The organism is Micromonospora sp. NPDC005203, from assembly GCF_042872705.1.
Lineage (GTDB): Bacteria > Actinomycetota > Actinomycetes > Mycobacteriales > Micromonosporaceae > Micromonospora.
In genome coordinates, this window is the sequence record NZ_JBIAKV010000004.1 from 283424 (window position 1) to 341094 (window position 57671).

Annotated in this window: 42 protein-coding genes and 3 pseudogenes (2 of these 45 running past the window's edge); 26 read left to right on the forward strand and 19 right to left on the reverse strand. The window is 71.8% G+C overall.

Annotation, left to right across the window (positions count from 1 at the left end; all coding sequences use genetic code 11):
- On the reverse strand, positions 1 to 212 hold the start of the coding sequence (locus ACFYPM_RS13035) for a deoxyguanosinetriphosphate triphosphohydrolase family protein (RefSeq protein WP_387195088.1). It extends 1300 nt beyond the left edge of the window; 212 of the gene's 1512 nt are visible here — the first part of the coding sequence; its start codon is at positions 210 to 212; its stop codon lies beyond the left edge, outside the window.
- A gap of 154 nt (positions 213 to 366) precedes the next feature.
- On the opposite strand from ACFYPM_RS13035, the gene ACFYPM_RS13040 reads away from it, so the two are divergent.
- The 8 genes from ACFYPM_RS13040 (at position 367) to ACFYPM_RS13075 (ending at position 8627) form a co-directional block, all read left to right on the forward strand.
- The gene (locus ACFYPM_RS13040; RefSeq protein WP_387195091.1) at positions 367 to 2841 is read left to right on the forward strand and encodes a Tex family protein; all 2475 of its coding nucleotides are present in this window, start codon (positions 367 to 369) and stop codon (positions 2839 to 2841) included.
- A 37-nt stretch (positions 2842 to 2878) separates the two neighbouring features.
- The gene (locus tag ACFYPM_RS13045; RefSeq protein ID WP_387195094.1) at positions 2879 to 3058 is read left to right on the forward strand and encodes a hypothetical protein; all 180 of its coding nucleotides are present in this window, start codon (positions 2879 to 2881) and stop codon (positions 3056 to 3058) included.
- A 314-nt stretch (positions 3059 to 3372) separates the two neighbouring features.
- Positions 3373 to 4257: an aminoglycoside phosphotransferase family protein gene (locus tag ACFYPM_RS13050; protein ID WP_387195454.1), complete on the forward strand. Its 885-nt coding sequence runs from the start codon at positions 3373 to 3375 to the stop codon at positions 4255 to 4257.
- Between the two features lie 23 nt (positions 4258 to 4280).
- Entirely contained in the window at positions 4281 to 4727 is a 447-nt protein-coding gene (locus ACFYPM_RS13055; RefSeq protein ID WP_387195097.1) for a hypothetical protein, read from the forward strand.
- Between the two features lie 246 nt (positions 4728 to 4973).
- Positions 4974 to 6131: a DegT/DnrJ/EryC1/StrS family aminotransferase gene (locus ACFYPM_RS13060; protein WP_387195100.1), complete on the forward strand. Its 1158-nt coding sequence runs from the start codon at positions 4974 to 4976 to the stop codon at positions 6129 to 6131.
- 26 nt (positions 6132 to 6157) lie between these two features.
- Positions 6158 to 6781, forward strand: coding sequence for a sugar transferase (locus tag ACFYPM_RS13065; protein WP_387195103.1), 624 nt, complete (start codon positions 6158 to 6160; stop codon positions 6779 to 6781).
- Positions 6778 to 7425, forward strand: a complete 648-nt coding sequence (locus ACFYPM_RS13070) for a NeuD/PglB/VioB family sugar acetyltransferase (protein WP_387195106.1) — start codon at positions 6778 to 6780, stop codon at positions 7423 to 7425. Before ACFYPM_RS13065 ends, ACFYPM_RS13070 begins: the two co-directional genes overlap by 4 nt.
- Complete coding sequence (locus ACFYPM_RS13075) at positions 7422 to 8627, forward strand: glycosyltransferase family 4 protein (RefSeq protein ID WP_387195109.1); 1206 nt, start codon at positions 7422 to 7424, stop codon at positions 8625 to 8627. Before ACFYPM_RS13070 ends, ACFYPM_RS13075 begins: the two co-directional genes overlap by 4 nt.
- A 61-nt stretch (positions 8628 to 8688) precedes the next feature.
- Here the strand turns inward: ACFYPM_RS13075 and wecB (ACFYPM_RS13080) are convergent, their stop codons facing one another.
- From wecB (ACFYPM_RS13080) to ACFYPM_RS13090, 3 genes are read right to left on the reverse strand one after another with little or no spacing between them, the layout of a single operon-like run.
- Complete coding sequence (gene wecB / locus ACFYPM_RS13080) at positions 8689 to 9813, reverse strand: non-hydrolyzing UDP-N-acetylglucosamine 2-epimerase (protein WP_387195112.1); 1125 nt, start codon at positions 9811 to 9813, stop codon at positions 8689 to 8691.
- 22 nt (positions 9814 to 9835) lie between these two features.
- A complete protein-coding gene (locus ACFYPM_RS13085; RefSeq protein ID WP_387195115.1) occupies positions 9836 to 10960 on the reverse strand; it encodes an NAD-dependent epimerase/dehydratase family protein in 1125 nt (374 codons plus the stop codon).
- On the reverse strand, positions 10954 to 11994 hold the full coding sequence (locus ACFYPM_RS13090) for a polysaccharide biosynthesis protein (RefSeq protein WP_387195117.1): 1041 nt from the start codon (positions 11992 to 11994) through the stop codon (positions 10954 to 10956). The genes ACFYPM_RS13085 and ACFYPM_RS13090 overlap by 7 nt, the downstream gene beginning before the upstream one ends.
- Positions 11995 to 12260: 266 nt before the next feature.
- On the opposite strand from ACFYPM_RS13090, the gene ACFYPM_RS13095 reads away from it, so the two are divergent.
- The gene (locus ACFYPM_RS13095; RefSeq protein ID WP_387195119.1) at positions 12261 to 13649 is read left to right on the forward strand and encodes an O-antigen ligase family protein; all 1389 of its coding nucleotides are present in this window, start codon (positions 12261 to 12263) and stop codon (positions 13647 to 13649) included.
- A gap of 28 nt (positions 13650 to 13677) precedes the next feature.
- Here the strand turns inward: ACFYPM_RS13095 and ACFYPM_RS13100 are convergent, their stop codons facing one another.
- Genes ACFYPM_RS13100 through ACFYPM_RS13110 form a run of 3 tightly spaced genes read right to left on the reverse strand, consistent with a single transcriptional unit; the run spans position 13678 to position 17424 of the window.
- Positions 13678 to 15075: a glycosyl transferase family 1 gene (locus ACFYPM_RS13100; RefSeq protein WP_387195122.1), complete on the reverse strand. Its 1398-nt coding sequence runs from the start codon at positions 15073 to 15075 to the stop codon at positions 13678 to 13680.
- The gene (locus tag ACFYPM_RS13105) at positions 15065 to 16471 is read right to left on the reverse strand and encodes an oligosaccharide flippase family protein (RefSeq protein WP_387195125.1); all 1407 of its coding nucleotides are present in this window, start codon (positions 16469 to 16471) and stop codon (positions 15065 to 15067) included. The genes ACFYPM_RS13100 and ACFYPM_RS13105 overlap by 11 nt, the downstream gene beginning before the upstream one ends.
- Positions 16472 to 16479: 8 nt before the next feature.
- On the reverse strand, positions 16480 to 17424 hold the full coding sequence (locus ACFYPM_RS13110; RefSeq protein ID WP_387195128.1) for an NAD-dependent epimerase/dehydratase family protein: 945 nt from the start codon (positions 17422 to 17424) through the stop codon (positions 16480 to 16482).
- Positions 17425 to 17634: 210 nt separating this feature from the next.
- Between ACFYPM_RS13110 and ACFYPM_RS13115 the strand changes: the two genes are divergently transcribed.
- Positions 17635 to 18870, forward strand: a complete 1236-nt coding sequence (locus ACFYPM_RS13115; RefSeq protein WP_387195131.1) for a glycosyltransferase family 4 protein — start codon at positions 17635 to 17637, stop codon at positions 18868 to 18870.
- On the opposite strand, the gene ACFYPM_RS13120 is transcribed toward ACFYPM_RS13115, so the two are convergent.
- A complete protein-coding gene (locus ACFYPM_RS13120) occupies positions 18786 to 20105 on the reverse strand; it encodes a glycosyltransferase family 4 protein (RefSeq protein ID WP_387195134.1) in 1320 nt (439 codons plus the stop codon). The two genes, ACFYPM_RS13115 and ACFYPM_RS13120, sit on opposite strands and share 85 nt — an antisense overlap.
- Positions 20102 to 21184, reverse strand: coding sequence for a glycosyltransferase family 4 protein (locus tag ACFYPM_RS13125; protein WP_387195136.1), 1083 nt, complete (start codon positions 21182 to 21184; stop codon positions 20102 to 20104). The genes ACFYPM_RS13120 and ACFYPM_RS13125 overlap by 4 nt, the downstream gene beginning before the upstream one ends.
- A gap of 243 nt (positions 21185 to 21427) precedes the next feature.
- Here ACFYPM_RS13125 and ACFYPM_RS13130 point away from each other — a divergent pair.
- A pseudogene (locus tag ACFYPM_RS13130) lies at positions 21428 to 22489 on the forward strand (glycosyltransferase); the annotation flags it as partial.
- Positions 22490 to 22509: 20 nt separating this feature from the next.
- On the opposite strand, the gene ACFYPM_RS13135 reads toward ACFYPM_RS13130, so the two are convergent.
- Complete coding sequence (locus tag ACFYPM_RS13135) at positions 22510 to 23208, reverse strand: acyltransferase (protein WP_387195139.1); 699 nt, start codon at positions 23206 to 23208, stop codon at positions 22510 to 22512.
- Between the two features lie 161 nt (positions 23209 to 23369).
- Here ACFYPM_RS13135 and ACFYPM_RS13140 point away from each other — a divergent pair, with 161 nt between their 5' ends.
- From ACFYPM_RS13140 to ACFYPM_RS13165, 6 genes are all read left to right on the forward strand, one after another.
- Positions 23370 to 24452 carry a hypothetical protein gene (locus ACFYPM_RS13140; RefSeq protein WP_387195141.1) on the forward strand — a complete coding sequence of 361 codons (1083 nt, stop codon included), beginning with the start codon at positions 23370 to 23372 and terminating at the stop codon, positions 24450 to 24452.
- 334 nt (positions 24453 to 24786) lie between these two features.
- Positions 24787 to 25935 carry a DegT/DnrJ/EryC1/StrS family aminotransferase gene (locus ACFYPM_RS13145; RefSeq protein WP_387195144.1) on the forward strand — a complete coding sequence of 383 codons (1149 nt, stop codon included), beginning with the start codon at positions 24787 to 24789 and terminating at the stop codon, positions 25933 to 25935.
- Positions 25936 to 26083: 148 nt separating this feature from the next.
- Positions 26084 to 27958, forward strand: coding sequence for a polysaccharide biosynthesis protein (locus tag ACFYPM_RS13150; RefSeq protein WP_387195147.1), 1875 nt, complete (start codon positions 26084 to 26086; stop codon positions 27956 to 27958).
- A gap of 138 nt (positions 27959 to 28096) precedes the next feature.
- Complete coding sequence (locus ACFYPM_RS13155; protein ID WP_387195150.1) at positions 28097 to 29512, forward strand: lipopolysaccharide biosynthesis protein; 1416 nt, start codon at positions 28097 to 28099, stop codon at positions 29510 to 29512.
- Positions 29509 to 30879, forward strand: a complete 1371-nt coding sequence (locus ACFYPM_RS13160; RefSeq protein WP_387195153.1) for a glycosyl transferase family 1 — start codon at positions 29509 to 29511, stop codon at positions 30877 to 30879. The genes ACFYPM_RS13155 and ACFYPM_RS13160 overlap by 4 nt, the downstream gene beginning before the upstream one ends.
- A 12-nt stretch (positions 30880 to 30891) precedes the next feature.
- Entirely contained in the window at positions 30892 to 32085 is a 1194-nt protein-coding gene (locus tag ACFYPM_RS13165) for a glycosyltransferase (protein ID WP_387195156.1), read from the forward strand.
- A gap of 88 nt (positions 32086 to 32173) precedes the next feature.
- Here ACFYPM_RS13165 and ACFYPM_RS13170 read toward each other — a convergent pair whose 3' ends face one another.
- The 3 genes from ACFYPM_RS13170 to ACFYPM_RS13180 form a co-directional block, all read right to left on the reverse strand.
- Positions 32174 to 35614, reverse strand: a complete 3441-nt coding sequence (locus ACFYPM_RS13170) for an NACHT domain-containing protein (protein ID WP_387195159.1) — start codon at positions 35612 to 35614, stop codon at positions 32174 to 32176.
- Between the two features lie 76 nt (positions 35615 to 35690).
- A complete protein-coding gene (locus ACFYPM_RS13175; RefSeq protein WP_387195162.1) occupies positions 35691 to 37160 on the reverse strand; it encodes a hypothetical protein in 1470 nt (489 codons plus the stop codon).
- A 225-nt stretch (positions 37161 to 37385) separates the two neighbouring features.
- The gene (locus ACFYPM_RS13180; RefSeq protein ID WP_387195165.1) at positions 37386 to 38732 is read right to left on the reverse strand and encodes an O-antigen ligase family protein; all 1347 of its coding nucleotides are present in this window, start codon (positions 38730 to 38732) and stop codon (positions 37386 to 37388) included.
- Positions 38733 to 38985: 253 nt separating this feature from the next.
- Here ACFYPM_RS13180 and ACFYPM_RS13185 point away from each other — a divergent pair, with 253 nt between their 5' ends.
- Both ACFYPM_RS13185 and ACFYPM_RS13190 read left to right on the forward strand, forming a co-directional pair.
- Entirely contained in the window at positions 38986 to 40989 is a 2004-nt protein-coding gene (locus tag ACFYPM_RS13185) for a heparinase II/III family protein (protein ID WP_387195168.1), read from the forward strand.
- Positions 40986 to 42167, forward strand: coding sequence for a glycosyltransferase family 4 protein (locus ACFYPM_RS13190; RefSeq protein ID WP_387195171.1), 1182 nt, complete (start codon positions 40986 to 40988; stop codon positions 42165 to 42167). The genes ACFYPM_RS13185 and ACFYPM_RS13190 overlap by 4 nt, the downstream gene beginning before the upstream one ends.
- A gap of 51 nt (positions 42168 to 42218) precedes the next feature.
- Here ACFYPM_RS13190 and ACFYPM_RS13195 read toward each other — a convergent pair whose 3' ends face one another.
- Complete coding sequence (locus ACFYPM_RS13195; protein WP_387195173.1) at positions 42219 to 44363, reverse strand: bi-domain-containing oxidoreductase; 2145 nt, start codon at positions 44361 to 44363, stop codon at positions 42219 to 42221.
- A gap of 199 nt (positions 44364 to 44562) precedes the next feature.
- Between ACFYPM_RS13195 and wecB (ACFYPM_RS13200) the strand changes: the two genes are divergently transcribed.
- The 3 genes from wecB (ACFYPM_RS13200) to ACFYPM_RS13210 all read left to right on the forward strand — a co-directional run bounded on the left by wecB (ACFYPM_RS13200) (position 44563) and on the right by ACFYPM_RS13210 (position 49897).
- A complete protein-coding gene (wecB, locus tag ACFYPM_RS13200) occupies positions 44563 to 45645 on the forward strand; it encodes a non-hydrolyzing UDP-N-acetylglucosamine 2-epimerase (RefSeq protein ID WP_387195176.1) in 1083 nt (360 codons plus the stop codon).
- 131 nt (positions 45646 to 45776) lie between these two features.
- Positions 45777 to 48884 (forward strand): M14 family zinc carboxypeptidase, encoded by a 3108-nt coding sequence (locus ACFYPM_RS13205; RefSeq protein ID WP_387195178.1) that lies wholly within the window; start codon positions 45777 to 45779, stop codon positions 48882 to 48884.
- Between the two features lie 101 nt (positions 48885 to 48985).
- Positions 48986 to 49897 carry an NAD(+)/NADH kinase gene (locus tag ACFYPM_RS13210; protein ID WP_387195457.1) on the forward strand — a complete coding sequence of 304 codons (912 nt, stop codon included), beginning with the start codon at positions 48986 to 48988 and terminating at the stop codon, positions 49895 to 49897.
- A 142-nt stretch (positions 49898 to 50039) separates the two neighbouring features.
- Here the strand turns inward: ACFYPM_RS13210 and pgm are convergent, their stop codons facing one another.
- Both pgm and glgC read right to left on the reverse strand, forming a co-directional pair.
- Positions 50040 to 51680, reverse strand: coding sequence for a phosphoglucomutase (alpha-D-glucose-1,6-bisphosphate-dependent) (pgm, locus tag ACFYPM_RS13215; RefSeq protein ID WP_387195181.1), 1641 nt, complete (start codon positions 51678 to 51680; stop codon positions 50040 to 50042).
- Between the two features lie 31 nt (positions 51681 to 51711).
- Complete coding sequence (glgC, locus tag ACFYPM_RS13220; protein ID WP_387195184.1) at positions 51712 to 52944, reverse strand: glucose-1-phosphate adenylyltransferase; 1233 nt, start codon at positions 52942 to 52944, stop codon at positions 51712 to 51714.
- Positions 52945 to 53016: 72 nt separating this feature from the next.
- On the opposite strand from glgC, the gene glgA reads away from it, so the two are divergent.
- The gene (gene glgA / locus ACFYPM_RS13225) at positions 53017 to 54234 is read left to right on the forward strand and encodes a glycogen synthase (protein WP_387195187.1); all 1218 of its coding nucleotides are present in this window, start codon (positions 53017 to 53019) and stop codon (positions 54232 to 54234) included.
- Positions 54235 to 54248: 14 nt separating this feature from the next.
- On the forward strand, positions 54249 to 54743 hold the full coding sequence (locus ACFYPM_RS13230) for a hypothetical protein (RefSeq protein WP_387195190.1): 495 nt from the start codon (positions 54249 to 54251) through the stop codon (positions 54741 to 54743).
- Here ACFYPM_RS13230 and ACFYPM_RS13235 read toward each other — a convergent pair.
- The gene (locus tag ACFYPM_RS13235) at positions 54715 to 55668 is read right to left on the reverse strand and encodes an inositol-3-phosphate synthase (RefSeq protein WP_387195193.1); all 954 of its coding nucleotides are present in this window, start codon (positions 55666 to 55668) and stop codon (positions 54715 to 54717) included. The two genes, ACFYPM_RS13230 and ACFYPM_RS13235, sit on opposite strands and share 29 nt — an antisense overlap.
- A gap of 65 nt (positions 55669 to 55733) precedes the next feature.
- Between ACFYPM_RS13235 and ACFYPM_RS13240 the strand changes: the two are divergent.
- Positions 55734 to 55811, forward strand: a pseudogene (locus ACFYPM_RS13240) (HNH endonuclease); the annotation flags it as partial.
- Between the two features lie 511 nt (positions 55812 to 56322).
- On the opposite strand, the pseudogene ACFYPM_RS13245 reads toward ACFYPM_RS13240, so the two are convergent.
- A pseudogene (locus ACFYPM_RS13245) lies at positions 56323 to 56613 on the reverse strand (SDR family oxidoreductase); the annotation flags it as partial.
- Positions 56610 to 57026 carry a nuclear transport factor 2 family protein gene (locus ACFYPM_RS13250; protein WP_387195199.1) on the reverse strand — a complete coding sequence of 139 codons (417 nt, stop codon included), beginning with the start codon at positions 57024 to 57026 and terminating at the stop codon, positions 56610 to 56612. The pseudogene ACFYPM_RS13245 and the gene ACFYPM_RS13250, both read right to left, overlap by 4 nt.
- Positions 57027 to 57126: 100 nt before the next feature.
- Between ACFYPM_RS13250 and ACFYPM_RS13255 the strand changes: the two genes are divergently transcribed.
- Positions 57127 to 57671, forward strand: partial view of a TetR/AcrR family transcriptional regulator gene (locus ACFYPM_RS13255; RefSeq protein ID WP_387195202.1) — the 5' portion only. 28 nt of this gene lie beyond the right edge of the window; only the first 545 of its 573 coding nucleotides appear in the window; it begins with the start codon at positions 57127 to 57129; its stop codon lies beyond the right edge, outside the window.

Consider the following 57671-nt stretch of genomic DNA (forward strand, 5'->3'; position numbering starts at 1 on the left):
GCGACCTTCAGGCTGTGGGTGAGCCGGTTGTGCACCAGCAGGCCGGAACCGACCGGGCTGATGACCTGGGTGACGCCGCCGAGGCGGGCGAAGAACGGCGAGCCCACGATCCGGTCCCGGTCGGCGCGGAACGGGTCGGCGGCGAGATCGCCGAGGGCGCGGGCGCTGCCGCCGAAGAGCCGACGGGCGCGCGGCTCCGCAGGTGTTTCCATGATCGCAACGCTAGCGCAGGCCCGACGGGGCCGTCCGGGAGTCGCCCGGCCGGGCGTGGAGGTTCGGTCCTCCGCCCCGGCCGGGCGCGGCGACAGCGCCCCGGCCGGCCCGGCAGAATGCAGGCGTACCCACTCCCGAAGGCGGATCGAGATCGTGACCCAGTCTGTTCATCAGCGGATCGCCGACGAGCTCGGCGTGGCCGAGCGTCAGGTGCGGGCGGCCGTGGAACTGCTCGACGGCGGCGCCACCGTGCCGTTCATCGCCCGTTACCGCAAGGAGGCCACCGGCCTGCTCGACGACACCCAGCTGCGCACCCTGGAGGAGCGGCTGCGCTATCTGCGCGAGCTGGACGAGCGGCGGGCGGCGGTGCTGGAGTCGATCCGCGGCCAGGGCAAGTTGGACGAGGCGCTGGAAGCGCAGATCATGGCGGCCGACTCGAAGTCCCGGCTGGAGGACATCTACCTGCCGTACAAGCCGAAGCGACGGACCCGGGCGCAGATCGCCCGCGAGGCCGGGCTCGCGCCGCTGGCCGAGACGCTGCTGGCCGACCCCACCCAGGACCCACGGGCCACCGCCGCCGGGTTCGTCGATGCGGAGAAGGGCGTCGCCGACGCCGCCGCCGCGCTGGAGGGCGCCCGCGCCATCCTGATCGAGACGTTCGCCGAGGACGCCGACCTGATCGGCACGCTGCGCGAGCAGATGTGGTCGCGGGGCCGTCTGGTGTCCCGGGTACGCGAGGGCCAGGAGGCGCCCGGCGCCAAGTTCGCCGACTACTTCGACTTCTCCGAGCCGTACCCGAAGCTGCCCTCGCACCGCATCCTGGCGATGTTCCGGGGTGAGAAGGAGGGCGTGCTCGACCTGACCATGGAGTCGGAGGAGGCGGGCGAGGCGGACGCCGTACCGACCGGCCCGACCCGGTACGAGGCGGCGATCGCGGGCCGGTTCGGAGTCTCCGACGCGGGCCGCCCGGCCGACCGCTGGCTGGCCGACACGGTCCGCTGGGCCTGGCGTACCCGGATCCTCATCCACCTGGGCGCGGACCTGCGGATGCGGTTGTGGCAGGCGGCCGAGGAGGAGGCGGTCCGCGTCTTCGCCACCAATCTCCGTGACCTGCTGCTGGCCGCCCCCGCCGGCACCCGTCCGACGATGGGCCTGGACCCCGGCCTGCGCACCGGGGTGAAGGTGGCAGTCGTGGACGCCACCGGCAAGGTGCTCGCCACCGACACCATCTACCCGCACGAGCCGCGCCGGCAGTGGGACGCGTCCGTCGAGACCCTCGCCCGGCTGGCCGGGGCGCACGGGGTGGAGCTGATCGCGATCGGCAACGGCACCGCCTCGCGGGAGACCGACAAGCTGGCCGGCGACCTGATCGCGCGGCACCCGCAGCTCAACCTGACCAAGGTGATGGTCTCCGAGGCTGGCGCGTCGGTCTACTCCGCCTCCGCGTACGCCTCGCAGGAGCTGCCGGGGATGGACGTGTCACTGCGCGGCGCGGTGTCCATCGCCCGCCGCCTCCAGGACCCGCTCGCCGAGCTGGTCAAGATCGATCCACGGTCGATCGGCGTCGGCCAGTACCAGCACGACCTGTCCGAGGTGAAGCTGTCCCGGTCGCTGGACGCGGTCGTCGAGGACTGCGTGAACGCGGTCGGGGTGGACGTCAACACCGCCTCCGCGCCGCTGCTGACCCGGGTCTCCGGGATCGGCGCCGGCCTGGCCGAGAACATCGTGCTGCACCGGGACGCCAACGGGCCGTTCCGCTCGCGTACCGATCTGAAGAAGGTGGCGCGGCTCGGGCCGAAGGCGTTCGAGCAGTGCGCCGGCTTCCTGCGCATCCCGGACGGCACCGACCCGCTGGACTCCTCCAGCGTGCACCCCGAGGCGTACCCGGTGGTGCGCCGCATCCTCTCCACCACCGGGCAGGACCTGCGCTCGGTGATCGGTAAGAGCGGCATCCTGCGCGGGCTGCGGGCCACCGACTTCGTCGACGACCGGTTCGGCCTGCCCACCGTCACCGACATCCTCGCCGAGCTGGAGAAGCCCGGCCGGGATCCGCGGCCGGAGTTCCGCACCGCCACCTTCGTCGAGGGCGTGGAGAAGATCAGCGACCTGACCTCGGGCATGGTGCTCGAGGGTGTGGTCACCAACGTGGCCGCGTTCGGTGCGTTCGTGGACGTCGGCGTGCACCAGGACGGCCTGGTGCACGTGTCGGCGATGTCCCGGACCTTTGTGAAGGACCCCCGCGAGGTGGTCAAGTCCGGCGACGTGGTCAAGGTCCGGGTGCTCGACGTGGACGTACCCCGTAAGCGGATCTCGCTGACCCTGCGCCTGGAGGACGAGCCGGCCGCCACCGGTGGCGGTGGTCGGACGAGTCAGGAGGGCCGCGGCGGCCCGGCGCAACGCGGACCGCAGGGTGGCGGACCGCAGGGTGGCGGAACGCAGGGTGGACGCGGTGGGCAGGGCGGGTCCGGTGGGCAGGGCGGGTCCGGTGGACGCGGCGGGTCCGGTGGGCAGGGCGGGTCCGGTGGACGCGGCGGCCAAGGCGCACGGGGCGGTCAGCAGCGGCAGGGCGCGCCGGCGCCGGCCAACGACGCGATGGCCGAGGCTCTGCGCCGCGCCGGATTGGCCTGATCCGACAGCGGGCGCGAGGAGGCGACCGGGATGCCCCATGGCGGCGGTGATCTTCGCCGCCTCGGGGGCCGGACGCGCGATGATCGATTCGTCGGACCATCGGCGGACGCTTTCGAGCTGCCCCACCAGTGGGGCGGGGCGTGCGGTGACCGAAGCGTTCCCCGCCGCGGCCCACCTGGTGTCGGACAACCGCTCCCCGAACGACCGTCGCGCCTGACTCACCCACCCACCCACCCACCCACACGCCCGTAAGGACCCGGTTTCGATGTAGATCTTGGACACTTTCCGTTCGGCTTGAACGGAAAGTGTCCAAGATCTGGAGTTGTCGGCGATTCCAAGCGGGCACGCCCCAGATCTGGGGCAGTTCGACAGGTCGCGTTCGAAGAGTTCGCTCCGAGCGCGGCCATCCGTGACCGCCGCCGGCACCGGGCGGGCGGCCGGGGGCGGGCGGCGGCAGGCGGCGGGCGGGCGGCGGCGGGCGGTAATCGGGTCGCTTGTCCGTGGGTTCTGGGAGATGATCTCGCGGTGCGGATGCATGCCGACCAGGTGGACGTGAGCGCGGACGTGGTTGCCGCGCTGGTGGCCGAACAGTTTCCGCGCTGGCGGGAACTGCCGGTGCGCCCCCTCCGTTCGGCTGGCACCGTGAACGCGCTGTTCCGGCTCGGGCCGGACATCGTGCTGCGGTTTCCGCTGCGGCCCTTCGCCGATCCCGACCTGCGCGCCGAGCTGCGGCGGGAGCAGGAACACGCCGTGCTGCTCGCGGCGCACCTGCCGGTCGGGGTCCCCGAACCGCTCGCCCTCGGTGCGCCCGGCGAGGGGTACTCCGGGTCGTGGACGGCGTACCGGTTCATTCCCGGCGAGACGGCCCAGCCCGACCGGATCGGCGAGCCGGACGTCTTCGCCCGTGACCTGGCCGCTGTCGTGGTCGCCCTGCGCGGCATCGACACCGGCGGACGGTCGTGGCCGGGGTTCGGTCGGGGCGGACCGCTTGCGGAGCAGGATGCCGACGTACGGGACGCCCTCGCCGTCAGCGGCGAACTCACCGACACCGCCGCGCTCGCCGAGGTGTGGGACCGGTGCCGGAGCGCGCGCCGGGACGACCCGGCCGACGGGTGGATCCACGCCGACCTGATGCCGGGCAACCTGCTGGTCCGCGACGGCCGGCTGGCCGCGGTCATCGACCTGGAGTCGGTGAAGATCGGCGACCCCGCGGTGGATCTGATGCCGGCGTGGAACCTGTTGGACCGCGGGTCGCGGGAGACGTACCGGCGGGCGTTGGGCGTGGACGACGCCACCTGGGAGCGGGGGCGCGGCTGGGCGCTGGCGCAGGCGATCATCGCGCTGCCGTACTACGTCGAGACCAACCCGGTGATGGCCGGCATCGCCCGGCACACGCTGCTGGCCGTACTCGACTGAGTCGGGTCGCGTACCGTCGGCTCGTGGGTGAGGACGACGACCGCGAGTGGCGGGAGCGGCAGCGGCAGGCGGTGCGGGCACACGCCGACGCGGACGCCCGGCGACGGGCCGCCGAGCAGGCGGAGGCGGCGGAGTTGGTGGCCTGGTTCGTGGCCGAGGCGACCCGTCGGGGGCTGCCCACCACCCGGCTGGTCGCCCGGGGCTACGACGGGCGCGGGCGCTACCGGACCAGGCTGACCGGATGGTACGTCGACCGGGCCGGCACCCGGGCGGTGGACGTGGCCGGCCGGTTCCACCTGTTGACGGTGCCCGGCGGCGTGCGCGCCCGGCTGTTCGGGGTCGACCCGCAGCCCAGCCCGGCGCCGTTGGTGGTCGGCGCGGGAGGCCGCGACGGCGAGTCGATCCCGTTGCGGACGTTGCTCACCCGGCTGTTGGACGGCGGGCCGTCCGGCTCATTCCCCACCCCGTAGGCGCCGGGGCAATCACCACCGGGTGTCAGCACTCGTTCTCCCTGGTGTGGACGTGTCGCCAGTCGTCGACGGCGCGTGACCGCACCGGCCGGGAGACCGCCGAACGTGAAATCCGAAGGGTTGGATTCGCCGCGCTGTGGGCGAAACCACGCATGGGATCGCATATCGGCTGATACAACAATCGTGGTCTTTCCTATCGTCCGATCGGAGGCGCCATCCGTGGAGCTGATCCACCACCGTCCGCCCGTGGCGCGCAGCGGCGGTCCAGGCGTGGCCGACCCGGTCTTCCTGTCCCCGCCCGACGTGGGCGAGTTGGAGGAGTCCTACCTGCTGCGGGCCATCCGGGCCGGGCGCTTCGACCCGGACGGGCCGGAACTGGGCGCGTTCGAACGGGAGCTCGCCGCGCGGGTCGGCGTCGGCTACGCGCTGGGGCTCTCCTCCGGCACGGCCGCCCTGCACCTGGCACTGCTCGCCGTCGGCGCGGGACCGGAGACGGTGGTGGTCGTGCCCACGCTCACCTTCGCCGCCACCGCCAACGCGGTCACCTACACCGGCGCCGAACCGGTCTTCGTGGACTGCGACGCCGCCACCGGCAATCTCGACGTCGACCTGCTCGCCGACCTGCTCGGTCGTCTCGTCGACGCGGGCCGACGAGTCGCCGCCGTACTGACTGTGGACATCAACGGCCGGTGCGCCGACTACGACAGGTTGTTGCCGCTCTGCGCGGCCGTCGGTGTCCCGGTGGTGGAGGACGCGGCGCAGGCGCTCGGCTCGACCTACCGGGGGGGTTGCGCCGGCACGTTCGGCCGGGTCGGGATCTACTCGTTCAGTCACAACAAGGTGATGACCACCACGGGCGGCGGCATGCTGGTCTCCGACGACCCCGCGCTTGTCGCCCGCGCCCGACACCTGGCCACCCAGGCCCGCGAGCCGGTGTCGCACTACGAGCACCGCGACGTGGGCTACAACTACCGGCTCAGCACGTTGCTGGCCGCGCTCGGCCGCGCCCAGCTCACCCGACTCGACGCCATGGTCGCCCGACGGCGGGCGCTGCGCGACAGGTACGCCCGGCTCTTCAGCGGCGTGCCCGGCACCCGGATCCTCGGCGCCGGTGACCCCGGCTCGAACTGTTGGTTGACCTCCGTGGTGGTCGAACCGGAACGCACCGGCTGGCAACCCGGCCAACTCGCCGAGCACCTGGCCGGCCACGGCGTGGAGTGCCGCCCGATGTGGAAACCGATGCACCGCCAACCGGTGTACGCCGACCGGCAGGTCGCCCAGACCGGTGCCGCCGACCGCCTGTTCGCCACCAGCCTGTCCCTGCCCAGCGGCTCCGCCCTCGCCGACGACCAGGTCGAGCGCGTGCTCGCCGCCACCACCGAGTTTCTGGACGGACACCGATGAGGCGGCCCTACGACACCGTCAAACGGATGCTGGACGTGGTCCTGGCCGCCACCGGCCTGCTGCTCGCGACGCCGGTGCTCGCCGCGGTGGCGCTGGCCGTGCTTGTCACCATGGGTCGGCCCGTGCTGTTCCGGCAGGCCCGCCCGGGTCGGCACGGTCGACTGTTCCGCCTGGTCAAGTTCCGTTCGATGACCGTTGGCAGTGCGGACGAGGCACCGGCCAACGACGCCGTCCGACTCACCAACTTCGGCCGCTGGCTGCGGACGACAAGTCTCGACGAGTTGCCCCAACTGTGGAACGTGCTGCGCGGCGAGATGAGCCTGGTCGGGCCGCGTCCCCTGCTGCCGGCGTACCTGAGCCGCTACAGCCCGGAGCAGCTCCGCCGGCACGAGGTGCGCCCGGGCATCACCGGTCTCCAGCAGGCGTACGGGCGCAACGCGCTGAGCTGGGACGAGCGTTTCGCTCTCGACGTGCACTACGTGCGGCACCGCTCGCTCGTGCTGGACGTGCGGATCCTGCTGCGCACGGTACGAACAGTCCTGCTCCGGGAGGGGATCACCGCCGCCGGCGCGGCCACCGCCCACGAGTTCCTCGGCCCGGCCGAGCTGGCCACCGCCGGCGGTCGCGGACCGGCAGAGGGCCGCCGGTGAGCCTGGACATCGTCATCGTCGGCTGCGGCGGGCACGGCCGCGAGGTGCTCGGCATCGTCCGGGCCGTCAACGCCGCCGCCCGTGGTGGCCCGGTCTGGCGGGTGCGGGGCTTCGTCGACGACCAGCCCAGCGAGGTCAACCTGAAACGGGTGCAGCGGCTGGAGGTGCCCTACCTCGGTGGCACTGCCCGCCTGGGCGAGCAGCCCGCCGGCACCCACCTGGCGCTGGGCATCGGGGATCCGGCCGCGCGGCGTTCGGTGGATCAGCGGCTGACCGCGTACCGGCTGCCGGCGGCGGTGCTGGTGCACCCGGACGCCACCGTCGGCCCGGACACCGTGTACGGCGAAGGCCTGATCGTGTTTCCGGGCGCCCGGGTCACCACGAACGTCACGCTCGGCCGGCACGTGCACCTCAACCAGAACAGCGCGGTGGCGCACGACTGCGCGCTGGGCGACCACGTGTCGGTCAACCCGTTGGGTGCGGTCTCCGGCGACTGCCACCTGGGCGACGGGGTGCTGATCGGGGCCGGTGCCGTGGTGTTGCAGAGGCTGCGGGTCGGCGCGGGCGCCACGGTCGGCGCCGGGGCCTGCGTGGTCCGCGACGTACCCGCCGGCGCGGTGGTCAAGGGAGTCCCGGCCCGGTGAGCGTCGGTCCCCGCGCGAGCCGGCCGCTCGGCGTCCGCCAGCTCCGGATCGCGGTGCTGGTCAAGACCAGTACCGGCGGGATGTGGCTGCTGCCGCAGGTCGAGGAGTTGCGGCACCGGGGGCACGAGGTGACAGTCGTGCTGCCGCGCGGGGCCGGCCGGCTCACCGACGAGTTGGAGCGCCGCGGCGTCGACGTGCTCAGCTCCCCGTACGACTTCACCATGGGCCGGTACGCGCCCATCGGGCTGTTGCTGCTGCGCGCGCTGCTGCGCCGGTTGCGCCCGGACGTGGTGCAGTACCACCTGATCGCCTCGGCGTACGCGGTGCGACTGTCCACGCTGGGCCTGCCGGTCCGCCGGGTGCACATGGTGGCCAACCCGGCGTACCTGGAATCCCGGTTGGTCCGCTCGGCGGAGCGGTTGCTGTGGCGGCTGGACGACGTGCTGATCTGCGGCTGCCGCTACGCCTCCGCCCGCTACGGCGAGCTGGGGTGTCCGCCGCAGCGTCGCCCGGTCGCCGTGTACGGGGTGGACACCGACGCGTTCAGCCCGGACGCCACCGGCCCGGACCAGCGGGCGAAGCTCCGCGCCGAGCTGGGCATCGACCAGGGCGTGTTCCTGGTGGTGATGGTCGCGCACGTCTACCCGCCGAGGTGGTTCATCCACTCGGGTCGGGGGGTCAAGGGTCACGACGTGCTGCTGGACGCCTGGCAGACGTTTCGCCGCCGGCACCCGGACGCGCACCTGCTGCTGGTCGGAGGCGGCTGGACGGCCGCCGGTGAGGACTACCGGCGGCAGCTCGTCGACCGTTTCGGCGTCGCCGGTGACCCCGGGATCACCTGGGTGGAGTCGGTCGGAGACGTGCGGCCCTGTTACGCCGCCGCGGATGTCAGCGTGTCCCCGTCCCTCGGTGACGGCCCGGGCGCGGCGGTACAGGCTGGCGCGATGGGTGTGCCGAGCATCGTCAGCGCGGCCGGTGGTCTGCCCGAGGCGGTGACCGAACGGTCCGGTTGGGTCGTCCCGCCGGGTGATCCGATGGCTCTGGTGGCGGCGCTGGACTCGGCGTACCAGGGGTGGGTCGCGGGCCGGCTCAGCCTGTGCGGCCGGTTGGCCCGCCGCCACGTCCTGAATTCGTTCGACGACCTGCGGGCGGCGGCCGAGGTGGCGGACATCGTCGAGGACGTGGCCGGTCGGCGGCGTTGAGCACGCCGTCGGGCGGCCGGTGGCCGGTCCCGCCGGGACACCGACCGCCCATGGTGGCGGCTCAGTGCCGGATGCCGGCCCAGTCGTGGTGCCGGCGCACGGTGGAGAGGATGAAGTCGACCACCCGCCGTGAGGTGTCCGGCACCTGGTAGTCGGCCGGGCAGGGCACGCCGTCCGCGGCGACCTGCGCCACCGTCACCTCGACCGCCTCGACCACCCCCCGCGGGTCGAGACCGGTCATGATGATCCCGCCCGCGTCGAGCGCCTCGGGGCGTTCGATGGACTCCCGCAGGGTCACCGCGGGGAAGCCGAGGATGGCGGCCTCCTCGCTTATCGTCCCGCTGTCGGACAGGGTGCAGAACGCCTTCGTCTGCAGGTGCACGTAGTCGAGCAGACCGAACGGGTCGTGAAAGGCGATGCCGTCCAGCGCGGTGGCGTCCGGGGCGAGGGACTCCAACCGCTTGCGGGTACGCGGATGGGTGGAGACCAGCACCGGGTAGCCCCAGCGGTCGCGGACCGCGACCAGGCAGTCCAGCAGCCGCCGCAGCCGGTCGGGCCGGTCCACGTTCTCCTCCCGGTGTGCGCTGACCAGGAAGTACCGGCCTTCGTCCAACTCCAGTTGCCGGAGGACGGTCGAGCTGGCGATCGGTGCCCGGTAGTGCTCCAGCACCTCCCGCATCGGCGAGCCGGTGTGCAGGATCCGGCGCGGGTGCAGGCCCTCGGCGAGCAGGTTACGCCTGGCGTGTTCGGTGTAGACCAGGTTGAAGTCGGCGACGTGGTCGACGAGTCGCCGGTTCGTCTCCTCCGGCACGTTGAGGTCGAAGCAGCGGTTGCCGGCCTCCATGTGGTAGACCGGCACCCGCATCCGCCGGGCCATCAGGGCCGCGATGCAGCTGTTGGTGTCGCCGAGCACGAGCAGCGCGTCGGGTCGCAGCTCGGCGATCGCCGCCTCCATGCCGACCAGGACGCCGCCGAGCACCCGGCCCAACGAGGTGGTGTCGACGCGCAGGAACCGGTCCGGTTCGCGCAGTCGCAGCTCCTTGAAGAACACGTCGGAGAGGGTGGTGTCCCAGTTCTGCCCGGTGTGCACGAGCACGTGGTCGACGGTGTCGTCCAACCGGCTGAGCACCCGGGACAGTCGGATGATCTCGGGACGGGTGCCGACGACAGTCATCACCCTGGTCATGTCATCTCCCTCCGCCTGTGGGTCACCGGGCGCCCACCGGCACCAGGTGTTCGTCGCCGACCGGCTCCGGCCACGTGTCGGGCCGTTCCGGGTCGAACAACTCGTTGGTCCAGAAGAGGGTGAGCAGCTCGTCCGGGCCGGTGTTGGTGATGTTGTGCGCCCACATGGTCGGCATGTCGACGACCACGGGTTGGTCGCCGCTGACCGGAAATCGGACGACGTCGGTGTCGCCGACGCGGCGCAGGCTGATCTCGGCGGTGCCGCGCAGCACCACGAACCGCTCCACCTTGGCGAGGTGGAAGTGCTCACCCCGGGTGATTCCGGGCCGGGTGGTGGAGCAGAAGGTCTGCCCCGCTCCCCCGTGCGCCTTGACCGTCTCGACAAGGGCCCCCCGGGCGTCGGCCCGGGAGGGCAGGGCCAACGGGTAGTGCGCCGGGAAGCAGTGCGACCGGTAGGTGTTGAACAGCCGCACGTCGTGCCGGTCGCGCAGCGGCGGGATCTCGCCGGTGCGGTAGACCCCGGCGTACGAGGTGAGCTGGTCGGCGAGGTCGCGGACCCCGATCCGCAGGGCCGGCAGCGCCGGGTCCCAGGAGCCGGCCGCCGCGACGCCGGCCAGCCGGGCGGCGGCGTCGGTGACGTGCACCAGGTCCAACTGTCGGTCGGCGTGCACCTCCGGCCGGCCGCCCTCGGCGAGGACCCGGCAGAAGGTGGCGACGGCCGAGTTGTACCAGGGTCGGCCGTGCTCGCCGTACAGGTTGGGCAGCAGCACGTCGTCCAGGGGTACGCCGGTCTCGGCGAGGATGCCGGCGGCGGTGGCCTTGGCGTCGCCGTAGGGGGTGCCGTTGCCGGCCTGCACCGAGTTGGCGAAGACCACACCGATGGGTGGGTCCGGGCAGGCGCGCAGGCCGTTGGCGAGCTGCGCGGCGAGCTGGACGTTGCCGGCCGCCACGTCGGCGGGCTCCCCCCGGTTGACCCCAGCCAGGTGCAGCACCCGGTCCACCCCGGCGATCTTGCGGGCGACCACCGCCGGGTCGGCCAGATCGGTACGGGTCAGCACGGTCGGCTCGGGCCAGCCGAGCGCGCGCAGCAGGACCCGCACGTGCCAGCCGACGAAACCGCCGGCGCCGGTGACGGCGAGGCTCAGCACGCCAGCACCGGGTCCCGCAGCGCCAGCTCCGCCCGGATCTCCGGCAGCGACCTGAGCAGCCGCACCACATCGGGTACGCCGAGCCGGGTGGCGTTCGCCGAGTTGAAGTCCTCGCCGGGCCGCTCGCCCAGCTCGCCCTCGGAGACGTACAGCGCGTAGTTGAGGTCGCGCGCGTCCAGCGGCACCCGGTAGAAGTCCCCGAAGTCGTCGGCCTGGGCCAACTCCTCCCGGCTCGCGAGGGTCTCGTGCGACTTCTCGCTGTGCCGTACGCCGATGATGTCCAGCTTGAACGGCACGTCGAACAACTGACAGACGGCCTCGGCGAGGTCGCTGATCGTGCAGGCGGCGGCCTTGCGGATGAACACGTCGCCGGGGCGGGCGTGGTGGAAGGCGTGCTCGACCAGGTCGACGGAGTCGGCGAGCGACATCAGGAAGCGGGTCATGGCCGGGTCGGTGACGGTGGGCGCGCGGCCGGCCTTGATCTGCTCGATGAAGAGCGGGATCACCGAGCCGCGCGAGTACATCACGTTGCCGTACCGGACGCAGGACACGGTGGTGGCGCTGTTCGGGTTGTTGCGGGCGTACGCCTGGGCGACCTTCTCCATCAGCGCCTTGCTCATGCCCATCGCGTTGACCGGGTAGACGGCCTTGTCGGTGCTGAGCACGACGACCGAGCTGACGCCGTTGTGCGCGGCGGCCTCGACCACGTTGCCGCTGCCGAGGATGTTGGTGCGCACCGCTTCCAGGGGGAAGAACTCGCAGGACGGCACCTGCTTGAGCGCCGCCGCGTGGAAGACGAAGTCGACGCCGCGGGTGGCCCGCAGCACCGTGTCGATGTCCCGGACGTCGCCGACGTGGTAGCGCATCCGCTCGTCGCCGATGGAACGCCGCATGGCGTCCTGTTTGGCCTCGTCCCGGCTGAGGATCCGCACCTCGGCGACGTCGCGGTCGAGCAGTCGTCGCGCCATGGTCTGTCCAAAGGATCCGGTCCCACCGGTGATCAGCACCCGGCGGCCCGCGGTCATCACGCTCATTGACTCTCCCGTTCGTCACCCGACGGGCGGTTCTCACCCGTCGACCCGGCGCGCACAGCGGCTGCGCGCTGTGGCGCGGGCGCCGGTCTCCGGCGGTCAGGCGGAAGCCCCGCCGGATGCGGCACCCGGGTCAACGAGGGGCCCCAGCAGCAGATACGTGTTTGGGCGGCAAACGGGCCAAACGAGCTATTGGGCACTCCGAAAACATGTCGGTGTATGCAGTGATTTGGCCACTTCGCCCCGTCGCACCTGGTAGAAACGGTTCCGTGCCTCGCCGAGCCTGTCCAGACGGGCGCGGGGCGCACACGCTGGCCGACGCGCCACCGCGACACCACCCGACCCACGCCCCGCGACACCACCACACCGCCGGCGCCCAACTGGTGCCCGCCCCGTTGGCCCGACCCGGACGGCGACCCGCGGCACAGCCCGGCCCCTCGCCGGCCGCGCCCACCGGCAGCCTGCCCGCCGTGCTGGTCCTGTGTGTCGCCGCCTACCTGGTGGCCCGGCCACCGTGGTGGTCGTTCAACTACGTGGCGATCCTCGCCGTGTTGGCCGTCGTGCTGACCGGCCGGCTGCCCCGGCTGCGGCCGGTCGACACCGTCGCGCTGCTCACCGCCGGCTGGGCCGCCGCCAGCCTGCTCTGGACCAGCCACCCCGACATCACCGGACCCGCCGCCTACCGGTACGTCTCGGTCAGCCTGCTCTTCGTGGCCTGCCGGCACGTCGTCCGGGGCCGCCGGGACCTGCTGCTGGTCGGCTGGACCTTCCTGCTCGGCTGCGCGGTGGTCGCCGTCGAGGTGGCGACCGGCGCCCGGTCCCAGGGGCAGGTGGTTCTCTTCGCCGAGCGCTACGGCATCGACGGCCGGGAGGTGAACGGCACGGCGTACACCCTGGCCGCCGGCGTGGTGCTGGCCCTGGTGCTCGCCGCGGCCGGCGCGCACCGGCCGGTCCTGCGTCTCACGCCGCTGGCCCTGGCCGTGCTGCTCGGGTACGGCGTGCTGCTCACCGGCTCGCGTGGTGCGGCCATCGGCATCGTGGGCGGTCTCGCCGGCGCGCTGGCCACCCGCGTGGCGCCTCGACTGACCGGGGTCACCGTCGCCGGGCTCGCCGCCACGCTCATCGTCCTGGTGCCGTTCGGGCTGACGCCGAGGGCCGAGCTGCTCTGGCTCGACGGCCTGTACGGACGACCCACCGGCGACATCTCCGGACGCCTCTGGATCTGGCCATACGCGTTGTCGACCTGGTCGGAGTCACCGCTGAACGGATCCGGCGCGGGAGTCTTTCTCAGCACCAACCCGTACGAGATCGGGCCACACAACCTGCTGCTCACCGTCGGCAACGACCTGGGGCTGGTCGGCGTGCTGCTCTACTTCGGCGCGATGGCCGCGGCGCTCGTCGTCGCGGCCCGTACCGGCCGAGCCGGGCTGCTGCTGGCCTGCGCGTTCACCGGCGTCATGCTGCCGATCTGGCTGACCGGCCAGTGGGAGACGTCGCTCGCCTTCTGGCTGGTGCTGGCGCTGGTCACCGTCCTGCCGGGGAGCTGGGGTCCGCCGGCGGCGCCCCGGCACTCCCGCGCCCGCCGCCACCGCCCGACCCCGGCCGCGCTCGTCAGCACCGGCGACGGCCGATCGGTCCAGGTCAGCCTCTACCGCTGACGGGCCGGCAGGCACGGCGGTCGGCGCGTCAGTCGGCGTCCGCCAGCGCCCCGGCCCGCCCGGGCCGGGGCATCGGTGGCCGGTCGGCCGGACGGGTCGCCGCCTCCCGCAGCACCTCGGCGAAGCGGGCCGCCACCTGGTCGGCGCGGTGGTGCCGCACCGCGTACGCCAGCGCCCGCCCGCCGAGCCGAGCCCGTAGCCCGGCGTCGGTGCAGAGCGGGGTGAGCGCCCCCACGAGTGCCGCCGGGTCGTCGGTTCCGACCACCGCGCCGGCGTCGGCCGCCGCCAGGTGCGCCATCGAGGCCAGTTCGGCCGGGCCGAATCCGACGACGGGACGGCCGGCTGCCAGGTACTGCGGGATCTTGGTGGACAGCGAGTAGCGGGTGTAGCGGCGGTGCTCCGCGGCGAACGACTCGACGTGCACCAACACGTCCGAACGGTGCAGCGCACCGGCGACCTCGTCGCTGGCCAGCGATCGGCCCAGGCGCACCGCGGACAGTCCGGTGAACGCGCCAGCGTACCGCGCGAGGTCGGTCGCCGGGGCGTGCACGGTCAGCCGGGCCGGTGTCCCCTGGGCCGCCAGGCGAACGACCGCCTCGCCGACGCGGCGCAGTGACCGCCACCGGTCCAGGTGCAACCCGCCCACGTAGACCACCTCGACAGGCGCCCCGACCGGGCGGTCCGGCGCGGGCCGGTCCGGGTCGGCGAAGTCCGCGGCGTCCACGCAGTTGCCGAAGGCGGCGAAGGGCAACCCGTAACGGCGTTCGAACTCCCGCGCCATCGCCACGCTGATCCCCATTCCGTACGAGGCGTGCCGCAGGACGTCCCGGAAGCCGGCACGGACCGCGAGCCGGGGCAGCCCCAGCACCTGACCGCCGGTGTGGAGCGTGGTGGGCCAGTCGTCCATGAAGTGCGGCACCAGGGGCACCCGGCACTCCTGCGCGGCGGCGACGGCGAGGCGCATCATCCGGATGCTGCCCAGCGTGGTGTAGATGACGTCCGGCCGCTGCTCCCGCAGCCACCGACGGACGTCGTCGGGAACACGGACCGGGCTGAGGTCGACGAAGGCACGGAGTTGGGTGCGCAGCCGGGCACGCACCGGGCCCGGCCCGGGATCACGCGCAACGCCGGTCGGACCGGCGGCGCCTGGCGCACCGGTCGCGCCGAGCACCACGGCCCGGACCGGTCGGCGGACGCGTTCCCACTGCCGGAACAGGTGGTACTCCACCGGGGCGTTGCGCGGCGCGAACCGGGCGAACGTGCCGACGGCGTCCGGACCCGGGGCGCGGTCCTCGGCGTAGAGCTGGGCGAGGCGGTCCCCCGGCCAGCCGGTGAACAGGTTCGACAGGGTGATGCCGGTGCCGGTGGAGCGATCGAACACGGCCGCGCTCACCACCAGCACGCGGGGATACTCGTCAGCGCGCATGGTCGGACACCAAACTCCGCTCGATCATCGGGCCACGGTGCAGCCGCAGCGTCCGGCGATATCCGTACAGCGCCGCCGGCACGACGGTCAGCGCGTAACCGGCCGCGCCGACCCAGGGCACGGCGGCGACGGCGACGCGGTCGGCGGCGTACCACTTGCCGAGCACCGACAACACCAGGAACGCCCCCCAGCCGCACAACTGCGGGACGAGGACGCCGCCGGCGTTCTGCACCATGAACCGGGGCGAGAGCGCCGACTGGAGCAGCCACCAGACGCCCAGCCCGGCCAGCAGCCACCGGTCGCCGCCCATCGGCACCGGCAGCCAGGCCGCGAACAGCCACTCACCGAAGGCGACGAGCACGGCGGCCGGCAGACCGGCGGCGAGCACCGACAACACGGTCATCCGGCGGGTGGTGCGGCGCACCCAGTCCACCTGGCCCTGGGCCAACGCCTCGCCGTTGGCCGGCCACAGTGGCACGTTGACCAGGACGACGAGCTGGCCGAGTTGGGACAGCAGCTTCGCGGGCACCACGTACCCGGCGACGGCGGACAGGCCGAGCGCGTGCGCGATGATCAGCGTGTCGGCGTTGGTGGCGAACGAGATGACCACGGTCAGCACGAAGAACAGCCCACTGAGCCGGGTCAGCTCCAGGGCGGCGTGTGCCTGCACGGCCCTCGGCGTGGGTCGGATCCGCGGCTCCTGCCGGCCGAAGAACCAGAGCGTGTTGAGCAGGTTGACCAGCAGCGGCGCGGCCACCGACAGGGCGACCACCAGGAGCGGCGACCAGCCGGCCCAGACCACGCCGAGCACCGCGCCGAGGGCGGCCAGACTGCCCGCCGTCTGCCAGACGTTGCTCCGGCCGACCTGCTGGTAGGCGTACTGGACGCGGGCGATCAGGCTGAGTGGGATGTTGAGCGCGAACGCGGTGAGACAGATCAACGAGATCGTCCGGGTCTGCTCCGGGCTGACCTGACCTGTCACGTTGAACAGCGCCGACCAGGGCACGGCACCGGCGAAGACCCAGAGCAGGCCGGTGAGGGCGAGCGCGAGCCCCGACAGGGTCAGGTACGCGCTGGAGATGTAGCGGCGGGCCTGCGCGGTGTCGCCGTGGGCGTAGCAGGGGGCGAGCTTCGTCATCAGCCCGCTGCCCAGCCCCAGGTCGGCGAAGGCCGCCATACCGGCCAGCGCGGCCACCGCCATCCACAGGCCGTACAGGTCGTTGCCGAAGTAGGGCAGCGTCACCGGCACCAGGACGATCGGCACGACGAGCCCCGCCGCCCGGCTGAGCAGCGCCGTCGCCACCCCGGAGACGAGCCGGCGACCACGGTCGGAAAGCCGACGGCGCGTGCCCGGTCGGCGGGCGCGTCGGGTCCGCTCAACGACCCCGGACGACATCGACGGCCCTACTGACTCGCGAGCACGTGACCCGCCATCCAGGACACCGTGCGCTCCAGGCCGGTGCGCAGCGGCACCGGCCGCACCCCGGGGAACAGCTCCCCCAGGCGGGTGCAGTCGGCCTGCGAGTCCCGCACGTCGCCCGGGCGCGGCGCCTCGTGCACGACCGGCAGCGGCCGGCCCATGATGTCCTCCAGCTCGGCGATCAGGTCGAGCAGGGACACCCGCGCGCCGAAGGCCAGGTTCACCGCGTCGGTGGTGGACACCCGACGGACGACGGCGTCGACGATAACCGAGGTGACACTGCCGACGAACGTGAAGTCGCGGGCCTGCCGACCGTCGCCGTGCACGCGCAGTGGCTCGCCGGCGAGCGCGGCGGTGACGAAACGGGGCAGCACCGCGGCGTACGCGTGGTGCGCCGCCTGCCGGGGACCGTAGACGTTGAAGAAGCGCAACGGCAGCACACCCAGGTCGTAGCAGGCGGCGTAGGCGAGCGCGTACGCCTCGGCGGCGAGCTTGGAGACCGCGTACGGGGACACCGGAATCGGGCGCAGCTCCTCCTGGCGGGGCAGCACCGGGTTGGCGCCGTAGACCGACGACGAGGACGCGAGGATCACCTGGTGGACGTGGTGCCGGCGAGCCGCCTCCAGCACCATCAACGTCCCGGTGGCGTTGGCGTGGTGGCTGGGCAGCGGCCGGTCGATCGAGCGCGGCACGGAGCCGAGAGCGGCCAGGTGCACCACGGTGGCCGCCCCGGCGAACGCCTCGTCCAGCAGGTCCGGGTCGAGCACGGAGCCCCGGTGCAGCCGGACGGGCTGGTCGTGCAGGTTGTCCAGCAGGCCGGTGGAGAGGTCGTCGACCACCACGACGTCGGTCACCTGGGGTGCCTCGTCGAGCGCCCGTACCAGGTTGGCGCCGATGAACCCGGCGCCGCCGGTCACGACTACCTTCAACGCGTCTCCCCGTTCGGCTCGGCCCCGGGCGGCGGGCGCTGGGGTGCCCGCTCGGTGGGGCCGTGGCAGCGCCGCTGGGGCCACTAGTGTGACAACGAGCGCTGTTGCCGCAAGTCACGCGAAGCGGACACCGACCCGCGTGTCCTTCATTCCCCTCCGTCAGTTGTCTGCCCAGGTGGACGAGTCGACGTCAACGGGAGTGCCGGGCACATGCGAATCGGACTGATCAGTCAGTGGTACCCCCCGGAGAGCGCCTTCGTGCCGGGTCAACTGGCGACGGAGTTGGCCCGACGCGGCCACGAGGTGCGGGTGCTGACCACCTTCCCGAGCCTGCCGCTCGGACGGACCTACCCGGGTTGGCGGCAACGCTGGAACCACCGGGCCACCGATCGCGGGGTGACCGTTCGACGGGTGCCCGCGTACCCGAGTCACGACCGATCCGGGCTGCGCCGGGCGGCGAGCTATCTCTCCTTCGCCGCCACCAGCACCCTGGCGGCCCCGCGCCATCTGCACGGCGTCGACGCGCTCTACGTCTACCACCCGCCACCCACCGCGTACGCCGCCGCCGGTCTGCTGCGGTTGCTGCGTGGCGTCCCGGCGGTGCTGCACGTGCAGGACCTGTGGCCGGAGTCGGTGACCGCGTCCGGGATGGCCCCACCGGGGCTGGCCGGGCGGGCCATGGACCGGGTCCTGACCGGCATGATGCGCCGCATCTACCGCGCCTGCGCCGGCATCGCGGTGATCGCGCCCGCCATGGCGGAACAGGTGATCGAGCGGGGTGTCGACCCCGGCGCGGTGCGCACCGTCTTCAACTGGACCGACGAGGCGCTGTTCCGGCCGGTGGCCGGCACCGACTCGGCCCGAGCGACGATCGGGCACCGGGGGCGGGTGACGGTGATGTTCGCCGGCAACCTGGGTGTGTTGCAGGGCGTCGATGTCGCCATCCGCGCGGCCGCGGCGGCGCCGGACGCGGTGGACCTGGTCTTCGTCGGCACCGGGCTGGGCGCGGAACAGGCCCGGCGACTCGCCGACGAGTTGGACGCGGACAACGTGCGGTTCGTCGGTCGCCGTCCGGCCGCCGAGATGGCCGAGCTGTACGCCGCCGCCGACTACCAGTTGGTCATGCTGCGCGACCTGCCCTGGCTACGCGGGACGGTGCCCTCGAAGTTGCAGGCCGCGCTGGCCTGTGGCGCCCCGGTGCTGATGTCGGCCGACGGCGACGCCGCCGCGCTGGTCGGCGCGGGCGGGGCGGGTCTGGTCTGCCCGCCGGACGACTGGCGGGCGTTGGCCGACCAGTTCGCGGCCGCCGCCCGGGTGCCGGCCGAGCAGCGGATCGCGATGGGCCGGCGGGGTCGCCAGCTCTACCTGGACCGGATGTCGTTGCGGGTCGGCGTCGACCAGATCGAGGACCTGCTCAGCAAGGCCGCCGCGCGGGGCCGGGGCTGAGTGGCGCGCCCCTCGGGCAGCCCGGTCAGGCCGGCGAGGAAGTCGCGCACGCGGCGACCCTGTGCGACCGGGTTGCGCGTGTTTCGCACGAAGCGGGCCCCGCCGGTGCCCAGCGCCCGGGCCTCGTCCGCCGGCAGCGTCAGCACCCGTGCGACGGCTGCCCGCAGCCCGGCGGCGGTGTCCGGCTCGGCGAAGGACAGCCACGGCGCGTACTCCCCGGGAATGCCCGGCAGTCGGGTGCTCACCACGGGTACGCCGGTGGCCAGGTATTCGATGATCTTCGACGGGAAGGACCAGCGGACGAAGTCCTGGTCCACCGGACGCGGGTTCACCAGCACGGCCGCCCGGGCCAGCCGCGGCAGCAACTCCGGGCGGGGCAGCAACTCCGGAGGCAGGATGCGCCGATCCACGGCGGCCTGGTCGCGCAGCCAACCCGCCAGCTCGCCCCGGCCGTACACGCACAGCCGCAGGTCGTCCCCGGGCAGACCGCGGAACGCCTCGACCAGCCGGTCGACGCCGTAGGCACGGCTCAGGCCCCCCGCGTACACGATGTCCCTGGTCGCGCCGGGCGGCGGCACCGCCCGGGCGCGCTCGCGCGGCTCCGGCGGGTCGGCGGACCAGATGCCCTCCAGCACCAGCCGGGGCCGGCCGGGCGCGAAGTCCTCGGCGAGCGCGGCGGTCAGCGCGATCACCCCCGAGCAGCGGGCGAGGGCGGCCCGGACCAGCGCGACGTCGAGCCCGCGCAGCAACCGGACCAGCCGACCGTCGCCGGGCAGCGCGACACCCGGCGGGTCGGTGAGCACCGGCACCACGTGGACGCCGCGGCGGCGCAGCACACCGAACCAGAGGAACGGCGAGTGCACGCCGTGCACCAGCAGGACGTCGGCGTCCCGCTCGCGCAGCGCCCGACCGCCGGTACGCCAGGCGGCCACGAACCGGGTGAGGTGCTTGAGGCCGAGCAGGTTGACGAACGCCAGCAACTGCCCGTCCACGTCGTCCTGTCGGAACCGGCCCGCCCGGAAGCGGACCTGACAGTTGCCCGGCCAGGTGGACACCGGGGCAGCGGAGAGCAGGTGCACCGGGCAGCCGGCGGCCCGCAGGCTCCGCACCAGGCCCCAGGCGAAGGTGTGCGTCTGGGTCGGCAGGTTGGTGTCCCGGGCGATGATCTCGGTGAGCAGGTCGTCCGGCACGGTGAAGCCCAGCAGGGTGACCCGGGGGCCGCGTCGCTGCGTCACCGTCCCTCCCCGAGGATCTGCTGATAGACCCGATCGAGGCGACCGAGCATGACGTCGAGGCCGTAGTCCTCGGCCACCACCTTGCGACCCAACTCCCCCACGTGGCGCCGCTCGGCGGCGTCGTCGAGCAGCGGAGACAGTGCCGCGGCCAGGGCATCCGGGTCATCGGCCGGCACCAGCCGGCCGCCGCCGGAGCGCAGCACCTCGACGTTGCCGCCCACCGCCGAGGCGACCACCGGCAGTCCGTACGCCATCGCTTCGAGCAGCGCGTTGGAGAGGTTCTCGTGCAGGGTCGGGAAGACGAAGAGGTCCGCCGCGGCGAGCAGGTCCGGTACGTCGAGACGGTTGCCGAGCAGGCGCACCTCGACCTGACCGGCGTCGGCCAGCGCCGCCGCGATGCCGTCGCGGTCCGGCCCGTCGCCGGCGACCAGCAGCACCCGGCGGGTGGCCGACGGCGGCAGCCGGCGTACCGCGTCGGCGAGGACGCCGTACCCCTTCTCCCAGGTCAGCCGGGACACCGCGATCATCGCGACGTCGTCGGGGCGCAGGCCCAGCTCGGCGCGGACCCGGTCCCGGGCGGCGTGTGGACGGGTCGGCAGCGGCACCCCGTTGGGGATCACCCCGACGAACTTCGCGCCCAGGTCGGACAGGAAGTCCCGGCCGGCGGCGTACGCGCAGACGGTGCCGACGTGGCTGGCCAGCCGCAGCGTCAGGGGCTCGGCCCCGTGCACGAGCAGTCGTCGCCGCCAGGGGCGACCCGGCTGACGCAGGTCCCGTACGGTGCCGTGGACGGTGACCAGGACCCGTGGGCAGCCGGCGAGGCGGGCGGCGAGCACGCCGTGGAAGCCCTCGTTCTGCAGACCCCGCACGTGCACCAGATCCGGGCGGACCCGTCGCAGCAGCCGCACCCACTCCCGCAGGAGCGGCAGGTTCAGGCTGCCGTTGCCGGCGTGCTGGTGCATCCGGACGAACGCGTACCGGTCGGCCAGGGGCGAGGCGAGCACCCGTTGCACGGCGGTCAGCGGGCCGTTGGCGCCGGGGACGCCAGCCGAGTGCTGCACCACCACCGGTCGGCTCACGACGGCGCTCCGGCCGACGCGGGGCGCTGCCGGATGTCGCGCACGGCTGCACGCTGCATGTCTCCTCATTCCGACGGCCCGCCTAGTCTAAGCAGTCATAATGGCACAAATCACTTGGATCTCCGGAGGGGGTGGAGCGTGGGCGAGCCCACCACCAGCACGGACCTGATCCCCGCCCTGCGGCCCGCCGCGACGCCCGCGGTGCTGGCGCTGGCTGCGTACCGGTTTCCGCACGGCGACGCGATGTCCAACCGGCTCCTGCAACTGGTCCGGTCCGCCACCCCGCCGGGGGGCGTGGCCCTGGTGGTCAACGACTGGCCCGACGACGGGTCGTGCCCACCCTCCCCCGTGGACCTGCCACCCGACGTCCGCCTGATCACGCTGCCCCGCCGCCGCGGGGGCGGTGGGGCGCTCGGCCGCTGGTCGCACCGGCGACTCCGCCCGCTGCGGGTGCTGGCCGCGCTGCGCCGCGCGGGCGTCCGTCCGAGCGACCTGGCCGGCGTGCACCTACCGCTCGGGCTCTGGGACCTGGCGACCTGGGCGGTGCTGCGAGTGGCGGTGCGGTGCCCCGTGACGGTGGACGTGCTGGAGCAGCACGACCGGGCACAGTTCCCCCGCGGCTGGCGGACGCCGTACTTCCTCCGGCACCGCTGGGCGTCCTTCTGGGCCGGCCGACTCGCCGACCAGGTCATCGTCATCTCCGAGCGGCTGGAGCGGCACTTCGTGCGCCGGGGCCGGCCGACCCTTGTGGTGCCGCCCCAGGTGGACCTCGCCGACTACGCCGACCCCGCGCCACCCGCGCTCGGCGACGGGCTGCGACTGCTCTACGCCGGGTCGGCGGGTGCGAAGGACCAGTTGGCCGTGGTGCTGGAGGGCATCCGTCTCCTCCCGCCCGCCGATCGGGCCAGGGTGCACCTGGTGATCGCCGGGATCAGCAAGGAGCGGGCCAGCCGGCTCTCCGATCTGGACGCGGCCGGGCCGGCCGACCTCGACGACCAGGTGAGTTTCCTGGGCCGGGTCCCCCGCGACCGGGTGCTCGCCGAGCTGCGCCGGGCACACTTCTCCGTGCTGGTCCGCCCGCCGCTCGGATACGCGCAGGCGGGCTTCCCCTCCAAGGTGCCGGAGAGTCTCGCCGCCGGTTGCCCGGTGCTGCTCAACCTGACAAGTGATCTCCGGCGATACCTCGTGGACGGCCGCGAGGGCATCGTCCTCGACGGCGCGGCGGCGGAGGACGTCCGGCGCGGGATCGAGCGCGCGCTGCGGCTCGACGACCCGGCCTGGCGGGCGATGAGTCGCGCCGCCCGCGAGCGGTCCCACTGCTTCGACTATCGCGCCTGGAGGCCGGTGGTCAGCGACTTCGTCACGGGCGTCGGACGCGGCTCGGGCACCGGCAGCTCGGCGAGACCGGCCAACTCGGCGGCGGTCAGCCGCCGCGCGGCCGGGTAGAGCTGCCGCTCGTGGTCCCGAATGGTCTCCACCGGCCACCGCAGGCGGATCACCCGGGCCGGGTTGCCGGCGGCCACCGCGTACGCCGGCACCGACCGGGTGACCACCGCACCGGCTCCGATCACCGCGCCCCGGCCGATCGTCACCCCGTGCAAAATCACCGCCCGGGTGCCCACCCACACGTCGTCGCCGATGGTCACACCCCGGTCGTGGGTGTTGTCGCCGGCCTCCTTGTCGACCGCGATCATCGGTACGCCGACCTGGTCGATGCGGTGGTTGCCACCCCGGATCGTCACCTCGGGGCCGAACATCACGTTGTCACCGATGCGGATCCGACTCCGGGCCGCCATCAGGATCGGTCGGTACCCGAGATCAACGTTGTGGCCGACCTCGATCGACCCGCAGGTGTACACACCGTCCGGGTCGAACGTGAAGTTGTCTCCCCGGGCGGCGAAGCGGTCGGCGAGGGCAAGGCCCCGGATCGCCCGTCGGACCCGTGCCCCCGCGCGCAGGAGACGGTCGAGCGTCCCGATCACCGGGCCGAGCAGCTTTCCAGGTTGATCGAGGCGGACGCGCATCACACTCCCGTCCCGACGCCGGCCCGCTCGGGCACCACGCGCATGTCGCCTCCCGCATCTCCGCCGGTCGTCCAGGTCGATCCAGGGGCCGATGGTAGCCTCGCCAAACCCCACAAAAGTTGCATATCCCTCGAAGTCTCCGTCCGTGCAGAGAGTCCGAGATGACCAGAATCCTGATCCTGAGCGACTACCGCGGCACGTTCTACTCCACCGCCCGTACCCAATACGGGCTGTGCACGATGGACCTCGACCGGATCACCGGGCTACTCACCCGCGCCGGTTTCGAACCGGAGGTCATCGGCTTCGCCGACCTGGACCTGAGCGACGATCTGCGCGGGGTCCCGGTGCTCTACACCTCCTCGGAGGATCGCGGGCTGCACTACAAGAGCTGGATCGAGGACCTGGTGCTGGCGTTGGAGACCGCCGGCGCCCGGGTCGTTCCGGCCTACCGCTACCTGCGCGCGCACCACAACAAGGTGATGATGGAGGCGCTGCGCGCCCAACTCTTCCCGCGCGACGCCCAACGGCTGGGCACCCGCACCTTCGGCACCTACGAGGAACTCGCCGACGCGGCGCTGGACGGACCGTGGCCGAAGGTGCTCAAGTCCGCCTACGGCGCCGGTTCCCAGTTCGTGGCCCGCGCCGCCGACCGACCGGAACTGCTGCGCACCGCCCGCGCCTTCAGCCGTACCCACGACCACGCCGAGACCATCCGCGAGCATGGCCGGCGACTGCTTCGCCGAGACCACCACCCGCGCTCGACGCACCGACAGAAGTTCCTGGTGCAGGCGTTGATTCCGGGGCTGAGCGGTGACTTCAAGGTGCTCCGGATGGGTGCGCGCTACTACACCCTCTACCGGCGTAACCGCCCCGGCGACTTCCGGGCCAGCGGCAGCGGCGACTTCGACTTTTACGACCTGGCGGGCGTCGACCGTGACGCGCTGCTCGCCTACGCGGAGCAGGTCGCCGACATCCTCGGCACCCCGCTCACGTCGCTGGACATCGGCCACGACGGCGACCGCTTCCACCTGATCGAGTTCCAGTGCCTGCACTTCGGCACGGTCACCGCGGAGAGGTCGAGCGGCTACCACGTCCGGGCGGGCCAGGCGTGGCAGTACGTCGAAGAGGAGTGCGACATCGAGGCGGTGTTCTGCGAGGCGATCGTCGGCCACCTGCGACGCCCCGTGCCCGCGCTGCCGGCGCAGCCGGTGCGGTCGGCCACCTCCCGACCAACGACGCGCTGACGGCGAGCGCACCCCGCCGGCGACCTGAGCGGTCGCACAATACCCCCACCGAAGGGGCCTCCCCTCCCCCGCCCGACCGGCCAGTTTTCCCCTCGCCCGACCGGCCGTTGCGACGCTCACGACTCGTGCCGCGGACCCCCGGAGCGCAGAAGGCTGCCGAGCCGGCCGTGTCCGTCTGCGAATTTCGGGGTTGATCGGGGGAATGCTGGCCGACTGTCGCCTATCAGCGTGGTCATCCGGTTTCAACCCGTCAGGACGCGTACCGAGCGTTTCCCGACGCTGCTGGAGGTGGGATCGTGCCGATGCCTGGTGCTCTCGTGAACGACGGTGCCCGATGAGTGGCACCGTGTACCTGTCGCCCCCCGACATCGGGCCGCTCGAGGAGTCCTACCTGGTCGCCGCCCTGCGCTCGGGCTGGGTCGCCCCGGTCGGCCCGGACCTTGCGGCGTTCGAGCAGGACGTCGCCGAGCGGGTCGGCGCCGTCGGAGCCGTGGCCGTCAACTCCGGGACGGCAGCTCTGCACCTCGCCCTGCTCGGTGTCGGTGTCGGCCCTGGCGACGTGGTCGTCGTGCCCACGCTCACCTTCGTCGCCACCGCCAACGCGGCCCGCTACATCGGGGCGCGGCCAGTCTTCGTCGACTGCGACCCCCGGACCGGCAACGTGGACGTCGCCCTCGTCGACGAGGTGCTGCGACGGCTGCGGTCGCGCGGTGAGCGGGTCGGCGCCGTCGTTCCCGTCGACATGTTCGGCAGCTGCGCCGACTACCAAGCCCTGGTCCCGGTCTGCGCGGACGCCGACGTCCCGGTGGTGGAGGACGCCGCGGAGGCCCTGGGCGCCCGCCACCGCGGGCAGGCTGCCGGCTCCTTCGGACGCGTCGGAGTGCTCTCCTTCAACGGCAACAAGATCATGACCACCTCCGGCGGCGGGATGCTGGTGTCCGACGACGCCGCGCTGCTCACCCGCGCCCGCCACCTCGCCAGCCAGGCGCGCGAACCGGCGCGGCACTACGAGCACCGCGAGACGGGGTACAACTACCGGCTCAGCAACCTGCTCGCGGCGCTCGGTCGAGCCCAGTTGCTTCGGCTGGACGCGATGATCGCCCGCCGCCGGCACCTGCGCGACCACTACGCCAAGCTCTTCGCCCCGGTGCCGGGCGTCGGGCTGCTCGGGGCGGAGGACGGCGAGTCCAACTGTTGGCTCACCGTCATCACCGTCGATCCGCAGCGGTGCGGCTGGCGGGCCGACGACCTGGGGGCCCACCTGGCCGAGCGGGACATCGAGACCCGGCCGGTGTGGAAGCCCATGCACCTGCAACCCATGCACGACGGCGCGGAGAGCCTGCTCACCGGCGCGGCGGAGCGGCTGTTCACCGATGGGCTCACGCTGCCCAGCGGAAGCGCCCTGACCGAGCCGCAGATAGCCCGGGTGTCCGTCGCGATCGAGGAGTTCCTGAGCCTGCGGACGGGAGCCCGCCCGGTGTGACGACCGGACGGCGCGGAGGCGATGCCGGTGCGGCATTCCCCCGAAATCACGCAAAAACACGAGACTACCTGTAACAAGGACAAAAGGCGTTCAGTCCCTTCCGCCGTAGGCGGCGGTTGCGGTCGGAGACGGGTCAGGGAGCCAGCACATGTCGCAGGAGACCGAGCACACGGAGCACGCGGACCGCTCGACACGGCGGGCCCGGGCTCGGCGCCGCACCGCGGGCTTCCTCGCCACCGACACCACCGCCTGGGTCAGCGGCTTCGCCGCAGCCGTGTGGACCCGGTTCGAGTTCGACCTCCCGGCGGGCCAACTGGGCCGGGCCGCGGCGATCGGCCTGCTCGCGGCAGTCGCGCACGTGGCCGTGGCGGCGGTACGCCGGCTCTACTCCGGACGACATCCGCTGGGCAGCCTGCAGGAGGTCCAGGGTGTCGCCAGCACCGCCATCCTGACGGCGGCCATCGTGCTGCTCGCCCTGCTGTCGTCAGGTGAGCGGCCGGTACCGGCGAGCACCCCGTTGGTCGGCGGCGCACTCGCCCTGCTCCTGATGCTCGGCGCCCGGTTCGCGTACCGGCACCGGCGCGATCTCTCCATGCGTCCCGACGTCCGGTCGTCGACGCCGGTGCTGCTGTTCGGGATGGGCAACGCCGGCCAGGAGCTGCTGCGGGCGATGCTCGGCGACCCGCGCGGCCGGTACCTGCCAGTGGGTGCCCTCGACGACGATCCCGACAAGCGCGACCTGCGCATCCGGCGGGTGCGGGTGCTCGGCGGGCGGCGCGACATCGATGCCGTGATCCGCCGTACCGGCGCGAAGGCTGTCATCTTCTCGGTGGCCAACGCCGACGCGGCGCTGATCCGCCAGATCCGCGAGGCCACGCTCACCGCCGGGGCGGTGTTCAAGGTGCTGCCCCCCGTGCGGGACCTGGTCGACCACCGGATCACCGTCACCGACGTCCGGGACGTGCAGATCGGCGACCTGCTCGGCCGCCACCAGGTCATCGGTGACCTGCCGCTCAAGACGAACAGCCTGACCGGGAGGCGGGTCCTGGTCACCGGTGCCGGCGGTTCGATCGGCTCGGAGCTCTGCCGCCAGGTGATGAAGGCCGATCCGGGTGAGCTGATGATGCTGGACCGGGACGAGTCGGCCCTGCACGGCCTGCAGATGTCGCTCTCCGGCCGCGCCATGCTGGACAGCCCGGAGCTGATCCTCGCCGACCTGCGCGACGACGAGGGCCTCCGCCGGATCATCCGAGAGCGCCGTCCGGAGGTCATCCTGCACGCGGCGGCGCTCAAGCACCTGACCCTGTTGCAGCGCTACCCCGGCGAGGCGGTCAAGACGAACGTCTGGGGCACCCTGTCGGTGCTGGACGCCTGCCAGGACGTGGCCAAATTCGTCAACATCTCCACCGACAAGGCGGCCGACCCGATCAGTGTGCTCGGGTACTCCAAGCGGATCACCGAGCGACTGACCGCGCACGCCGCGTCCCGGTTCCCGGGGACCTTTCTCAGCGTCCGGTTCGGCAACGTGCTCAGCAGTCGCGGCTCGGTGGTGACGGCCTTCCAGCGACAGATCGAGGACGCCAGGCCGCTGACCGTCACCCACCCGGACGTCACCCGCTACCTGATGACCGTCCAGGAGGCGGTCCACCTGGTGCTCCAGGCCGCCGAGATCGGCCGGGACGGGGAGGCGCTGGTGCTGGACATGGGTGAGCCCGTCCGCATCGCCGACCTGGCCCGGCAGATGGCCGAGCAGGCGTCCAGCAGGGTGCCGATCGTCTACACCGGCCTTCGTCCCGGCGAGAAGCTGCACGAGGACCTGTTCGGCACCGGCGAGGTTGACACCCGACCGTTCCACCCGCTGGTGTCCCACGTCGCCGTGCCGGCGCTCGACCCGATGGAGGTGAGCGGGCTCGACCCGTACGACGACGCGGCGAAGCTCACCGAGCACCTGGCGATGCTCTGCGCCCAGCCGATCGACCCGACGGTGGGCGGTCCGGTGGGCGTACCCCTGCAGTCCCGCTGACCGGCGCGGCGGACGGTGGCCGAGAGCCGCACCCAAATCCCCGCACCGGCAGTTATGACCGTGGGGAACCCCGGCGCGAGGCCGCGACGCGGCAGCCGCGTCCCTCCGGCGTTCGCCGCGAAGCGATAGGACCGACAGATGCGGACCCGGGACGGCAGGTCTCAGCAGCACGAGCCGCTGCACGCATCGCCCAGGTCGCGGCGCGCCGTCCAGACGTTGGAGCCACCCGCTTCGGTCGACGCCGCTCCCCCCGGCCCGAGTCGCGCTCGTCGGCTGCTGTCCTGGATCGCCACCGCGGCGCTGAGCCGGGCGGTCAGCGCTCTCGTACCACTCGTCCTCCTCCCCGTGACCCTGTCCTACCTGGGCACCGACCTGTACGGGCTCTGGGCCGCGGTGCTCGCCGTCACCGGGATGGTCGCCTTCGCGGACCTGGGTGTCGGCCTCGGGCTCATGACGAGGCTCGCGCCGTGTCGGGTGGAGGGCGACTCGGACGCGGCCCGGCGGTACGTCTCCAGCGCCTACGCGGCGGTGTGCGGGGTGGCGCTCCCGACGTGTGGCCTGCTCTGGCTGCTCGGTGGGTTCGTCCCGTGGCCGCTGCTGTTCAACGCGACCGGGACGGCGGCGCGCGACGCCCACCTCGTCGCCCTGGTGTGCCTGACCGCGTTCCTGCTCAACATTCCGCTGTCGCTTGTCGCCCGCGTCCAGTACGCGTATCAGCAGGTGGCGGCCAGCAACGTCTGGCAGGCGACGGCGAGCGCGCTCTCGTTACCCCTCGCGCTCGGCGCGGTGTACGCGAAACTGCCCCCGATAGCGGTGATCGCCAGCATCGCCATCGGCCCGTTGCTCGTCAACATCGCCAACACGGTCTGGACGTTCGGCTGGCGGCTGCCGCACCTGGCGCCCCGGCTGAGATTCGTCGACGGTCGGGGAGTCCGGGAGCTGTTCGGCCTGGGCGGCATGTTCTTCCTGGTCACCCTGATCATGGTCCTGGCCGACAACGCCGACCCACTGATCATCGCGCACCTGCTGGGCCTCGCCAGCGTCACCGCGTACGCGGTGCCGGCCAGATTGTTCAACCAGCTCGGCGCGCTCGTGACACTTGTCAACCAACCACTGTGGCCGATGCACGGTGAGGCCCTGGCGCGTGGCGACCTCGACTGGATTCGCCGCACCGTGCGCCGGATGACGATCGTCTCGACGATTGTCGCCCTCCTGCCCTCGACCATTCTGGTGCTGTTCGGCGAGCAGATTCTCGCCGCCTGGCTTCCCATTTCGATCGGGAACCGCTCACTGCTGCTGGGCCTCGCCTGCTGGTGGATCGTGCTGGCCGCGATCTCACCACGGTTCATGGTGCAGAACGCGGCCGGAGTCGTCCGCCCCCAGTTGTGCGGCTATCTGCTGTACCTACCGCTGTCAATTGTCGGAAAACTGCTCGGGGTGCACTGGTGGGGGGTGGCCGCGGCACCGTACGTCGCCGTTGTCATCTACACCGTGACCGTTGTCCCGGCGGCCATCTTCGGCTACCGGCGGGCGCTGAGAATACGGACCGCATGAGAGAGGTGGAGGCACCGATGGTGTTCGACGAGGAATTCCCACGGGTACTGGTGGTGAGCCACACGCCCTTCAGCCGCGTCAGCGGCACCGCCCTGACCCTGTCGAACCTCTTCTCCGGCTGGCCCAAGGACCGCCTCGCCCAGGTGCACACCGGGAACATCACGCCGACCACGGACGTGTGCGAGAACTTCTTCCACTTTCCGCCGCGCGACCACTACCTGCCGATCCAGTACTACGCCATGCGGATGTCGGGCTGGAACGGTCGCACGCCGTTGCAACAGAGCCGGCCGATCGCCGCCGTACACGCCGCGGCGGAGAGCCGGCCCACCCTGGCCAAGGTCTACGCGCAACTGCGGGCGACCGCCGATCTCAGCCCGATCCGCGTACCCCCGGCGCTGATCGAGTGGATGCGTGGCTTCCGGCCGGATGTCGTCTACTCGATGCTCGGCAGTGTGCGGCTGACGAGGATCACGGCGCTCGCGGCGCGTACCTGTGGCGTCCCGGTCGTGCCGCACTTCACCGACGACTGGCCGGCGACCCTGTACGACAACGGTGAGCTCTTCGGCCGGGCCGACCGGTCCGTCCAGCAGACGGTCGCGAGACTCATCCGCCGGGCGCCGCTCGGCATGGTCATCAGTGCGCCGATGGCCCAGGAGTACGCCCGGCGGTACGGCGTTCCGTTCAGCCCGTTCGCGAACTGCGTCGACGAGACCTTCTTCGCCCCACCCCGGGGCGCGGCGGAGCAGCGGGAGACGACGGAGCTGGTCTACGTCGGCGCCCTGCACCTCAACCGCTGGGAGTCGCTGCGCGACATCGGCGCCGCACTGGACGACGTGGCCGTGGCCGGTCTGCCCGTCCGGCTGACCATCCACGCTCCGGAGCAGGACCTCAACCGGTACGCGCCACACTTCGCGTCGCTGGCGCGGGTACGGCTGGGGCCGTCGCTGACCAGCGACGAGGTGCCCGCCGCGCTGCACGGCGCGGACGTGCTCGTCCACATCGAGTCCTTCGACGAGGAGATCCGCCGCTACACCCGTTACTCGGTCTCGACGAAGATCCCCCAGTACCTCGCCTCGGGCCGGCCGATCCTCGGCTACGGGCCGGCCGAGGTGGCGTCGATGCACCACATCCAGGAGGCCGATGCGGGCGTGATCGTCGGCACCGACGACACGGCGGCGCTCGTCCGCGGCCTGACCGACCTCTGCCGGGACGCGGCCCTGCGGGAACGGCTGGCCCGCAACGGGACCGCGTTCGCACGGCAGGAGCACGCCAAGGAGAACGTGGCCGCGCGGTTCGCCGCCACGTTGGGCTCGGCGGCACGGACCGGATCCACCACCGCCGGGGCCGCCGACCGGCAACTGACCTAGATGGGTGCTGCGATGAGACGTACCGGATGGGTTGCCTGTGTGGGTCCGTTCCTCTTCCCGTGGGGGGAGGCGGGGTCCCGACGGGTCTACGGACTGGTGGCGTCGTTGGCCGCCGCCGGCTACGACGTGGTGGTCGCCGGCGGCGGACCGGAGCCGCTCACCAGCACGGCGCTGCCGGGCGTCGACGGACCGGGCTCGGTCTCCCACCTCGGTCTCGCGGAGCGGCCGTCGCCGGCGGCGGGGCCGCTCGGCAGCTCGGTGCAGACGCTTGTGCGCTGGGGTCAGCGGACGGTCCGGTGGCTCGACGCCCAGCCGACCAGGCCGTCCCACGTGCTGGTGCACGGCGGTCAGGCGCAGTACATGTTCCACCTCCAGCGCTGGTGTCGCCGGCACCGGGTGCCGCTGATCGTCGACGTCGTCGACTGGTTCAACGGACGCCACGTGCGGGGCGGCTACCTCGGCCCGCTGCACGTCAGCATGAAGCTGGCCCTGCGCCACTACTACCCGCGGTGCGACGGCATCATCGCGATCAGCTCCTACCTGGAAGACCACTACCGCCGCAGCGGCAGACCGGTCCTGCGGGTGCCACCCACTCTCGACGTCAAGGGCCTGACGCTGGAGGCACGGCAGACCGCGGGCGACGCACCTCCGCTCACGCTCGCCTACGCGGGAAATCCGCACGGCAACCGGAAGGATCTCCTGGGCACCGTCATCGAGGCGGTGGGCAACGTCCAACGCGACGGCGCGAGTGTCGAGCTGCGCGTCTACGGTCCGACGCTGGACGAGGTGCGCCGGCTGTTTGGCGGTCGGCCGCTGCCGGACGGGGTGCGGTGTCTGGGGCGGCTACCGCAGGTCGAGGTGTCGAGCGCCCTACAGGGCGCCGATTTCACGGTCCTCGTCCGCAGGCCGGAGTTGGCGGCGGACGCGGGCTTCTCGACGAAGTTCTGCGAGAGTCTCGCCAGCGGCACACCGGTGATCGCCAACCTCACCAGCGACATGGGCAGATACCTGCGCCCCCACCGGGAGGGCCTGGTCTGCCGGGACCACTCGGTCGCCGAGGTCACCGGGGCGTTCCGCGCGGCGGCGGGGTTGAGTTCCGCGCAGCGCAGCGTGATGCGCCAGGCCGCGCGCAGCCAGGCGCTCGAATCGTTCGACTACCGGGCGTACGCGGAGCCGCTCGGCAGGTTCTTCCGGCAGTGGAGTTGACGCGCACGGGTAGCAGGAGGGAACCATCCGGTGGCGTGCCCGGGTGCGCACGGATTCGTCACGGCACCTCGGCGTCCCTGCTCGTGACTCAGCGCCGGCCGGAGATCGTCTTCTTCACGTCCCACACCGCTGCCCAGTAGGAGTGGGCGGTGACGAGGTGGCGGCTGTCGGCGCTGAAAGCAAGCGCGTCGACGGGGTCCGTCTCCCGCGGCAGGACGGCGAGACGACGTCCAGTGGTCGCCGACCACAGCCGCACCAGGTCGAGTCGGTACCGGTCCCGGACCCGGTCCACGGTGACAATTGTTCGACCGTCCGGGCTCAGCCGCGCGGTCCCCCCGCCTCCGGGCCAGGCCGGGATGGTGCGGCTGACACCCCCGGCGACATCCCACACCCGGTAGGTGCGATCGTCGGTGCTGAGAACGGTCCGGCCGTCCAGGCTGATCTCCAGAGCGTAGACCGGACCTCCGTCGCCGGCGAGCGTGCGGACCGCACCGGTGCCCAGGTTTCGCACCACGAGCTGGCCGGACCTGTCGCCGGTGACGATGGTTGGGCTGTTGGCGCTCACCGCCACACTCAAGACGTCACCGACGTTCTCGGCGACGATGACCGGCGGGGCATCCGGGTGCAGCGGCCACAGCCGTAGGGCGTTGTCGACATCGACGGTGGCCAGGGATCGACCGTCCGGGTCGAGTGCCATGGCCCGCAGCGGGGCACCGGGCAGGGTGCTGACGGTGCCGCTTTCCACATTCATCAAGCTGCCGCGGCGAGGATCGTGGGAAAGAGGCGCACAGGTCGCGACCTTCGAGCCGTCGTTGCTCATGGTCAGGCAGAACCCGGTGGGCTCGGGCATCAACCAGAGCCGGCGCGGCCGTCCGTCAGTCTTGAGGCGGTAACGGTCGACGGCAAGACCCCGGCGATCGACGTGCGCCGAAGTGATGACGGTGCCGCCCGAACTGATCGCCAGCGCCGCAACCCCATGAGCTAGGGGGGCCATCCGCACTGGCCCGATGGACGGCTCGATGCGGCTGACCACGGTCAGCGCGAGCGCGATGGCCAGTCCCACACCAACGAGGCGCACCTGCCTGTGGCGGCTGGTGAGGCGCGCCGATAGTGGTCCAGCCGGTGCACCGCGCTGTCCGCGCGGCTGCCTCGGCACGTCGGCCGACGGTTGCCAGGTGTCGGCGAGGTAACCCCGTAGCAGGTCGTGGCGGAACTGGTAGGCAGGCCCTGCCTGTCGCAGCACACCTGCCGCGTGTGCCTGCTTGAGGAAGCGGGTCAGTCGCCAGGGCAACCGACGCCGGAGCATGAGCCACAGTCGGGCGAGGGTGTAGGGCAGCCAGGGTGCGCCGGATCCGAACAGGACCAGGACTGCGGAGAGTGTCATGAACACCACCGCGATGCCAATCGTGACCGTCGCGGGGGTGCTCATGAACCAGGCGAGGGCAGCACCGACGCCCGCCATCGACGCGCCGGCACCGCCGACCGCGACGAGGAGCGTCGTGCGGTCACCCCGCAGCAGCGCCTCGGGTGAGGCTGCCGCGTCATGCTCTGCCGGGGTGCCCAGCCAACGCCCGAGCGCGATGTGGATGCCCGCGAGCGCGGTGACCAGCAGCCCACCGATGACCATGTCTTCCACGTTGTCACCGCCGAGCCCAATCAGCGCGGCGGCGCCGATGCCGAGGATCAGCGCGACGCCGAGACCGACAGCGAGGCTCGATGGAAGATCCCGCAGCCGGGGTGCGCTGAGCCGGGGTGCGCTCGCCCGCCCGGCCGCCTGCGCGTTGGCGACTGCCAACAGCGCGACACCCGCCGCAACCACAGATGGCGCAGTAGTGCGATTGGTACCTGACAGCAGCACGCCATCGTCATTGCGGAGTTGGTCGACCAGGTCCAGCAGAAGGTTGTTCAGTGCGATTGCGGCCGGTCGATACGCCATCTCGGCGCACATCAAGATCAGGCCAACGAGGGCGAGCGGTATGACAACGCCAGTCAGCACGAGGACGGCGATTGCCCTCAGGTCCAGCAGCACGCCGGTCAACACTGTCGCGCCCGCGTTCCGCTCCGACATCGACGGGGGTGCATGGGCTATTCGGGCACCATGGACGCCCAGCACGAGGCCGACCGGAACAATGACGACGGTCGCGACGAACACTGCTTCTGCGACAGGTTCGCCGGCCATCACCAGCGCCACCGCCATGGGGATCCCGACAAGCACCCCGAAGAGGGCAACTGTCAGCGTGACCAGCGCGGCGCGGGGCGCCGCTCGGGCCAACCGCCACCACTCCAGGTTCGGATCCCGCATCCGGTCCCGACAATGATGGGCGAGGAACGCCAGCCAGCGACTGGCCCGCCTAGCCGCTGCCGGATCGGGATAGACCGAGGGCAGGAACCCTTCGAGAAGGTGCCGCTCGACAGCCTTCGCCGTCGCTAGCGCGACCAGTTGTTGTGGTGCGGATTGTGGGGCCTGGTAGACGCGGCGAGCGAGGCCGATCATCAGCGGCGTGGAGAGCGCCGTGGCCAGTGGGCCGTCCGGGTCCCGCCGCATTGCCTCCAGCACGGGTTGCCATCGCTGGCTTCCGCTCACCTCGCGCTGGGTCAGGTACACCTCGGCGTCGACGATCCGCACCGGCTCGACGTCGATCACCGCTGCCAAGGCGAGGGCACCCGCCTCGTCAACTGTGTGCTGGAACTCGTCGCTGCGGCAGGTGAGCACCATCCGCAGACCGGTGGCGGCAGCGCGGTCCAGTTCCCGCAGCGCGTGTGGACGGCGCGGGCCGGGCATCTCGTCCAAGCCGTCCAGCACCGGTACCACCAGCCGGTCGGCCAGGAGTGCTGCCAACTCGTCGGACCGCCCCGCCAGTTGCGGGTAGTCGAGCATGATCCGGTTGGTGAGCCACGATTGCAGCGGCTCAACCGGGTCCCATCCGGCTACCGACAGCAGGACGGGCACCGGGCCGTCCGGCCCGCTGTTGTCGATCGCGGCCAACGTGTAGAGGATCGCCAGTGTGGTCTTTCCGGCCCCTGGCTCACCCAGAATCACCAGCTGCCGCTGCGGGTGGTCGTGGAAGGCCGCCGCCAACGCCGTGGCCGGCGGTCGGGTGTCGCGCGGGTCCTGCAGGAGCTGACCCTCGAATTCGGTGGCGCTACCGGCGACGGTGGCCGCCGACACCTGAACCGCACGACCTGTCGGGCGCCAACGCAGCCGCAACGGACGGGGCGAATGCAACTGCCGCGCCGCGACCTCCGCTGACCACTGCACGGATCCGGCCCGCCGCAGCCGCCGCAGAATCGGCTCCGATGCCTGCGGCGGCGCGGCAAGCCCTCGGCGGACCAGCCAGACGATCAGCGGCCCCGCCAGTGCCGCACACGCCACCAACAACGAGAGGACCTGGGCCGCGTCGCTGGCCCGCCCTGGCTCCTGATTGCCCAGGAACGCCGCCAGAGCCCAGAGCCCGGCCAGGGCCGCCGTCGCCGCCGCCGCCGCAGCGAGCCACCAACCGACCCTCTTACCGTTACGCTTTGATCGCACAGCGTAATCATGGGGTATTGTCGCGACAACCTCGACTACCGTCCGGGGGCCGAAACAGTCCCCTTTCCGACCATGGTCAGATGATGCCCCGGCTGCCGGCAGACCGCGCGGCGGTAGCCGGGTCGGCGGCGATCGGTCGGCGCGTGCCGGAGAGCGACTGCATGACGTGCAGCGTCAGTAACGTGATCATCCCGACGATGGATTCCGGCGCCATCCCGAGCTGGTTGTTCGCCGGCACGTAGAAGACGAGTATGCAGAGCTGCGCGAAGATCAGCGACGGGACCACCCGGCGGGACGACACCGCCGCACGCCACGAGCCGGCGAAGAGCCACCCGACCAGCCCCATGAACAGCGCCGCACCGGGGAAGGTGAGGTCCGAGGCGAGCCAGGGATAGATGGTGGCCCAGTACATGCGCGCCGGCCACCCCATCTCGTTCTCCGTCCGGTCGGGGAAGCTCGGATGGTCGCTGAGGTCCACGTCGAGGGTCTGCTCGGCGAAGATCGCGGCGGACGGCGCGCTGCCGAGGCCACGGGACCACTCGAAGGGCACCTTCAGGTTGTAGGACAACCCGAGGTAGCCGTGCGTCGGGTAACCGATCATCGCGGCGATGCCCTCGGCCAGCGGTCTACCCACGACCCGTTCCACCGACGGGTTGACGCGCACCACGTCGCCCGTGGTGCCGAACTCGGCCGCCCGTGTCGCGTGGTTGTGGATCATGTAGGTGGCCAGGAGCACGAACGCCGCGACAACGAGCAGGAGCGCCCGACGCCGGCGCGAGTGGGTCCGCGGCCGGTGCCGGACCGACGCCCACGCGATCAACATTCCGGCCGCGAGCATGATGACGACGTCGCCGAGGCCCTTCATCGTGCCGATGAAGAGGTAGAACGCGATGTGCGTGGTCGTTGCGCCCACGCCGGCGAGTCGCAGCCAGCCGGGCAGACTGCGCCAGTGCACGACCAGCAGCGGTACGAGAGCGACGCTGAGCACGCCGAGCGGAAAGAGCGCGGTCATCCACGGGCTCGTGCTGCCGAACCCCTGCTGATAGACGTCGAACTTGTTGACGTAGCCGGCGGCGGGGGCCTGGATGTTCGCCCACACGCTGCTGGGGCCGGTGGCGCCGAACTGGGTCAGCCGCGTCAGGCTCACGACGACGTAGTAGACCGCGCTGGCCAGGACCAGTTGACGCACCAGCCGGACGCGGCCGATGGAGTGTGTCGCGGCGGCCAGCGAGGGTGGACGGCGGGCCATCTGGGCCACGTATCCACCGGCGAACAGCGCCGTCGCCACGAGCACGAAGGCGGAGAGTTGGTAGGGGTTGGTGACATCGCGGGCCAGTCTCGTCAACCAGAACACGGCGAACGTGCCGAGCATCCACGACAGCGCCAGCACCAGCGGCAGCCAGGTGACGGTGCGACCGGCCGGTGCCGCGCGGAGCGCCGCCCCGGTCGGGGGTGCCCGGTGCTCAGGTCGCGGCGCGGCCAGGAGTTGCAGGTCGCCGACCGGCGAGCGGTGGCGGCCACGGCTGATTCCGTCGACGGTGGTCACCGCGGACCGCTCCCGGCCGGGCGGCCGGCCCCGGACGGTCGCGCGTCGACCCGGCCAACATTCCGAGGCTGCACTCGCCGACCCTCCACACTGTTGAGCACCCGGCGACCGTCCGCGGTCCGCCGTCGTGCCAGCCGGGTTCCGGCGGCGCGGACGGTCGCTCCGCGACGTCGCGGTCCAATCGCTGGCTGTCAGAAGTCACTGAACGAGCCAACGATCGGGTGGTCACCGAGTGATGGCCCCCGGCCAGTCCAGGACGGTCGCCCCGGCCGGGCGCGCGGTGGCGCGGACCCCCACCGGCCCCGGCCGCCCTGTCGCTCGCCGTTGCGCCTCGTCCGCCCGGCGACGGCCGGCGACCTGGACCGGCAGCATCGACAGCAGGGCGAGCACCAGCCACGACCCCCGCTCGAACTCCCACACTCCGGTCAGCCAGAGCGGAAATCCCCCCACCAGGAACAGTCCGGCGACCCGGAGCCCGACCGGGCACTGCGCCGCCCGCCGGGCGAGCACCACCCCGAACAGGGCCGCGACGCCCAGCAAGCCCAGCAGACCCAGGTCCACGGCGACGGCGAGCACGGCGTTGTGCGGACGGATGCCCAACGGATTCCAGAGCTCGAAGGTGCCCGCGCCGCCGCCCACCCAGAGGGCCTCCCACCAGTAGGAGGACGCGTACCGCCACAACTCGACACGGCTCAGCACGTCGCCGGTCGCCGCCGAGCCGATGAGGTCGTCGGCCCACGTCAACGCGCTCTGCCCCAGGCCGAGCGGCACCGCCACCAGCAGCGTCGGCACCACGGCGACCGCGGCCACCCAGGTCACCCGGGCGTTGAGTTCGCTGAGCAGCGCGTACACCACCACGAGCAGCAGGGCGACCAGGGCGCCCTTGGTCCGGTTCAGGAAGATCCCGGACGCCAGCACCGGCAACGCGGTGATCAGACCGATGGTGAAGAGCCGCCGTTGACCGCGGATCTTCAACAGGCCCAGCGCCAGGACGAACGCGGTGACGCTGGAGTAGGCCGTGAAGTTGATGTTCGTGCCCTCGATGCCGAAGCGCACCGCCATGTCCATCGCGCTGGCCTGTCCCCCGGCTCCGCGCGCCTCGATGATCAGGTGCCACGCGGCGATGGCGCATCCGACAATGTAGGAACCCCCGACCGCGAGCAGGTGCGTCGGCGTCGTGGCGACGTGGCGGACCGCGACGAACAGCAGAGCGGCCGAGGTGTACGCGAGGGCCACGCTCCGCGTCTGCGCGACGTCGCTGGACCAGACGACGGTGAGCTGCGCCCAGGCCGCGACCGCGACCGCCAGTGCGTCGGGCAGTCGGGGGCGCGGTAGGCGGCAACTGAGCAGGATCGCCGCGACGGCGGCTTGCAGGACGGTCAGCCAGGCGTTCGCCGACGACGCCTGGAAGGCCGCGACACACAGCAGCGCGACGGCGAGAGTCGTCATCCTCGTCCGCCGGCCACCCTGTCCGGCCACGGCCACGGCCCGACCTCCGGGTCGTGATCCGGCACCGGCCGGAGGCGGCATCGGCGTACGGGGGCCGAGCGGCGCCCGGGTTTGCGCTGTCACGACCACTCCTTCTCGTCCCTGCGGCGGCATCCGCGGACGCCGTCACCGGCGGTGTCGTCACTGATGCGGCACCGGCGGCGTTGGACAGACGACAGTCCGACGACCCGCCCCGACCGGCGCGCGCCAGCACGACCCGGGTACCACCGAAGAGCGTCCTAAATGCCCGATTTGATCTGCGCTTGCAGCTTCCTACACCCACGGTCCCGGTCGGGACGAAACGACGGAATCGCCATTGCCCAAGGGGACGTCGAAGGTGAAACCCGATCTCCGCGCGATCGCCGTGGACATGCGCGCGCTGGGCCTGTCGGCACCGCTGCGCGCGGCGTACGAGGCATCCAAGCGCACCGGATTCCACGCGGTCCTGTTCCGCGGCGAGGCGCACCGGCACCACCCGGCCGCGTCGGTGCCGCTGACCGGCGTGCGGCCGATCGGCGACGGCGCGCGGCAGCGCTGCCTGGACGACGCCGGCCAGGTGCTGAACGACGGTCTCCGGGTCTTCGGTGCCCGCGTGGCGACGGGTGTGTCGGCACCGTGGAGCACCGACCCGCTGACCGGACGGCAGTGGCCGGCGGACGACCCGTGGTGGCGCATCGACATCCGCTCCGAGGCTCGCCTGTCCGACGTGAAGCACACCTGGGAGGCGGCACGCCACCGCGACCTGGTGGTCCTGGCCCGCGCGGCCCGCCTCGACCCGACCGGCCCGTGGCAGGGCGGCCTCGACGAGTTGCTGCGGGCCTGGTGTACGCAGTCCCCGCCGGAGCGGGGCGTCAACTGGTACTCCAGCCTCGAACTCGCCCTGCGCGCCATCGCCTGGAACCAGATCCTCGCGCTCGTCGGCGACCGACTACCCGGCGACGTCGGGACCGCCATGGAACGGCTGCTGCTGTCCAGCGCCCGGCACCTGATGGTCGAGCTGCCCTACACGTTGAGCAGCATGCGCAACAACCACCTGCTCGGCGACGCGCTCGGGCTGATGCTGCTCGCCCGGATGTTCCCCACGGCGCGACGCGCCCGCTGGTGGGCGCGTACCGGCGCGAAGATGTTCGCCGCCCAGCAACGCCGACACTTCGGCGCCGACGGCCGGATGATCGAGGACTCGCTGTCGTACCACCGGTTCGTCCTCGAGATGCTCATCGTGCGGGTGCTGCTCGGCGGCGCGCCGCCCAGCGTCCGCCGGGATCTGCACGCCGCCAGCCTGCACCTCGCCCGGCTCGGCGTGTTCGACGGAGACGTCCCGCAGTACGGCGACTGGGACGAGGGACGGGTGCTCGCGTCCTCCGGCGACCCGCTCGACGTGGCCGGCTCCGCCGCGCTCGGGCTCGCGCTGTGCGGCGAACGGCTGCCCGCGCGGTGGTACGCCGACTTCGACGAACTGGCGTGGTACGCGCCACCGCCCGGCCCGGAGGCCAGCGCGGAGGAGTTCGGCGCGACCACGCGCCAGCGGTCGACCGCGACGACCTCCGGAGGCATCGCGCGCGTCGACCGTGGGCCGTGGCGCGTGTGGTTCAAGGTGGACGGCGGCCCCTCGCACGGCCACGCCGACCTGACCTCGGTCTGGATCAAACACGAAGGCAGGTGGCTGATCGCCGACCCGGGCACGGGCACCTACAACGGCCCGCTGGAGATCCGCAACGGGCTGCGTACCTCCGCCGCCCACCCGGTACGCCGGCCGGACGGGCAGGACCAGCTCGTCCCACACCGGGCGTTCCGCTGGCTCACCACCGGCCATGGCCACCTCGGCACACCGCTCGTCCTGGCGGATCACACAGTCCTCTTCGGCTGGCACGACGCGTACGCGCGCGGCGAGCACCCGGTGCGCGTCGGCCGGGCGGTCGTGGTGGCCGAGCAGTACGTGGCGATCGTCGAGTTCGCCGACCCGCCGGCGACCGCCCGGTCCTGGTCGCTCACCGTGCCGCTGCACCCCGACGTCGTCGTGGACGACGACACGCTCATCCTCGGCGGGACCAAACTCGGCCTCTTCGGACTCGACGGGCACCAGGCGGTACGCGGACGGTCGACGCCCTTCGCGGGCTGGCACAGCCGAACGTACGGGCGCTGGGAGCCGGCGACGTGGCTCGCGGCCCAGAGTCGGGGCGACACCGCGCTGTGGGGGCTCGGCGCGGTACCCGGGCCGCCACCCGAACCGGACGCGCTCGACGGCTTCCGCTACCAGGTGGCCTGGAGCGACGCGGGCGCCTCCCTCACCGTCACCCACCTCGGATCAGGGGATGTCCACCACGTGCGAGCACCACGATGAAACCCCGCAGAATCCTCGTCCTCAACCACTTCGCCGTGCCGCCGGGCCATCCGGGCGGCACCCGGCACGTCGAGCTGTTCAGCCGGCTGCCCGGCTGGACGCACGTGATCATCGCGAGCCGCCGCAACATGATCACCGGTCGGCCGCAACGCGCGGAGCCGGGATTTCACCTGGTCGCCGTGACGCCGTACCGGGGCAACGGTCTGGGCCGGGTGCTCAACTGGGCCAGCTACGCGGTGACGGCCACGGTGGCCAGCCTGCGCCAACCTCGACCCGACGTGGTCTACGCCTCGTCGCCGCACCTCCTGGCCGGCCTCTCCGGCTGCGTCGTGGCGACACTGCGGCGCACGCCGTTCGTCCTGGAGGTCCGGGACCTGTGGCCGCGTGTGCTCGTCGAGATGGGCACGCTGTCGGAGACGTCGGTGGCGTACCGGACGTTGGAGCGCCTTGAGGTGTTCCTGTACCGGCGCGCCGACCGCGTGGTGATCATGGCGCCCGGTGTCCGGGCGGCGATCGAGGGCAAGGGCGTGGCGCCCGAGAAGATCGCCTTCATCCCCAACGCGGCGGACCCCGAGGACTTCGCACCCAGCCGGCCCCGCGCCGAACTGCGGGAGCGGTACCGGTTCACCCGCCGGACCGCCGTCTACGCCGGCGCACACGGCCCGGCCAACGGACTCGACCTGCTGCTGGCCGCCGCCGAGGCGGTGCCCGAGATCGACGTCGTACTGGTGGGCGCGGGCGTGGAGAAGGCACGCCTGCGGTCGTTGGCCCGCGCCATCCCCAACGTCCGCTTCCTCGACCCGGTGCCGAAGTCGGAGATCCCCGACCTCCTGCACGCCGCGGACGTCGGCGTGCACGTCCTCGCCGACGTCGAGCTGTTCCGGGCCGGAGTCAGCCCCAACAAGGTGTTCGACTACATGGCCGCCGGGCTGCCGATCGTCACCAACAGCCCGGGGACCGTCGGCGACCTCGTGCTGGGCGCGGACTCCGGATACGTGACCCCGCCGGGCCACCTCGCCCACGGTCTCGCTCAGATCACCCAGGCGAGCCCGGACGAGCTGGCCAAGATGGGCGCCGCCGGCCGGAGTTGGATCCGGGCGAACCAGTCACGTACCGCGATGGCCCACGCCCTCGGTCGGCTGCTCGCGCCGCTCGTCGACGGCGACGCGCCGCGCTGACCCGGCCCGCCCGGCGCTGACCCGGCGCGCCCGGCCGCCGGGCGCGGGGTGTCACGAGTTCCAGCCGGCCCGCACGCTCTCCAGGTCGACCTGGCTGGGCAGCCGCGACGGGTGCTCCTGGATGCCGGCCAGGGCGGCGATCGCGGACAGCGCGGCCCTCGTCGTGCCGAAGGAGGCGTCGAGGTCCCGGTCGTCGGGCACGTTCCCGGCGATCACCGCTCGGGTGCGGACGAGCAACTCCTGGTGTCCCTTGCCGCCGGGCACCCGCTTCACCTCCCGGCCGTCGATCTCCAGACGCCGGAAGTCGTCGATCACCACTGTGTGCCCGCGACCGAGGACCTCCAGGCGCTCCTTGGGCGTACGCCGGTGCCCCCGGGTGGAGTACGTGATCGTCGCCGTGGACCCGTCCGGGTATCCGAGTAGGACACTCACGTCCTCCTCCAGACCCGGCTCGCCGCGCCCGCTGCCGTACGCGTGCACGACCCGCGGCTGCTCGCCCACCAGCCACGACGCGAGGTCGATGAAGTGGCACACCTCGCCCCGGATGCGGCCACCCTGGCGTCGGTCGTGATACCAGTGGGCGGCGGGCAGTTGCCCGGCGTTGACCCGGTAGGCGACGGTGATCGGCCCGGACCCGGCCGCCACGACCGACTTGGCGTGCTCGACCATCGGCGCGTGTCGACGGTTGAACCCGACGAACAGGTGGCCGGAGTTGCGGTCGTAGGCGGCCCGGACCTCGTCGAGTTCGTCCTGGGTCAGCGCGAGCGGCTTCTCCACGAAGACGTGTTTGCCGGCGTCGAGCGCCTGCGCCACCAGGCGGGCGTGCGAGTCGTGGCGACTGAGGATGAACACCACGTCGACATCGTCGCGAACCAGCAGGTCCTCGACTGTCGGTGCGACCACGGCGATGCCGTTGCGCTCGGCCGCGTGTCGCGCGGACAGGCCCCGGGCCGACGTGATGGCGACCAGGTCGTCTCCCCAGCCCGCCGCCCTGAGCGCGGGCAGGAACGTCGCCTTGGCGTAGGTGCCGGCCCCGATCAGGCCGCCCCGTGCTGACGTCGAGGTGCGGCGCGGCCGGAGGGTGATCGTCTGCCGGGACGGCTGCGCGGGAGCCGAGTAGCTGAGCTGCACCGCGAGGGAGCGCGGGTCGGAGGCCAGCACCTCGTAGGCCGCCGTCGCGCGCTCCACCTCGAAGACGTGCGTCACCAGGTCGTCGACCGCGACCCGACCGCTGGCCACCAGGTCGAGGTACGCCTCGATGTTGCGCCGTGCCGTCCAGCGCACGTGGCCGATCGGATAGTCGATGCCCCACTCCTCGTAGGCCCGGTCGTGGCGGCCGGGACCGTAGCTGCGCGCGAACCGGAGCTCCAGCTCACGCTCGTAGAAGCGTCGACGGTCGAGGTCCAGACCGACGTCGCCGACCACGACCAGTCGGGCGCGGTCGCGGGCGATCTCGGTGCTGCGCGCCACCGGCTCCGAGGAGGGTGTCGCCGCCGTGATCAGGACCGCGTCGACACCTCGACCACGGGTCAGTTCCATGATCTGCTCGGTGGTCGCCGCACCCGCCTCGACCAGGCCGACGGCACCGCACTCGCCGGCCAACTGAGCGGTCCAGTCGCGCAGGTCGATGCCGATGACGTGCAGCCCCGAGGCGAGCGCCAGTCGTACCGTCAGCTGCCCCACCAGGCCGAGACCGACGACCGCGACCGAGCCACCCAGACCCACCTCGGCCTGCCGCAGGCCCTGCATCGCGATCGCCGCCACCGCGCCGAAGGCGGCCGCCTGGTCGGACACCGACTCCGGTACGGGTACCGCGAGCAGACCCGGCACCACCTGGTACTCGGCGTGCCCCACCGACGCGGTGGCCACCCGCATCCCGGGTCGGATGCCGTCCGTGGCGGCGCCGGCCGTGACGACGACACCCGCGGCGCTGTAGCCGAGCGGCATGTCCTCGTCGAGCCGGCTGCGCACCGCGGCGATCGTGGAGCGGACTCCCCCGGTGCGGGCCCGGTTGACGACCTGGCGGACCAGATCCGGCCGGGCCCGCGCCTTGCGCAGCAGGCTCGCCGACGCCAGCTCGCGCACGGCGCGCTCGGTTCCCGCCGAGAGCAGGGACCTGCGCGTGGCGACGAGCACCTCGGTGGCACCGGGCTCCGGCTGGGGAACGTCGACGACGCGCAATTCTCCGCCGGACACCGATTGGACGATCTGCTTCACGCGGGTCTGCCTGCCTTCGGGGATTAGGAACATCGCTTGCAGCAGGTCACCGGTCCGGGCGACGCACACCGCAATGCATCCGTCATTCAGCATTCTATGACGATTAGATGCCTTAAACTGGATAACTTGTACTATTGGCGCGCCGCCGTTGATTCGTACCGAATTTCCGAGGAGAGCCATGCCAGCCGACACCGTTCTGCACGTCGCGGGCGCACGTCCCAACTTCCCCAAGGCAGCACCGGTGATCCGTGCGCTGGAGCGGCACGGCGTGGCGCAGCGCCTCGTCCACACCGGACAGCACTACGACGAACGGATGTCCGAGGTCTTCTTCCGGCAACTGGGCCTGCCCGAGCCGGACCTCAACCTGGGGGTCGGTTCGGGCAGCCACGCGCGCCAGACCGCGAGCGTCATGACCGGCCTGGAAGAGCTGATGATCGCCGACCGGCCGGCCCTCACCGTCGTCTACGGCGACGTCAACTCCGCGCTCGCCGCCGCCCTCGTCGCGTCGAAGCTGGGCATTCCGGTCGCGCACGTGGAGGCGGGGCTGCGCAGCTTCGACCGGTCCATGCCCGAGGAGATCAACCGGATCGTCGTCGACCACGTGTCCGACCTGCTGTTCGCCACCAGCCCCGACGCCGTGTCGCACCTCGCGACCGAGGGCGTCGCGGCAGAGAAGGTCCACCTGGTCGGCAACCCGATGATCGACACTCTGCTGGCCAATCTCGACCGCTTCGACGTCGCCGGCATCCGGGCGGCGCTCTCACTCCCCGAGCGGTACGTGGTGGCCACGCTGCACCGACCGGGCAATGTCGACGATCCGACGGACGTCGTCGACCTGGTCAAGGCGATGCACGCGGTCGCCGACCAACTGCCCGTCATCCTGCCGCTGCACCCGCGCGGCCGGCGACACCTCGAAAGCGCGGGCCTGCTCTCGCACCGCGCGCTGCGGGTCGTCGCCCCGCTGGGTTACCTCGAGTTCGTCAGCCTGGTGCGCGGCGCGGCCGTCGTCGTCACCGACTCCGGCGGCGTGCAGGAGGAGACGACGATGCTCGGCGTGCCCTGCCTGACGCTGCGGCCCAACACCGAACGCCCGATCACGATCACGCACGGCACCAACCGCCTCGTGACCCGGTCGACGCTCGCCGAGACCGTGGCGAGCACGGTGGCCACGCCTCGACCCGCCGGCTGGCCCACCCCACCGATGTGGGACGGCGCGGCGGGTGACCGCATCGCGGACATCATCTCGGCGACACTCCGCTAGCCAGTCCACCACATGATCACGGGCGGCACCCACACCAACACGGGCAGCCACCTCGCCACCATCGAACTATTGACATCGATAACCCCGCACCGAAGGCTCGCGCCTACAGGTCCTTCACACAAGGAGGCGCGATGAGACCGAGACGACTGGCGATCACCGGCGTGCTCACCCTGCTCGGCGCACTGGCACTGACCTCACCCGCCAGTGCGCGGCCGCCGGCCGAGCCGGACACCCGGGACGGCTTGGAGGTGTACGTCGGCACGGTCGACGCGAAACAGCGGGACCAACTGCGCGCGGCGGGGGTCGACCTCGGCCACGACGCGAAGACCGACGCGGCCGGACAGACCACCGTCGAGACGGTGCTCAGCCGCCGGCAGGCCAAACGGCTCACCGACAAGGGCGTCCCCCTGTCGGTGAAGAAGGTTCGCGGCAAGGACGCCTCGCAGGCGCTGCGCGAGCAGGCCGCGGCCGGGTGGACGGCGTTCCGCCCCTACGGAGAGCCGGGCGGCCTCCGGGACGAGCTGAACGCCACCGCAGCCCGGTATCCCAAGCTGGCCAAGGTGGAGACGATCGGCCGCAGCCAGCAGGGCCAGCCGATCCTCGCCGTCAAGGTCACCAAGAACGCCCGGACCGTCGAGGACGGTAAGCGGCCGGCGGTGCTCTACGCCGGTGCGCAGCACGCCCGCGAGTGGATCACGCCGGAGATGAACCGCCGGCTGATGCACCACGTGCTTACCAGCTACGGCAGCGACCGGGAGATCACCCGACTCCTGGATACGACCGAGCTGTGGTTCCTGCCGGTCGCCAACCCGGACGGCTACGACTTCACCTTCACCCCCGGCAACCGGCTGTGGCGCAAGAACCTGCGGGACAACAACGGCGACGGGCAGATCAGCTCGGGCGACGGCGTCGACCTCAACCGCAACTTCAGCTACAAGTGGGGGTACGACAACGAGGGCTCGTCACCGGAGCCGAACAGCGAGACCTACCGGGGCCCGAGCCCCAACTCGGAGCCGGAGACCAAAGCCCTGGACCGGCTCTTCAAGCGGGTCGGGTTCGAGTTCTTCGTCAACTACCACTCGGCGGCCGAGTTGCTGCTCTACGGCGTCGGCTGGCAGGTGAGCACCCCCAGCCCGGACGACGTGATCTACGAGGCGATGGCCGGTGACGACGCGCACCCGGCGGTGCCCGGCTACGACCCGGACATCTCCGCCGAGCTGTACACCACCAACGGTGACACCGACAGCCACGCCACCGTCAAGTACGGCACCTTGGGCTTCACGCCGGAGATGTCCACCTGCGAGGCCGCCTCGGCGGTGAACCCGGACGACCAGTGGCGCCCGGAGGACTGCGTCAGCGGCTTCATCTTCCCCGACGACGAGGCGCTCATCGCCGGTGAGGTGCAGAAGAACCTGCCGTTCGCGCTGGCCGTGGCGAAGTCGGCGGCGGACCCGGACGAGCCGGTCTCGGTGGTCGGCCGGAGCACCCCGGATTTCGTGGTGGACGCGTTCGACACCTCGTACGGGCGCACCCAGCAGGTTGCCTCAGTCACCCGCCGGGCGCTGAAGAACGTCCGGATGCACTACACGGTCAACGGCGGGCGACCGAAGACCGTCGCGGTCCGCGAGTGGCGCGGCGGCGAGCGGTACGGCGACACGCACGACGACTACTACGCCGAGCTGCGCGGCACGGTCACCGGCGCGAAGCCGGGTGACCGGGTGGAGGTCTGGTTCACCGGCAACAAGCCCCGTGCCGGGGTGGTGGCCAGCCAACACTTCACCTACCAGGTGCACAGCGACATCGGCGGCGACGTGCTGGTCCTCGCGATCGAGGACGTCACCGGCCTCAGCCCGGCGCAGACCGGCACCACCGCGAAGTACGCCGACGAGGTCGCGGCGTCGCTGAGCGCCGCCGGGCGCAGCAGCGACGTGTACGACTTCGACACGATGGGCCGCGAGGCGCCCCACCCGCTGGGCGTGCTGTCGCACTACAAGGCGGTGGTCTGGGAGACCGGTGACGACGTGATCCTGCGTTCCCCCGGCCAGGTGGCCGGCACCACGGCCAAGGCGGCGCTGGACACCGAGCTGGCCGTCCGGGACTACCTCAACGAGGGCGGAAAGCTGCTGGTCAGCGGCCAGTACGCGCTGTTCGCACAGGGCGCCAACGGGTCGTACGTCTACAACCCGGCCGCGCCGCCGGAGTGCACCGACGCCTCGGATCTGAGCTGCCTGCCGCTGTTCAACGACTTCCAGCAGTACTGGCTGGGAGCGTTCAGCTATGTCAGCGACGGCGGAACCTCCCCGGAGGGGGATCCGTACCCGGTTGCTGGGACCGATGCGGGGTTCACCGGCTTCAGCGGGCAACTCAACGCGCCCGGCTCGGCGGAGAACCAGGCGCACACCGCGTCGTTCCTGACCACGTCGAGCTTCCTGCCGCAGGACCAGTTCCCCCAGTTCGCCAGCTCCGCGCCGGTGGGCTGGACCCGGCCGGGCGGCGCGCCGTTCGACCCGCGTACGGGAGAGTGGTACCTGCACAGCGGCCAGACCGACGAGTCATACAAGCGGCTCACCCGCACGGTGGACCTCACCGGGGCGAGCAGTGGTGAACTGCGCTTCTTCACCTCGTACGAGATCGAGCAGAACTGGGACTTCCTCTTCGTCGAGGCGCACGAGGTGGGCACCGACGACTGGACGACCCTGCCGGACGCCAACGGCAAGACCAGCACGGTCACCGGGGAGAGCTGCAACTCGGGTTGGGTGGAGCAGTTGCACCCGTTCCTCGGGCACTACCAGGGCGCGGACTGCTCCCCCACCGGAAGCACCGGTGGCTGGAACGCGGCGACCGGCACGTCGAGTGGCTGGAAGGAGTTCGTGGTCGACCTGTCCGCTTACGCCGGCAAGCAGGTCGAGGTGTCGATCTCGTACGCCTCGGACTGGTCCACCCAGGGTCTCGGCGTCTTCGTGGACGACGCCCGGGTCCTGGTCGACGGGTCGACCGTGGCGGAGACCTCGTTCGAGTCGGTCGACCTGGACGGCTGGACGGTGGCCGGGCCACCGCCCGGCTCCGCTGGCAACGCCAACGACTGGTCACGCAGCCAGCAGGCGTTCGAGGAGGGCTCGGTGGTGGTCACCGGCGACACGGTCTATCTGGGCTTCGGTCTGGAGGGGCTGCCCCCGGCGGCCCGCGATGACCTGGTCGCCCGCTCGCTGAGGCACCTCACCGGTCAACCCCGACCCTGACGGTGGCGAGGTGCGCCGACGGTCCGCCGGACCGTCGGCGCACCTTCGCGGTACGCCGGGTGCGGCCACCGCGAATGTGGTGAGCTGTACGGGTGTCGGGGCTGGGACTTGTGCTGCACCCCACCCGGGATGTCACCGAGGTGGTCGGGATCATCGAACGGTGGGCGACGCGCCACCACAAGACGCTGATGGTGCGCGAGGAGGACCAGCACCGCGTACCGTCCTGCGTCGAACCGGTGCCGGCCGAGGAGGTCGCCACCCGCTCCAACGCGTTGATCAGCATCGGCGGCGACGGCACCATGCTCGGTGCGCTGCGTTCCGCCGTCCGCGACCCGAAGCCGGTGCTCGGCGTACACCTGGGTCATCTGGGGTTTCTCGTGGAGATCGAGCCGCCGGAGCTGCCCGACGCGCTGAGCCGGCTGCTGTCGAAGGACTTCACCGTCGAGTCGCACGCCTGCCTCGCCTGCGACGTCTGCGGTGACGACGTCGTGGCGTTCAACGACATCGCGTTGGTCCGCCAGCCCGGCTCCGGCTTCGTCAGCGTCATCCTCGGCATCGACGGCCAACAGTACGGCTACTACCGCAGCGACGCCGTGGTGGTGAGCACCCCGATCGGCTCGACGGCGTACAGCTACGCGGCCGGTGGCCCACTGATCTCCCCCGCCGCGGACTCAGTGGTGATCACGCCGTCGGCGCCGATGGCCGGCATCTCCCGGTCGGTGGTGCTCTCGCCGGACGAGAAGATCCGGTTGGAGCTCCGGCCCGACTCGTCGCCGGTCGTGGTGGAGATGGACGGGCTGGTGTTCCGCGACGCCGCGACGGAGGGGACCGTGGACATCACGTACCGCCGCAACGCCGGCCTGGTGGTCCGGTTCGACCCGCTGCGCTACCAGGAACGCAACCAGCTGAAGATGACCCTGCTCGACCTGCCGTTCCTGCCGGAGCAGCTCCGCGAACTGCTCCCCGAAGAACTACGACGACGAGCCCAACAAGAAATCCCCCCACCCTGCTAACCCGAACCCCCACCCCCCACCACCTGTCCCACCCCACCCTCGGCCCCGTTGATCAAGAGGTTTGCGTCACTCGCGCGGCGTGTCATGACGCAAATCTCTTGATCAACTTGGGCAGGGCCGGCCCGGAGGGGTGGGGGTGGGGTTAGGGGGTTAGGGCCTGGTCTACCAGGTTTTTGGCTTCTTCTTGGATCTGCTTGAGGTGGTCGGGGCCCTGGAAGGACTCGGCGTAGATCTTGTAGACGTCCTCGGTGCCGGACGGGCGCGCGGCGAACCAGCCGGACTTCGTGCTGACCTTGAGGCCGCCGATCGGGGCGTTGTTGCCGGGGGCGGTCGTCAACGTCGCGGTGATCGGCTCACCGGCGAGCTCGGTCGCGGTGACCTGGTCCGGGGAGAGCTTTCCGAGCACGGCCTTCTGCTCCCGGGTGGCCGGGGCGTCGATCCGGGCGTACGAGGGCGCGCCGAACCGCTCGGCCAACTCCGCCCAGTGCTCGCTCGGGCTGCGCCCGGTGGTGGCCAGGATCTCGGCGGCGAGCAGGCAGAGCAGGAGGCCGTCCTTGTCGGTGGTCCAGGTGGAGCCGTCGCGACGCAGGAACGACGCCCCGGCGCTCTCCTCACCGCCGAAGCCGACCGCCCCGTCGAGCAGCCCGGGCACGAACCACTTGAAGCCGACCGGCACCTCCAGCAGCGGCCGCCCCAGGTCCGCGGCGACCCGGTCGATCATCGACGAGGAGACGAGCGTCTTGCCCACCGCGGCGTTCGGACCCCATGCGGTACGGGTCCGGAACAGGTGATCGATCGCCACCGCCAGGTAGTGGTTGGGGTTCATCAGGCCCGCGTCGGGGGTGACGATGCCGTGCCGGTCGGCGTCGGCGTCGTTGCCGGTGGAGATCTGGTAGTCGGCGCGGGCGGCGATCAGCGACGCCATGGCGTTGGGCGAGGAGCAGTCCATCCGGATCTTGCCGTCGCCGTCCAGGGTCATGAACCGCCAGGTCGGGTCGACCGTCGGGTTGACCACGGTCAGGTCCAGCCGGTGCCGCTCGGCGATCTCACCCCAGTACGCCACGCTCGCCCCGCCCAGCGGGTCCGCGCCGATCCGGATCCCGGCGTCGCGGATGGCGTCGATGTCGATCGCCGAGGGCAGGTCGTCGACGTAGTGGGCGAGGAAGTCGTACTCCCCGGTGGTGTCGGCGGCCCGCGCCCGCGCGTGGGTGATCCGGCGGACCTCCTTGAGCCCGGCGGCCAGGATCGCGTTGGCGCGGTCCTGGATCCACCGGGTCACGTCCGTGTCGGCCGGCCCGCCGTTCGTGGGGTTGTACTTGAAACCGCCGTCGTCCGGCGGGTTGTGCGACGGGGTGATGACGATCCCGTCGGCGAGCCCGCTGGTGCGTCCGCGGTTGTGGGTGAGGATCGCGTGCGACAGTGCCGGGGTGGGGGTGTAACCGTCGCGGCTGTCGACGAGCACGGTGACGTCGTTGGCGGCGAGCACCTCCAGGGCGTCCACGGCGGCCGGCGCGGACAGCGCGTGGGTGTCCCGGGCGAGGAAGAGCGGCCCGTCCAGCCCCTGCTCCCGCCGGTAGTCGCAGAGCGCCTGGGTGACGGCCAGGATGTGGTCGGAGTTGAACGCGTTGCGCAGGCTGGAGCCGCGGTGGCCGGAGGTGCCGAAGGAGACCTGCTGGGCCGGGTCCGTGGGGTCCGGATGCTCGGCGTAGTAGGCGGTCACCAGGCGCGGCACGTCGACCAGGTCGGCGGGCTCGGCGGGCTGGCCGGCACGGGGGTGGGTCACTGCGCAATCCTCCTCGGGGAGTGCCTGTCGCTCACGGCTCGACCTTCTGGCCCTTGCCGATCACCACGATGCCATTGTCGGAGACGGTGTAGCGCTGCCGGTCCTTCTCCAGGTCGACGCCGATCTCGACGCCCTCCGGGACGAACACGTTCTTGTCCAGGATGGCCCGCCGGATGACCGCGTGCCGGCCGATCTCCACACCCTCCATCAGCACCGAGCCCTCGACGTGCGCCCAGGAGTGCACCCGCACCTTCGGCGAGACGATCGAGTTCTCCACCAGCGAGCCGGAGATCACCACACCGGGCGAGACCATCGAGCCGACCGCCCGGCCGACGCGCTCACCCCACTGGTGGACGAACTTCGCCGGCGGCCACGGCGGCTGCTCGGTGTAGATCGGCCAGTCGAAGTTGTAGAGGTTGAAGACGGGGTGCACGTTGATCAGATCCATGTGCGCGTCGTAGAACGAGTCGAGCGTCCCCACGTCCCGCCAGTAGCCGCGGTCCCGGTCGGCGCTGCCCGGCACCTCGTTGTCGCGGAAGTCGTAGACGTTCGCCTCGCCCCGCTCGACGAGCATCGGGATGATGCTGCCGCCCATGTCGTGCTTGCTGGACTTGTCCGCCGCGTCGCGCTCGACCGCCTCGCAGAGCGCACGGGTGGTGAAGACGTAGTTGCCCATCGAGGCGTAGATCTCGTCCGGTGCGTCCGGCAGACCGACCGCGTCGGTGGGCTTCTCGCGGAACGCCCGGATCCGCTTGCCGTCCTCGCCGACCTCGATGACGCCGAACTGGTCGGCCATCGACAGCGGCTGGCGGATGCCGGCGACGGTGACCGCGGCGCCGGAGGCGATGTGGTCCTCCACCATCTGCCGCGGGTCCATCCGGTAGATGTGGTCGGCGCCGAAGACGATCACGTAGTCGGGCTGCTCGTCGTTGATGAGGTTGAAGCTCTGGTAGATGGCGTCGGCCGAGCCGGCGAACCACCACGGACCACGACGCTGCTGCGCGGGCACCGGGGTGACGTAGTTGCCGAGCAGCGTGGACATCCGCCAGGTCTTGGTGATGTGACGGTCGAGGGAATGGGACTTGTACTGGGTCAGCACGACAATCTTGAGATAGCCGGCGTTCGCCAGGTTGGAAAGGACGAAGTCGACCATGCGGTACATCCCGCCGAACGGGACGGCCGGCTTGGCCCGGTCCGTGGTGAGTGGCATCAGGCGCTTGCCCTCACCACCCGCCAGGACGATCGCGAGCACCTTGGCAGCCATGCCACGACGCTATCCACCCGCGTCGGACTTCACCACTCGTACGGGGAGTCTTCTGCATTAGGGTGCGGGGTCATGACGGAACCCACCCCGCTGCGCGTCGATCTGCTCACCCGCGAGTACCCGCCGGAGGTCTACGGCGGCGCCGGGGTGCACGTCGAGTACCTGGCCCGGGAGCTGCGTCGCCGTGCCGACGTCCGGGTGCACTGCTTCGGACTGCCGCGCGCCGAGCCGGGCGTCACCGCGTACCCCGAACCGCCCGGCCTGACCGGCGCGAACGCCGCGCTGCGCACGATGGGCGTGGACCTGGAGATGGCCGCCGGCGCGGCCGGCGCCGACGTGGTGCACAGCCACACCTGGTACGCGAACCTGGCCGGCCACACCGCGAAACTGCTGCACGGGGTGCCGCACGTGGTGACCGCGCACAGCCTGGAGCCGCTGCGGCCGTGGAAGGCCGAGCAGCTCGGCGGTGGTTACGCGCTCTCCTCCTGGATCGAGCGCACCGCGATGGAGGCCGCCGACGCCGTTATCGCCGTCAGTGGTGGGATGCGCAACGACGTGCTCACCGCCTACCCGCAGATCGACCCGGACCGGGTCCGGGTGGTCTACAACGGCATCGACACCATTCAGTACGCGCCCGATCGGGCGACCGACGTGCTCGACCGGCTCGGCGTCGACCCGTCCCGACCCAGTGTCGTCTACGTGGGAAGGATCACTCGACAGAAGGGGCTGCCCTACCTGTTGCGGGCCGCGCGGGAGCTGCCGGCGGACACCCAGCTCGTGCTGCTCGCCGGCGCACCGGACACCGCCGATATCGCCGCCGAGGTGGCGGGCCTGGTCGCCGAGTTGCGGGCCAACCGCTCCGGCGTGGTCTGGGTCGCCGAGATGCTGCCCAAGCCCGAGGTGATCCAGGTGCTCACCCACGCCACCGTCTTCGTCTGCCCGTCGATCTATGAGCCGATGGGCATCGTCAACCTGGAGGCGATGGCCTGCGAGACGGCCGTGGTGGCGACCGCGACCGGCGGCATCCCCGAGGTGGTGGCCGACGGCGAGACGGGCCTGCTGGTGCCGATCGAGCAGGTCAGCGACGGGTCGGGGACCCCGTTGGAACCGGGCAAATTCGTCGCCGACCTGGCGGCGGCGATCAACGCGCTGCTCGCCGATCCGGCGCGTACCGGGCGGTTCGGCCTGGCCGGTCGACAGCGCGCGGTGGACCACTTCTCCTGGGACGCCATCGCGGGTCAGACCCTCGACGTGTACCGCTCCGTCGGCGCGGGCCGCGACGCGGGCTGAGGGAGACGGACGGCATGCGGTACGACGAACTCGAAGCAGCGATCCTCCAGCTGGTGATGGCGGCCGGTGAGGACGAGCTGCGCGCCTTCGGCCTGGAGACGGTCACCCGGTTGGTGCAGGGGGACCTGCTCGACACCGTCTGGGACCACGAGCTGGACGAGGACGCGTGGGAGGCACTGGCCAGCGCCCGCGAGAACGTCCGGACGGCCAGCGCGGCCGAGCTACGCGCGCAGCTGGAACGGATCGACGCCGGCATCCGCGCTGACGGTGACCTCGACAACGCGCTCCTGATCGTCATCACCGCGCTCGAACACTGGACGACCTACCTGGAGGAGGGCCGGCGTGAGGAGCTCTACGAGCTGGCCCTCCGGTCCGTCGAGGAGATCGACATGGAGGTCCCGGCCGACCTCGACGACTTCCTCACCGCTCCCGAGATGGCCGCCGAGTACGAGCGGATCAGGCGGCTGCTCACCGCCGGTCTCACACCGCCGTTCCCGGCGGCGACTTGAGCAACGACGTCGCCTCGGGGCAGTGACCACCACGCCCGTTGCGCAGGGCGTTGGCTGCGATGCGGACCAGGTCGATGTTGACGCCCGCGGCGCCACTCGGGTCGTGCACCTTCAGTTTCACGTCGAGGCTCACTGAGGTCTCGCCCCAACCCTGTGCCTCAAGGTTGAGGTGCGCCACCTTCTGCGAGCGCAGGTGCGGCAGGTAGCCGAGCGGAGCGACCTCGACACTGTCGGCGGCCCGGCCTTCCGGCAGGGCGTTGAGCTTGGACCGCATCTTGGTGTCGGGGTTCTCGACCAGGTTGCGGAAGTCCGCGGTGCCGCCCAGGTTGACCTGGTACGAGCTGACCATGGTGAGGCCGCGCTCCTTCAGCAGCCGCAGCAACGCGTTGTGCAGCACCGACGTGCCGAACTGGCTGGCCAGGTCGTCGCCGAGCAGCGGCAGACCGGCCGCCTCGAACCTGCCCAGCAGCTGCGGATCGCGGGCGACCGGGTCGGCGGTGGTGTTGATGAAGGCGACGCCCGCGCTGTGGGCCGCCTCGGCGTACGCCTGGGCGGTCTCCGGCCGGCCGCTGGGCGCCGAGTAGAGCAGCACCTCCGCGCCCGCCAGCGCCGCGGCCACCCGCGACACCTCGCTCGCGTCGATGAGACCCTTCGTGACGGGCACGTCCGCCCTCGGCAGGTCGCACGGCAGCCGGGGAAAGTTGTTGGGCGCCAGGAAGATCGCCTCGGCCAGGTCCCGACCGATCTTCTCCGGGGAGGTGGCGAAGGCCGCCACGACGTCGACGTCGTCCACCCCGAGCCCGTCGATCACCGGCCGGCGGATCCCGACCAGGCTGCCGCTCTGGCGGTGCAGAGCCAGCCCCTGCACCAACGCCGACGTGTTGTTGCCGACTCCGACAACCGCCACCTTCACCCGTCCGGTCATGGCGGGAGGCTACGCCACCTCCGGTGTGGTGAGCCGCCCCGACCGGACCGTCACCGGCGCCGGAGGGCTGCGCGTTTCCGGGCGGTGATCGCCCGCCGCGCTGGTGCGACGGCCACCACATCCGACACTGGGCCGACGGCGGTCCCGGCAGAAGTCCCGGAAGGATCGGGGCGGACGACCTGTCACGTCTGCGACGGTCGACGTCGTCCGGTCCTCCGCGCCGGCCGCGAGCGCCGTGTCCAGGCTGGCGAGGAAGCGGGCGAAGTCCGGCGGTATGCCGTTCGCGCTGTGGCGTGCGGCCAGTTCCGCCGCGTCGATCGCCCGGTGCCGGACCGGCCGGCCACCGACCTCGGTGAGGACGGCGGCGACAGCGTCATAGCTCAGCGCCTCCGGTCCGGTGATGATGTGGTCGGTGTTGTGCGGCGTCGGGTCCGTGAGAGCCCGCGCCGCCACCTCGGCGATGTCGGCGGGATCGACGAAGCCGACCCGGGCGGTGCCCGTGGCGCTGACGATCTCGCCATGGTCGCGGGCGCTCACGGCGTGCGGCTGCTCACCCACGAAGTTCGTCATGAACCAGGACGGCCGCAGCACCGCCCACTCCGCGAACAGCTGACCCAGCCGTGCGTGCACCAGGCCCAACCCGTGCTCGGCGGGCGGGATGGCCGAGGAGCTGAGCAGCACCACCCGGCGGACACCGGCGCTGCGTGCCTGCTCAAGGAAGGGCAGCATGATCGGTGCCGGGTCGACCTCGCCGACCGGGGGGATGGCGTAGATCGCGCGTACGCCATCCAGCGCGTCCGGGTGGGTGGTCGGGTCGCGCCAGTCGAAGCGGACTCCTCCGCTGGCGGGGCGTCGGCTGGCGATCCGGGTGGGGTGACCGCGCTCGGCGAGCGTGGCGGCGACGATGCGGCCGGTGGTCCCGGTGCCACCGATGACCAGGATCATGAGCGCACCAGGCCGCCACCGAGCAGTTCCTGTGCGGCGATCGGATCCCAGTAGTCGCGATAGTGCCCAAGCCGCCCGTCCCGGATGGTCAGGACGGCGATGTAGCGCACCTCGTACGGCCGACCCGTCGCGACGACGAGACCGGCGGCGACGAACTCGACGACGATGACCTCGGGGTCCCTGGTCTCGTGCACGGTTCGATCGCGGATCTCGCGGACGTCGAGCAGGTCGGGATAGTTGATCAGGTAGTCGTGCAGCTCGGCGCGCCCGGCTACCCGACGCGGCTGGCCGGGCGGTGCGAACGGAAGCTCCAGCACCGCATCCTCGGCAAACAGCGCGATGAACCCGGCCATGTCCTTGGCGAGCAGCAGTTCCATCGCGCGATGGAACACGGCGGTGGGGTGGTTCGACATGATCGTTCCTCTCGTCGTCCGGGCGGTCCCGATAAGATTCGGACCGCCGGTCCGCTTAAACTATACGGACCGCTAGTCCGTTTGACGAGAGGGGGCCCCGGTGCGGGCCGATGCGCTACGCAACAGGGAGTCGGTGCTGGCCGCCGCCGGGCGGCTCTTCGACTCCGCAACCGACCCCGATCAGGTGTCGATGGACGACATCGCCACCGCGGCCGGCGTCGGCAAGGGCACCCTGTTCCGGCGCTTCGGCGACCGCATCGGGCTCATCCGCGCCCTCTACGAGCAACGGGCGCTGCGGTTGCGGGAGGCGCTCACGGTGTCACCCACCGGGCCGGCGGTGGACCAGGCCGTCGAACTGCTGCGGGCCATGCTGCGCTTCAAGCGCGACAACCGGGTGCTCACCCTGGCGCTCGAAGGTGCCGGGAGCGGCAGTCCATACCGCAATGCGGCGTACGACCACTGGCACGCCCTGCTCGCCGGCCTCGTCGCGAGAGCACGCGGCCCGCAGACGGCTGACTATCTGGCCCACGCCCTGCTCGCCGCCGTCCGCAGCGATCTGGTCGAGCACCTGCGCGACTGGCCCGACGACCGGTGGGACACGGGACTGAACGCGCTGGTCGGCTCCGTGCTCGGTCACGACGGCCA

Coding starts and splice junctions, on each gene's coding strand:
- ACFYPM_RS13045 (WP_387195094.1), top strand. CDS start 2,879: ATGGCGGCGGTGATCTTCGCCGCCTCGGGGGCCGGACGCGCGATGATC.
- ACFYPM_RS13050 (WP_387195454.1), top strand. CDS start 3,373: ATGCATGCCGACCAGGTGGACGTGAGCGCGGACGTGGTTGCCGCGCTG.
- ACFYPM_RS13065 (WP_387195103.1), top strand. CDS start 6,158: ATGCTGGACGTGGTCCTGGCCGCCACCGGCCTGCTGCTCGCGACGCCG.
- wecB (WP_387195112.1), bottom strand. CDS start 9,813: ATGACCAGGGTGATGACTGTCGTCGGCACCCGTCCCGAGATCATCCGA.
- ACFYPM_RS13090 (WP_387195117.1), bottom strand. CDS start 11,994: ATGAGCGTGATGACCGCGGGCCGCCGGGTGCTGATCACCGGTGGGACC.
- ACFYPM_RS13100 (WP_387195122.1), bottom strand. CDS start 15,075: ATGCGCGCTGACGAGTATCCCCGCGTGCTGGTGGTGAGCGCGGCCGTG.
- ACFYPM_RS13105 (WP_387195125.1), bottom strand. CDS start 16,471: ATGTCGTCCGGGGTCGTTGAGCGGACCCGACGCGCCCGCCGACCGGGC.
- ACFYPM_RS13115 (WP_387195131.1), top strand. CDS start 17,635: ATGCGAATCGGACTGATCAGTCAGTGGTACCCCCCGGAGAGCGCCTTC.
- ACFYPM_RS13135 (WP_387195139.1), bottom strand. CDS start 23,208: ATGCGCGTCCGCCTCGATCAACCTGGAAAGCTGCTCGGCCCGGTGATC.
- ACFYPM_RS13140 (WP_387195141.1), top strand. CDS start 23,370: ATGACCAGAATCCTGATCCTGAGCGACTACCGCGGCACGTTCTACTCC.
- ACFYPM_RS13145 (WP_387195144.1), top strand. CDS start 24,787: ATGAGTGGCACCGTGTACCTGTCGCCCCCCGACATCGGGCCGCTCGAG.
- ACFYPM_RS13150 (WP_387195147.1), top strand. CDS start 26,084: ATGTCGCAGGAGACCGAGCACACGGAGCACGCGGACCGCTCGACACGG.
- ACFYPM_RS13155 (WP_387195150.1), top strand. CDS start 28,097: ATGCGGACCCGGGACGGCAGGTCTCAGCAGCACGAGCCGCTGCACGCA.
- ACFYPM_RS13160 (WP_387195153.1), top strand. CDS start 29,509: ATGAGAGAGGTGGAGGCACCGATGGTGTTCGACGAGGAATTCCCACGG.
- ACFYPM_RS13165 (WP_387195156.1), top strand. CDS start 30,892: ATGAGACGTACCGGATGGGTTGCCTGTGTGGGTCCGTTCCTCTTCCCG.
- ACFYPM_RS13190 (WP_387195171.1), top strand. CDS start 40,986: ATGAAACCCCGCAGAATCCTCGTCCTCAACCACTTCGCCGTGCCGCCG.
- wecB (WP_387195176.1), top strand. CDS start 44,563: ATGCCAGCCGACACCGTTCTGCACGTCGCGGGCGCACGTCCCAACTTC.
- ACFYPM_RS13205 (WP_387195178.1), top strand. CDS start 45,777: ATGAGACCGAGACGACTGGCGATCACCGGCGTGCTCACCCTGCTCGGC.
- glgC (WP_387195184.1), bottom strand. CDS start 52,944: ATGGCTGCCAAGGTGCTCGCGATCGTCCTGGCGGGTGGTGAGGGCAAG.
- glgA (WP_387195187.1), top strand. CDS start 53,017: ATGACGGAACCCACCCCGCTGCGCGTCGATCTGCTCACCCGCGAGTAC.
- ACFYPM_RS13230 (WP_387195190.1), top strand. CDS start 54,249: ATGCGGTACGACGAACTCGAAGCAGCGATCCTCCAGCTGGTGATGGCG.
- ACFYPM_RS13235 (WP_387195193.1), bottom strand. CDS start 55,668: ATGACCGGACGGGTGAAGGTGGCGGTTGTCGGAGTCGGCAACAACACG.
- ACFYPM_RS13250 (WP_387195199.1), bottom strand. CDS start 57,026: ATGTCGAACCACCCCACCGCCGTGTTCCATCGCGCGATGGAACTGCTG.